This is a genomic window from Streptomyces sp. NPDC111802, assembly GCF_055634335.1.
Map to the genome: position 1 here is coordinate 240,016 of NZ_JBVKCZ010000006.1, position 42,794 is coordinate 282,809.

General features: G+C 69.4%; 44 protein-coding genes, 1 tRNA gene, 1 pseudogene and 1 riboswitch. Of the genes and pseudogenes, 19 read left to right on the forward strand and 27 right to left on the reverse strand.

Features of this window, described 5'->3' with window-relative positions; translation table 11 throughout:
• Positions 1-140 precede the first annotated feature (140 nt).
• The gene (locus ACZ7NC_RS08815) at positions 141-1,730 is read right to left on the reverse strand and encodes an MFS transporter (protein WP_471486183.1); all 1,590 of its coding nucleotides are present in this window, start codon (positions 1,728-1,730) and stop codon (positions 141-143) included.
• Between the two features lie 52 nt (positions 1,731-1,782).
• Positions 1,783-3,186: a DUF445 domain-containing protein gene (locus ACZ7NC_RS08820; RefSeq protein WP_471486185.1), complete on the reverse strand. Its 1,404-nt coding sequence runs from the start codon at positions 3,184-3,186 to the stop codon at positions 1,783-1,785.
• Between the two features lie 197 nt (positions 3,187-3,383).
• Between ACZ7NC_RS08820 and ACZ7NC_RS08825 the strand changes: the two genes are divergently transcribed.
• Positions 3,384-4,721 carry an SGNH/GDSL hydrolase family protein gene (locus ACZ7NC_RS08825; RefSeq protein WP_471486186.1) on the forward strand — a complete coding sequence of 446 codons (1,338 nt, stop codon included), beginning with the start codon at positions 3,384-3,386 and terminating at the stop codon, positions 4,719-4,721.
• A gap of 25 nt (positions 4,722-4,746) precedes the next feature.
• On the opposite strand, the gene ACZ7NC_RS08830 is transcribed toward ACZ7NC_RS08825, so the two are convergent.
• From ACZ7NC_RS08830 to ACZ7NC_RS08845, 4 genes are read right to left on the reverse strand one after another with little or no spacing between them, the layout of a single operon-like run.
• The gene (locus ACZ7NC_RS08830; protein WP_471486187.1) at positions 4,747-5,610 is read right to left on the reverse strand and encodes a DUF1707 SHOCT-like domain-containing protein; all 864 of its coding nucleotides are present in this window, start codon (positions 5,608-5,610) and stop codon (positions 4,747-4,749) included.
• A 33-nt stretch (positions 5,611-5,643) separates the two neighbouring features.
• Complete coding sequence (locus tag ACZ7NC_RS08835; RefSeq protein ID WP_471486188.1) at positions 5,644-6,651, reverse strand: ABC transporter ATP-binding protein; 1,008 nt, start codon at positions 6,649-6,651, stop codon at positions 5,644-5,646.
• 9 nt (positions 6,652-6,660) lie between these two features.
• The gene (locus tag ACZ7NC_RS08840; RefSeq protein ID WP_471486190.1) at positions 6,661-7,482 is read right to left on the reverse strand and encodes an ABC transporter permease; all 822 of its coding nucleotides are present in this window, start codon (positions 7,480-7,482) and stop codon (positions 6,661-6,663) included.
• Positions 7,475-8,275, reverse strand: a complete 801-nt coding sequence (locus ACZ7NC_RS08845) for an ABC transporter permease (RefSeq protein ID WP_471486191.1) — start codon at positions 8,273-8,275, stop codon at positions 7,475-7,477. Before ACZ7NC_RS08845 ends, ACZ7NC_RS08840 begins: the two co-directional genes overlap by 8 nt.
• Before the next feature lie 233 nt (positions 8,276-8,508).
• Here ACZ7NC_RS08845 and ACZ7NC_RS08850 point away from each other — a divergent pair, with 233 nt between their 5' ends.
• Positions 8,509-10,884 (forward strand): transglycosylase domain-containing protein, encoded by a 2,376-nt coding sequence (locus tag ACZ7NC_RS08850; RefSeq protein ID WP_471486193.1) that lies wholly within the window; start codon positions 8,509-8,511, stop codon positions 10,882-10,884.
• 10 nt (positions 10,885-10,894) lie between these two features.
• Here ACZ7NC_RS08850 and ACZ7NC_RS08855 read toward each other — a convergent pair whose 3' ends face one another.
• The 3 genes from ACZ7NC_RS08855 to ACZ7NC_RS08865 all read right to left on the reverse strand — a co-directional run bounded on the left by ACZ7NC_RS08855 (position 10,895) and on the right by ACZ7NC_RS08865 (position 12,135).
• Complete coding sequence (locus tag ACZ7NC_RS08855; protein WP_471486194.1) at positions 10,895-11,215, reverse strand: DMT family transporter; 321 nt, start codon at positions 11,213-11,215, stop codon at positions 10,895-10,897.
• 36 nt (positions 11,216-11,251) lie between these two features.
• Positions 11,252-11,322, reverse strand: a riboswitch (guanidine-III (ykkC-III) riboswitch).
• A 75-nt stretch (positions 11,323-11,397) separates the two neighbouring features.
• Positions 11,398-11,700 (reverse strand): GroES family chaperonin, encoded by a 303-nt coding sequence (locus ACZ7NC_RS08860; protein WP_451620872.1) that lies wholly within the window; start codon positions 11,698-11,700, stop codon positions 11,398-11,400.
• A 105-nt stretch (positions 11,701-11,805) separates the two neighbouring features.
• Complete coding sequence (locus ACZ7NC_RS08865; protein ID WP_471486195.1) at positions 11,806-12,135, reverse strand: DUF3618 domain-containing protein; 330 nt, start codon at positions 12,133-12,135, stop codon at positions 11,806-11,808.
• Between the two features lie 95 nt (positions 12,136-12,230).
• Between ACZ7NC_RS08865 and bcp the strand changes: the two genes are divergently transcribed.
• The 4 genes from bcp (at position 12,231) to ACZ7NC_RS08885 (ending at position 14,478) form a co-directional block, all read left to right on the forward strand.
• Positions 12,231-12,698: a thioredoxin-dependent thiol peroxidase gene (bcp, locus tag ACZ7NC_RS08870; protein WP_471486197.1), complete on the forward strand. Its 468-nt coding sequence runs from the start codon at positions 12,231-12,233 to the stop codon at positions 12,696-12,698.
• A 359-nt stretch (positions 12,699-13,057) separates the two neighbouring features.
• The gene (locus ACZ7NC_RS08875; protein ID WP_471486198.1) at positions 13,058-13,720 is read left to right on the forward strand and encodes an HNH endonuclease signature motif containing protein; all 663 of its coding nucleotides are present in this window, start codon (positions 13,058-13,060) and stop codon (positions 13,718-13,720) included.
• A complete protein-coding gene (locus tag ACZ7NC_RS08880; RefSeq protein ID WP_471486199.1) occupies positions 13,717-14,388 on the forward strand; it encodes an HNH endonuclease signature motif containing protein in 672 nt (223 codons plus the stop codon). Before ACZ7NC_RS08875 ends, ACZ7NC_RS08880 begins: the two co-directional genes overlap by 4 nt.
• Positions 14,389-14,403: 15 nt before the next feature.
• A tRNA-Leu gene (locus ACZ7NC_RS08885) sits at positions 14,404-14,478 on the forward strand.
• A gap of 42 nt (positions 14,479-14,520) precedes the next feature.
• Here ACZ7NC_RS08885 and rdgB read toward each other — a convergent pair.
• From rdgB to ACZ7NC_RS08905, 4 genes are all read right to left on the reverse strand, one after another.
• Positions 14,521-15,123 (reverse strand): RdgB/HAM1 family non-canonical purine NTP pyrophosphatase, encoded by a 603-nt coding sequence (gene rdgB, locus ACZ7NC_RS08890; protein ID WP_471486201.1) that lies wholly within the window; start codon positions 15,121-15,123, stop codon positions 14,521-14,523.
• 48 nt (positions 15,124-15,171) lie between these two features.
• The gene (locus ACZ7NC_RS08895; protein WP_147999536.1) at positions 15,172-15,576 is read right to left on the reverse strand and encodes a hypothetical protein; all 405 of its coding nucleotides are present in this window, start codon (positions 15,574-15,576) and stop codon (positions 15,172-15,174) included.
• Between the two features lie 146 nt (positions 15,577-15,722).
• Positions 15,723-16,460: a ribonuclease PH gene (gene rph, locus ACZ7NC_RS08900; protein WP_471486291.1), complete on the reverse strand. Its 738-nt coding sequence runs from the start codon at positions 16,458-16,460 to the stop codon at positions 15,723-15,725.
• Positions 16,461-16,567: 107 nt separating this feature from the next.
• Entirely contained in the window at positions 16,568-16,801 is a 234-nt protein-coding gene (locus ACZ7NC_RS08905) for a PTS sugar transporter subunit IIB (RefSeq protein WP_194045576.1), read from the reverse strand.
• A 150-nt stretch (positions 16,802-16,951) separates the two neighbouring features.
• Here ACZ7NC_RS08905 and ACZ7NC_RS08910 point away from each other — a divergent pair, with 150 nt between their 5' ends.
• Positions 16,952-18,244, forward strand: a complete 1,293-nt coding sequence (locus ACZ7NC_RS08910; RefSeq protein ID WP_471486202.1) for a PTS transporter subunit EIIC — start codon at positions 16,952-16,954, stop codon at positions 18,242-18,244.
• A 112-nt stretch (positions 18,245-18,356) separates the two neighbouring features.
• On the forward strand, positions 18,357-19,607 hold the full coding sequence (locus tag ACZ7NC_RS08915) for a PTS transporter subunit EIIC (RefSeq protein ID WP_471486203.1): 1,251 nt from the start codon (positions 18,357-18,359) through the stop codon (positions 19,605-19,607).
• Positions 19,608-19,721: 114 nt separating this feature from the next.
• Here the strand turns inward: ACZ7NC_RS08915 and ACZ7NC_RS08920 are convergent, their stop codons facing one another.
• A complete protein-coding gene (locus ACZ7NC_RS08920; RefSeq protein WP_471486205.1) occupies positions 19,722-20,474 on the reverse strand; it encodes an MBL fold metallo-hydrolase in 753 nt (250 codons plus the stop codon).
• Between the two features lie 275 nt (positions 20,475-20,749).
• Between ACZ7NC_RS08920 and ACZ7NC_RS08925 the strand changes: the two genes are divergently transcribed.
• Positions 20,750-21,202: a type II toxin-antitoxin system PemK/MazF family toxin gene (locus ACZ7NC_RS08925; protein WP_471486206.1), complete on the forward strand. Its 453-nt coding sequence runs from the start codon at positions 20,750-20,752 to the stop codon at positions 21,200-21,202.
• 74 nt (positions 21,203-21,276) lie between these two features.
• On the opposite strand, the gene ACZ7NC_RS08930 is transcribed toward ACZ7NC_RS08925, so the two are convergent.
• The 7 genes from ACZ7NC_RS08930 to clpS all read right to left on the reverse strand — a co-directional run bounded on the left by ACZ7NC_RS08930 (position 21,277) and on the right by clpS (position 26,264).
• On the reverse strand, positions 21,277-22,227 hold the full coding sequence (locus ACZ7NC_RS08930) for a PLP-dependent cysteine synthase family protein (protein WP_471486208.1): 951 nt from the start codon (positions 22,225-22,227) through the stop codon (positions 21,277-21,279).
• 5 nt (positions 22,228-22,232) lie between these two features.
• Positions 22,233-22,511, reverse strand: coding sequence for a MoaD/ThiS family protein (locus ACZ7NC_RS08935; RefSeq protein ID WP_471486210.1), 279 nt, complete (start codon positions 22,509-22,511; stop codon positions 22,233-22,235).
• A 115-nt stretch (positions 22,512-22,626) separates the two neighbouring features.
• On the reverse strand, positions 22,627-22,722 hold the full coding sequence (locus tag ACZ7NC_RS08940) for a putative leader peptide (RefSeq protein WP_471486212.1): 96 nt from the start codon (positions 22,720-22,722) through the stop codon (positions 22,627-22,629).
• Positions 22,723-22,845: 123 nt separating this feature from the next.
• A complete protein-coding gene (locus ACZ7NC_RS08945; RefSeq protein WP_383608776.1) occupies positions 22,846-23,268 on the reverse strand; it encodes a M67 family metallopeptidase in 423 nt (140 codons plus the stop codon).
• 279 nt (positions 23,269-23,547) lie between these two features.
• Positions 23,548-24,984: an amino acid permease gene (locus ACZ7NC_RS08950; RefSeq protein WP_471486214.1), complete on the reverse strand. Its 1,437-nt coding sequence runs from the start codon at positions 24,982-24,984 to the stop codon at positions 23,548-23,550.
• 341 nt (positions 24,985-25,325) lie between these two features.
• The gene (locus tag ACZ7NC_RS08955; RefSeq protein ID WP_471486216.1) at positions 25,326-25,934 is read right to left on the reverse strand and encodes a DUF2017 domain-containing protein; all 609 of its coding nucleotides are present in this window, start codon (positions 25,932-25,934) and stop codon (positions 25,326-25,328) included.
• A 12-nt stretch (positions 25,935-25,946) separates the two neighbouring features.
• Positions 25,947-26,264, reverse strand: coding sequence for an ATP-dependent Clp protease adapter ClpS (clpS, locus tag ACZ7NC_RS08960; RefSeq protein WP_471486218.1), 318 nt, complete (start codon positions 26,262-26,264; stop codon positions 25,947-25,949).
• Positions 26,265-26,356: 92 nt separating this feature from the next.
• Between clpS and ACZ7NC_RS08965 the strand changes: the two genes are divergently transcribed.
• Both ACZ7NC_RS08965 and ACZ7NC_RS08970 read left to right on the forward strand, forming a co-directional pair.
• Complete coding sequence (locus ACZ7NC_RS08965; RefSeq protein WP_471486219.1) at positions 26,357-27,715, forward strand: nicotinate phosphoribosyltransferase; 1,359 nt, start codon at positions 26,357-26,359, stop codon at positions 27,713-27,715.
• 134 nt (positions 27,716-27,849) lie between these two features.
• Entirely contained in the window at positions 27,850-28,440 is a 591-nt protein-coding gene (locus ACZ7NC_RS08970; RefSeq protein ID WP_471486220.1) for a nicotinamidase, read from the forward strand.
• Between the two features lie 74 nt (positions 28,441-28,514).
• Here ACZ7NC_RS08970 and ACZ7NC_RS08975 read toward each other — a convergent pair whose 3' ends face one another.
• Positions 28,515-28,859, reverse strand: a complete 345-nt coding sequence (locus tag ACZ7NC_RS08975; protein ID WP_346185698.1) for a hypothetical protein — start codon at positions 28,857-28,859, stop codon at positions 28,515-28,517.
• Between the two features lie 158 nt (positions 28,860-29,017).
• Positions 29,018-31,366 (reverse strand): immune inhibitor A domain-containing protein, encoded by a 2,349-nt coding sequence (locus ACZ7NC_RS08980; protein WP_471486222.1) that lies wholly within the window; start codon positions 31,364-31,366, stop codon positions 29,018-29,020.
• A 388-nt stretch (positions 31,367-31,754) separates the two neighbouring features.
• On the opposite strand from ACZ7NC_RS08980, the gene ACZ7NC_RS08985 reads away from it, so the two are divergent.
• On the forward strand, positions 31,755-32,012 hold the full coding sequence (locus ACZ7NC_RS08985) for a hypothetical protein (protein WP_471486224.1): 258 nt from the start codon (positions 31,755-31,757) through the stop codon (positions 32,010-32,012).
• A 6-nt stretch (positions 32,013-32,018) separates the two neighbouring features.
• Here ACZ7NC_RS08985 and ACZ7NC_RS08990 read toward each other — a convergent pair whose 3' ends face one another.
• A complete protein-coding gene (locus tag ACZ7NC_RS08990; protein ID WP_471486226.1) occupies positions 32,019-32,678 on the reverse strand; it encodes an RDD family protein in 660 nt (219 codons plus the stop codon).
• 91 nt (positions 32,679-32,769) lie between these two features.
• Positions 32,770-34,293, reverse strand: coding sequence for an RDD family protein (locus tag ACZ7NC_RS08995; RefSeq protein WP_471486228.1), 1,524 nt, complete (start codon positions 34,291-34,293; stop codon positions 32,770-32,772).
• 315 nt (positions 34,294-34,608) lie between these two features.
• On the opposite strand from ACZ7NC_RS08995, the gene ACZ7NC_RS09000 reads away from it, so the two are divergent.
• Positions 34,609-35,022: an SsgA family sporulation/cell division regulator gene (locus ACZ7NC_RS09000; RefSeq protein ID WP_471486230.1), complete on the forward strand. Its 414-nt coding sequence runs from the start codon at positions 34,609-34,611 to the stop codon at positions 35,020-35,022.
• 17 nt (positions 35,023-35,039) lie between these two features.
• Here the strand turns inward: ACZ7NC_RS09000 and ACZ7NC_RS09005 are convergent, their stop codons facing one another.
• Positions 35,040-36,446, reverse strand: coding sequence for an FAD-binding oxidoreductase (locus ACZ7NC_RS09005; protein WP_471486232.1), 1,407 nt, complete (start codon positions 36,444-36,446; stop codon positions 35,040-35,042).
• 103 nt (positions 36,447-36,549) lie between these two features.
• Between ACZ7NC_RS09005 and ACZ7NC_RS09010 the strand changes: the two genes are divergently transcribed.
• Positions 36,550-37,989, forward strand: a complete 1,440-nt coding sequence (locus ACZ7NC_RS09010) for a tetratricopeptide repeat protein (protein WP_471486234.1) — start codon at positions 36,550-36,552, stop codon at positions 37,987-37,989.
• 81 nt (positions 37,990-38,070) lie between these two features.
• Here ACZ7NC_RS09010 and hppD read toward each other — a convergent pair whose 3' ends face one another.
• Positions 38,071-39,216 carry a 4-hydroxyphenylpyruvate dioxygenase gene (hppD, locus tag ACZ7NC_RS09015; protein WP_471486236.1) on the reverse strand — a complete coding sequence of 382 codons (1,146 nt, stop codon included), beginning with the start codon at positions 39,214-39,216 and terminating at the stop codon, positions 38,071-38,073.
• 126 nt (positions 39,217-39,342) lie between these two features.
• Between hppD and ACZ7NC_RS09020 the strand changes: the two genes are divergently transcribed.
• The 5 genes and pseudogenes from ACZ7NC_RS09020 to ACZ7NC_RS09040 all read left to right on the forward strand — a co-directional run.
• The gene (locus tag ACZ7NC_RS09020) at positions 39,343-39,822 is read left to right on the forward strand and encodes an Lrp/AsnC family transcriptional regulator (RefSeq protein WP_471486238.1); all 480 of its coding nucleotides are present in this window, start codon (positions 39,343-39,345) and stop codon (positions 39,820-39,822) included.
• Positions 39,823-39,847: 25 nt separating this feature from the next.
• Positions 39,848-40,495 (forward strand): ABC transporter permease, encoded by a 648-nt coding sequence (locus tag ACZ7NC_RS09025; protein WP_471486240.1) that lies wholly within the window; start codon positions 39,848-39,850, stop codon positions 40,493-40,495.
• Positions 40,488-41,738 carry a betaine/proline/choline family ABC transporter ATP-binding protein gene (locus tag ACZ7NC_RS09030; RefSeq protein ID WP_471486242.1) on the forward strand — a complete coding sequence of 417 codons (1,251 nt, stop codon included), beginning with the start codon at positions 40,488-40,490 and terminating at the stop codon, positions 41,736-41,738. Before ACZ7NC_RS09025 ends, ACZ7NC_RS09030 begins: the two co-directional genes overlap by 8 nt.
• Positions 41,735-42,577, forward strand: coding sequence for an ABC transporter permease (locus ACZ7NC_RS09035; protein ID WP_471486244.1), 843 nt, complete (start codon positions 41,735-41,737; stop codon positions 42,575-42,577). Before ACZ7NC_RS09030 ends, ACZ7NC_RS09035 begins: the two co-directional genes overlap by 4 nt.
• A 26-nt stretch (positions 42,578-42,603) precedes the next feature.
• Positions 42,604-42,794 (forward strand): annotated as a pseudogene (locus tag ACZ7NC_RS09040) (ABC transporter permease subunit); the annotation flags it as partial.

Here is a 42,794-nt window from a genome sequence, read left to right on the forward strand (position 1 = left end):
TCCCGGCTCCCGGCTCCCGGCTCCCGGCTCCCGGCTCCCGGCTCCCGGCTCCCGGCTCCCGGCTCCCGGCTCCCGGCTCCCGGCTCCCGGCTCCCGGCTCCCGGCACGAGGGTAGCCGGGTCCGGTCCGGCCCCTTCCGGCTACGCCCCCGTCGCCCCGGTCGTCCCCGCCGCCCCGGTGGGTCCCGTGGATCCGGTGGCGCCCGTCGCTCCGGAGACCCCCTTCGCCCCAGGGCCCCCGGCGGCCCGAGCCGCCCGCACGCCCGCGCGAGCCGGCTTGGTGACCGCCGTGAGCGGTCGGGCGATGTCCTCCAGCGACCGGCGTTCCGCGCGCACCGCGAGGAACGCCGCGACCAGGCCCGCCAGGCACATCAGGGCCGCACCGATCTGGAAGGCTATGACGGTGTCGCCGACCTTGCCCGTCCCGGTGAGGTCGGCGAACAGCAGCGGGCCGCTGATGCCGCCCGCGGCGGTGCCCAGGGCGTAGAAGAAGGCGATGGACATCGCGCGGGTCTCCATCGGGAAGATCTCGGAGACCGTGAGGTAGGCGCTCGAAGCGCCGGCCGAGGCGAAGAACAGGACCGCGCACCAGCAGGCCGTCATCGTGGTCGCGTTGAGCGCGCCCTGGTCGAACAGCCAGGCCGTGCCGAACAGCAGCAGGCCCGAGAGCAGGTAGGTCGACGAGATCATGACGCGTCGGCCGACCGTGTCGAAGAGCTTGCCGAGCAGCAGCGGGCCCATGAAGTTGCCGACCGCGATGACCGCGAAGTAGTAGCCGGTGTCGCCGGTCGGCACGTCGAAGAACGTGGCCAGGATCGCGCCGAAGCCGAAGGTGATGGCGTTGTAGAGGAACGCCTGGCCGATGAACAGGGAGAAGCCGAGGAAGGCCCGCCTGCGGTACTTGGCGAAGACGGTGCGCCCGATCTCCAGGAACGTCACGCTCCGGCGCTGGCTGATGGTGATCTCGCCCTCGGGGCGCGGCAGCGGCTCCTCCCGCCCGGCCGCCACCTTCCGCTCGATGGCGGACACGATCCGTTCCGCCTCGTCGTCGCGGCCGTGGATCAGCAGCCAGCGCGGGCTCTCCGGGACATGCCGCCGGACCAGCAGGATCACCAGCGCGAGGACGGCGCCCAGCGCGAACGTCAGCCGCCAGCCGATGTCCGCGGGCAGGATCGCCGTGTCCAGCGCGACGATCGCCAGCAGCGAGCCGGCGACCGCGCCCAGCCAGAAGCTGCCGTTGATCATCAGGTCGACGCGGCCGCGGTACCGCGCCGGGATCAGTTCGTCGATCGCGGAGTTGATCGCCGCGTACTCGCCGCCGATGCCGAAGCCGGTCAGGAAGCGGAACAGGAAGAACCACCAGGTGTCGAACGAGACCGCGGTGAGGGCCGTCGCCGCGAGATAGACCGCCAGCGTGATCATGAAGAGCCTCTTGCGGCCCCATAAGTCGGTCAGGCGCCCCCAGAACAGCGCGCCCAGGCAGGCACCGGCCACGTACAGCGCGGCTGCCAGGCCGGTGACCTGGCCGGAGGTGATCGGCAGTCCGCTGCCGGGCTCGGACAGTCGGGGGGCGATGCTGCCGACGACCGTGACCTCCAGGCCGTCGAGGATCCACACGGTGCCGAGACCGATCACGATGGTCCAGTGCCAGCGCGACCACGGGAGGCGGTCGAGGCGGGCGGGGATGTCGGTCGTGACGGTACGGCCGGTCTCGGCCTGCGCGGTGGTCATGGGCTCCCTCCTCGTCGAGCGAACCCCGGCCGGGTGCCCTGATGGGCCGGCCCTACGCCCCCAGCGCTCGCGACACGGTGTAGATCAGCAGTCCGGCGAGCGAGCCCACGACGGTGCCGTTGATCCGGATGAACTGCAGATCGCGTCCGATGTGCGCCTCGATCTTCCGCGTCGTGTGCTCGGCGTCCCAGCCGGCCACGGTGTCCGTGATCAGGGAGGTGATCTCCTTGCGGTAGGTGGTCACGACGTACACCGCCGCGCCCTCCACCCAGCTGTCGACCTTGGCCTGCAGCCGCGGCTCGACCGCCATGCGGGCGCCCAGCGACAGCAGCGAGGCCCGCACGCGCAGACGCAGCTCGCTGCGCTCGTCCTCGGCCGCCGAGACGATCATCGACCGTACGGCGGTCCACGCGGACGCGATCAGGTCCTGCACCTCGCCGCGCCCCAGCACCTCGCCCTTGAGCCGCTCGACCCGCGCACGGGTGTCGGTGTCGGACTGGAGGTCGGAGGCGAAGTCGGTGAGGAAGCGGTCGAGGGCGCCGCGGGCCGGGTGGGAGGGCATGTCCCGCATCTCGGTGACGAAGCGCAGCAGCTCCTTGTAGACACGCTCGCCGACCCTGCGGTCCACGAACCTCGGGGTCCAGCCGGGGGCGCCGCCCGTGACGGCGTCCATGATCTCGTCGTCGTGCAGGATCAGCCAGTGCTGCGCGCGGGCGACGATCAGGTCGACGGCCCGCTTGTGGCCGCCGTCGGCGACGACCTTCTCCAGCATCTTCCCGATGCCGGGCGCGATCTCCTGGGCGTCGGCCCGACGGGTGATCGCCTCCCCCACCACCGCCTGCACGTCCGAGTCGCGCATCACCGCCAGGGCGCCCCTGAGCGCCGCCGACAGCTCGGCCGTCACACGGTCGGCGTGCTCCGGGTCCGCCAGCCACGCGCCCAGTCGGCTGCCGATGCCGACGGCGCGCAGACGCTGCCGTACGACGTCCTCGGAGAGGAAGTTCTCCCCGACGAACTCGCCCAGCGAGACCCCCAGCTGGTCCTTCTTGTTGGGGATGATCGCGGTGTGCGGGATGGGGATGCCCAGCGGGTATCGGAACAGGGCCGTGACCGCGAACCAGTCGGCGAGCGCGCCGACCATGCCGGCCTCGGCGGCCGCGGCGACATAGTCCGCCCACTCTCCGGCGCCGTGGTGGGAGGTCACCTTGGCGAGGACGTAGACCAGCGCCACGAACAGCAGCAACCCGGTCGCGGTGAGCTTCATCCGCCGTACGCCGCGCTGCTTCTCCAGGTCGGCGGCGGTGAAGGTGTTCATCGCACGTACGGCCGAAGCGGGCACCCGCCGGTTACCGGCGATGCCCGGCCGGGCATGCTGCTCTACGTCGCGTGTTCCCGTTTCATCCAGATTCGTACGTTCCATTCCCCGCTCCACCAGTCCAGGATCCCCCGTACACATTGTCCCTACCTGACCGACTCCTGGAACGAATCAAGAGTTCCCGGCGTCTGTCTGTTGGGGGGAGGTCAGTGGCGAACTCCGGATGAACTCCGGCGGCCCAATGGGGGGTCCGTGCAACTCCCCTCTGCCTTATGACGCATCATTAGGTGATCACATCGGAGCCTCGGGCTCCCATCCGTCCGAGGAGAACGCACCGCATGACCAGGCGAAACGGTTATGCCCTGCTGTCCGCGATCATCGCCCTGATCGTCGCTGTGTCCGCCGCCATATACGTCGGGGTCGCCTCCGACGAGGGCAGCGCCACCAGCAAGAGCACCCCCACCAGGCAAGGTACCCAGCGCGGCCCCGCCGCCCCCGCCTCCACCGGCATCTGGGTCGGCGCCTGGTCCGCCTCCCCGGTCGGAGCCGAGGCCGGGACCGAGGTGCGCGGCATGGCGGGCAGCTCGGTGCGCAACGTCGTGCACACCAGCGTCGGCGGTACGAGTTCCCGCATCACGCTTTCCAATCTGTACGGCCAGTCGGCGCTGACGATCAGCCACGCGTCGATCGCGGTGGCGGCCTCCGCCGGGACCGCGGCCGCCGTCGCGGACACCATGCGGCGGCTGACCTTCGGCGGCAACGCCATGGTCGTCATCCCGCCCGGACAGCAGGTGCTCAGCGACGCCGTGCGCCTGGTGATCCCGGCGGACGCCGACGTCCTGGTCACCACCTACTCCCCCACCCCGTCCGGCCCGGTCACCTTCCATCCGCACGCCCGCCAGATCAGCTTCATCGCCCAGGGCGACGTCACCGAGGACGCGACCGGGGTCGCGTACACCGGGCGGAGCGGGGTCTGGCGCTATCTGACCGCGGTGGACGTCCTCAGCCACGAGTCCGACGGCACCGTCGTGGTCTTCGGTGACTCGCTGACCGACGGCATCACGTCCACCGAGAACACCAACCGCCGCTGGACGGACGTCCTCTCACGCCGGTTGCGCGCGGCGGTGGCGGCCGGCGCGGACGTGCCGCGCTACAGCGTCGTCAACCAGGGCATCAGCGGCAACCAGATCCTCGCCAGCGGCGCCGGCCGCCCCGCGGACAACCAGGCGGGCATCGGCCGCTTCCACCGCGACGTCCTGTCCCGTACCAACGTCAAGGTCGTCGTCATCGACCTCGGCGTCAACGACATCCTGCGCAACCCCGGCCTCGCCGACCCCGACCGTATCCTCGACGGCCTGCGCGCCCTGGTCCGCCAGGCCCACGCCCGCGGCCTGAAGGTCGTCGGCGCGACCCTGATGCCCTTCCAGGGCCACCGCGGCTACACCGACGCCCGCGAGAACGTGCGTCAGCAGATCAACGCGGAGATCCGCGCCGGCAAGGTCTTCGACGCGGTCGCCGACTTCGACGAGGCTCTGCGCGACCCGTACAACCCCCGCAAGTTCCGCCCCGACTACGACTCGGGCGACCACCTCCACCCGAGCGACAAGGGCTACGAACAGATGGCGGAGGCCTTCGACCTGAAGGATCTGAAGGGAGCGGCTCCGGCGGAGCTGTAGCGAAGCGGCGGCGGGACGGCGGCGCTCAGTCCTCGTCCCGCTCGCGCCCCCGCTCGCGCTCCTTCTCCCACCGGTTCCCGCGGTCATCGTGCACATGGCGCCACATGTCCCGATGCTCCTCGAGCATCCCCCGATGCGCCTCGTACCGCTCGTCGCGAACGGCCCCCCGCAGCTCCCGGCGCTCCGCCTTGCGCTCCAGCTTCTCCCGCCGCCGCTCCTCCCGGAGCTCCTGCCGCTGCGTCCGCGTCAGCTTCCGCTCGACCCCGACGCCGCCCCAGAAGGCGAACCCGGTCACGATCACCCGAGGCGCCCCGGGGTCCCCCGGCGCCCCCTCCTCACGGTGATCGAAGCCCCCCATGATCCCGATTCCCCGCACCTCGACCTGGACGCCGGGCGGCACGACCACCTCGATCCCGCCCATGATCGCGACGCAGTTGATCTCGATCTCTCGGTCCGCGAAGTTCGCCTCGCGCAGATCGATCTCCCCGCCGCCCCAGAAGGCGAAGCAGTTGAACCGCTTCGGCGCCGTCCAGCGCCCCTTGCGCTGGAACCCCGACAGCACGGCGACACCCCACGTCGAGGATCCCTCGCCACCGACGATCCGGCCGGCCCAACTCCCGTCCGACGCCTCGGGCTTCTTGACCATGTCGACCTTCGGCACGGCCACCTCGCCGACGGGCAGATCCCGGGTGATCGGCGCCAGATCCCCGTACGTACGAGCCTTGTACGTCGCTTCCAGGCGTTCCTCGAACTCCGCCATGTCGAGCCGCCCCTCCGCGAGGGCGTCCCGCAGGACCTCGGCGACTTGTTCACGATCGGCGTCGGAGGCACGCAGCTCCGTTGCGGGGGGCCTGGGGGGTGTCCCCCCGGAAGGCACAGCGTCGCTCATGTACAGCAGCCTACGAGCAACCCCCGCCCGGGGCTACGAGATCGCCCGCTCGGCCTGTTCGGGCGGGGGTTTGGGGGCGTCCCCCAATGAATGCAGCATTTTGGCGATCACGGCCTCGATGTCCGGCTCCCGCACCGACAGGTCCGCCAACGGATACTCCGCCGCGATCCGCGCCACCAGCACCGCCGCCGACTCGGCCGCCGGGAACGCCAGCCACTGCCGCGGCCCCTCCACCTTCACCACGCGCGCGGGCGGCGCCTCGATCGGCGGCAGCTCCCGCTCCAGGTCGACCACCAGGGTCCGCTCGCTCTCGCCCACCTCGTGCAGCCCGGCCAGCGGGCCGTCGTACATCAAACGACCGTGGTCGATGACCATCACCCGTGAGCACAACTGCTCGATGTCCTGCAGATCGTGGGTCGTCAGCAGAACCGTGGTGCCGCGCTCGGTGTTCAACTCCCGCAGGAACTCACGGACCCTGGACTTCGAGATCACATCCAGACCGATCGTCGGCTCGTCCAGGTACAGCACCTCGGGATCGTGCAGCAGCGCCGCCGCGATGTCCCCGCGCATCCGCTGGCCGAGCGAGAGCTGCCGTACGGGAACGTCCAACAGCGCTCCCAGGTCGAGGAGTTCGACGAGCCGGTCGAGGTTCTCGCGGTAACGGCCGTCAGGGATGCGGTACATGCGGTGCATCAGCTTGTACGAGTCGATCAGCGGCAGGTCCCACCACAGCGTCGTACGCTGCCCGAACACCACCCCGATGCGGTGCGCGAGCCGGGTGCGCTCGCGGGACGGGTCGATGCCTGCCACGCGCAGGCGGCCCCCGCTGGGGGTCAGGATCCCGGTCAGCATCTTGATCGTCGTCGACTTGCCGGCACCGTTCGGCCCGATGTAGCCCACCATCTCGCCGCGCGCCACACGGAAGGAGATCGAGTCGACGGCCCGCACCTGCCGCCGCTCCCGCCTCATGAAGCCGGTCTTCCTGCGCACGTCGAAGACCTTCTCGACACCGTCGAGTTCGATGAACGCCTCGTCCCGCATGCCCTGCCCCTAACTCCCCGTACTCCGATACGACCGCAGCCCGGCCCGCCACGCCAGACCGGCAAGCGCACAGCACGCCGCCGCCACCAGCGGCGAGGCGAAGGCCGTCCACCCGGGCAGGCCGATCGGGTACGGCCGCCCCAGTACATGGGCGGCGGGCACCCAGTTGACGAAGGCGAGCGGCAGCATGAAGGTCGCGCCGCGCACCAGGTCCTTGCCGAACACACTGGGCGGGTACTGAAGCAGCGTCGTCCCGCCGTACGTGAACGCGTTCTGCACCTCGGCGGCGTCCTGCGCGAGGAACTGGAAGGCCGCGCCCGCCACGAACACCGCCGAGAAGATCGCCGCGCCGCTCACCACCATCACCGGCACCAGCAGCACCTTCGCGGCGCTCCAGTCGACGTCGACCGACACCAGCGCCCAGCCCAGCACCAGCGCGCCCTGCGTGATCCGGCCCAGCCGGCGCAGCGCGAAGCGGTCCGCGCCGACCTGCGCGAGCACCGGCGCGGGACGCACCAGCAGCGTGTCGAAGGAGCCGTCGCGCATCCGGGCGCCGAGGACGTCCATCGAGCCGAGCACCAGGTCGGCGATCCCGAACGACGTCGCCGACAGGCCGTACAGCAGGGCGATCTCCGGCAGCGACCAGCCGCCCAGGGTGTCGACCTGCGAGAACATCAGCAGGATCGCCACGAAGTCCAGGCCGGTCACCATCAGGTTGCCGAGCACCGTGACGGCGAAGGAGGTGCGGTAGGTCATGCTGGAGCGCACCCACATCCCGGCGATCAGCCGGTAGGCCCGCAGCCCTTCGAGCAGAGCGCCGCGCTCACCCACCCTGCACCACCACCCGCCGCGTCGCCGCCGACTGCAGCAGCCGCCCCGCCGCCAACAGCGCCACCGCCCACACCGCCTGGAAGGCGAACGCCCCGAGCGGGTCGGTCTCCCCCATCAGCACGTCCGCCGGCATCTGGATCTGCGCCGCCCACGGCAGCGTCCGTACGATCTCGCCGAACACGCCCGGGAAGGCGTTCAGGGGCAGCACCATGCCCGAGAAGAAGATCCCGGTGATCACCAGGGCCTGGCTGACGCCCATGCCGTCCATGAGCCAGAACACGCTCAGGGCGGCCAGATACCGGATCGCGAAGCTGACGACCGCCGCCGGCAGCAGCGTGACCACGAAGGCCGCCCAGGGGGCGACGTCCGTCGGCAGCGCCATCGGGAAGAACAGCGCGCCGAACACGAACGGGATCACGCCCCGCCCCAGCATCTGGAACATCGCCCGCCCCATGTCCCCCGCCAGCCACCAGAGTTGGAGATCGGCCGGCCGGTACAGGTCAACGGCGATCTCACCGGTGCGGATGCGGTCCATGAGGTCCTTCTCGGCGCCGCCGCCCTGGATGGCGAGCGTGGCGTAGAGGCACTGGCCCAGCCACACATAGGTGACGGCCTGCGCCTGGTCGTACCCGCCGAGATGCGGTCTCTCGTCCCACAGGGCCAGATAGGTGTAGACGAGGATCACGCCGAACACGGTGTTGGTGAACACCCCGGCCGCCGTGGCCACCCGGTAGGTCGCGTACCGTCGGAATCCGCCTACGGCGACGGCTGAGTACAACCGCCACGAGCCCATGTCCACAGCCCTCCCCGCCCGCGCCCGGCACCGAAGCGCAGGAGCCTAGTGCGCGGCCGACGGGGGCTGCCAGCCGATTTCCGGCGACCCCGGCGCGAGAGTCAGGTCACTTTCCGAGGACACGCGCGTTTTCCGGGAACGGAGCGCCCGATACGAGAGTCTTCAATGGGGGCGCAGTAGGCGTACGAGGGCGTACGGGAACGTACGACGCGAAACAGGAGTCCGTGTACGACATGAGCGACGAGCCGCAACCGCAGCCGCAGCCGACCGAGAAGCCGAAGCGGCCGAAACGGACGGGCTGGCGGCGCATCATCCCGACCTGGCGCATGGTGCTCAGCACCTTCGTCATCGGCGTCATGCTGCTCGTCGGCCTGTTCGTCATCGGCTACTCCCTGGTCAAGATCCCGCCGGCCAACGCGCTCGCCACCAAGCAGGCCAACGTCTACATGTACGCGGACGGTTCGGTGATCGCCCGCGACGGCCAGGTCAACCGGGAGAACGTCACCCTCGCGCAGATCTCCAAGGACGCCCAGCACGCGATCCTGGCCGCCGAGGACCGGGACTTCTACACCGAGTCCGCCGTCGACCCCAAGGCGATGGTGCGCGCCGCCTGGAACACGGCCACCGGCAAGGGCAAGCAGTCCGGCTCCACGATCACCCAGCAGTACGTGAAGAACTACTACCTGCGCCAGGAGCAGTCCGTCACCCGCAAGGCGAAGGAGTTCATCATCGCGATCAAGCTGGATCGCGAGAAGAGCAAGAACGAGATCCTCGAGGGCTACCTCAACACCAGCTTCTTCGGCCGTAACGCCTACGGCATCCAGGCCGCCGCCCAGGCCTACTACCGCATGGACGCGCAGGACCTCGACCCGGCCCGCGCCGCCTACCTGGCCGCGCTGGTCAACGCGCCCAGCGAGTACGACGTCATCGCCCACCCGGAGAACAGGTCCGCGGCCGTCGCCCGCTGGAACTACGTCCTGGACGGCATGGTCACCAAGGGCTGGCTCAGCGAGTCCGAGCGGGCGGGCATGAAGTTCCCGATGCCGAAGGAGGCCTCGACCTCCACCAACCTCTCCGGTCAGCGCGGTTACATCGTGCAGATCGTGAAGGACTATCTGACCCAGAACAAGATCGTCAGCGCGGAGGAGCTGGAGGCCGGCGGCTACCGGGTCACCACCACCCTGCAGAAGGACAGGCAGGACGCCTTCGTCGACGCCGTCAACGACAAGCTGATGTCCAAGCTGGACAAGAAGAACAACAAGGTCGACAAATACGTCCGCGCGGGCGGCGCCTCCGTCGACCCGAAGACCGGCAAGGTCGTCGCGATGTACAACGGCATCGACTACGTCAAGCAGTACACCCCCAACGCCACCCGCCGGGACTTCCAGGTCGGCTCCACCTTCAAGCCGTTCGTGTTCACCTCGGCCGTGGAGAACGGCTCGAGGACCCAGGACGGCCGCCGGATCACCCCGTACACGTTCTACGACGGCACCAACAAGCGCCCGGTGCAGGGCTGGACGGGCACCTACGACCCGGCGAACGAGGACGACGTCTCCTACGGCGACATCACGGTGCGCGAGGCCACCGACAAGTCGGTCAACTCGGTGTACGCGCAGATGGCCGTCGACGTGGGCCCGGAGAAGGTGAAGGACACCGCGGTCGAGCTCGGCCTGCCCGCCGGCACCCCCGACCTGCACCCGTCCCCGTCCATCGCACTCGGCACCGCCACCGCCAGCGTCCTGGACATGGCGGAGGCCTACGCGACGCTCGCCAACCACGGCAAGCACGGCACGTACACCATGATCGACAAGATCACCAAGGACGGCGCCGACGTCATCGAGCTGCCCGAGCGCAAGACCTCCCAGGTCATCAGCCGTGAGGCCGCCGACACCACGACGTCCGTGCTGCAGAGCGTCGTCGACAACGGCACCGCCACCGCCGCCCAGGCCGCCGGCCGGCCCGCGGCGGGCAAGACCGGTACGGCGGAGGAGGACACCGCCGCCTGGTTCGCCGGCTACACCCCCGACCTCGCCACCGTCGTCGCCGTCATGGGGCAGGACCCGGTCACGGCCAAGCACAAGTCGCTGTACGGCGTGATGGGCCTCAACCGCATCAACGGCGGCGGCGCGCCCACCGAGATCTGGGCCCAGTACACCCAGAAGGCGCTGACGGGGAAGCCGGTCAAGGACTTCGACCTGGAGCTCGCGGAGGGCGCCGACGTTCCCCAGTACCCGACGACCGACCCGACCGACGGCGACGACGGCACGGGCGGCCAGGACAACGGCGGCACCACCGGCGACACGACGACCGGCGGCCAGGACACCGAGGGCCAGACCGGGGGCGAGACCCCGGGCCAGACCGACGGCGGCACGACGGGCGACACGACCGGCGGCACCTCGGACGGCGGCACGACCACCGACGGCGGCACCACCGGCGACACGACCAGCGGCACCTCGGACGGCGGCACGACCACCGACGGCGGCACCACCGGCGACACCACCGACGGAGGAACGACGGGCGACACCACCGACGGAGGGACCGACACCGGCGGAGGCGGAGTGACATCCGGAAACACAGCCGGAACGCTGAGCACGACCCGCCGGCAGTGAGCACCGGAGATCAGTGACCGCTGGTCGCCTTGAGCCCCACCACGGCGACCAGCAGCAGGGACACGAAGAGGATCCGCGCGGCGGTGACGGGCTCCCCCAGCACCGCCATGCCGACCACCGCGGCGCCGGCCGCGCCGACGCCCACCCACACGCCGTAGGCGGTACCGATGGGCAGGGACCTCGCGGCATAGGACAGCAACAGCATGCTGGCGACGATGCCGGCGCCGGTGAACAGGCTGGGGACGAGCCGGGTGAATCCGTCGGTGTACTTCAGGCCGACCGACCAGCCGACCTCGAGCAGACCGGCGACGACGAGCAGGACCCAGGCCATGACAGGCACCTCCGAGACGTGACGACGTTGAGCGGGGGTGCGTCGTCTTTGCGTGGATCCCGGTACGGCGCGTCTCGTCGGGTTCCTTCAAAGCTAGCAAGGAAACGACAAAAGGGGCTGGTGACCATGGTCACCAGCCCCTTTGACCGTCGAACTACAGACGTCGAACTACAGACGTCGAACTACAGATAGAGCCCCGTCGAGTCCTCCGACCCCTCGAACCGGTCGGCGGCCACGGCGTGCAGATCGCGCTCGCGCATGAGCACATACGCGACCCCACGCACCTCGACCTCGGCACGGTCCTCCGGGTCGTACAGAACCCGGTCGCCGGGCTCCACGGTCCGTACGTTCTGCCCCACCGCGACGACCTCGGCCCAGGCCAGCCGACGGCCGACGGCGGCCGTGGCGGGGATCAGGATGCCGCCACCGGAACGCCGCTCACCCTCGGTGGTGTCCTGCCGCACGAGTACTCGGTCGTGCAGCATCCGGATGGGCAGCTTGTCGCCCTGCGTGCTGTGCTCGATTCTGTTGGCGCTCACACCTTGAACCTACCTGCCTTTACCGCCCGCGTACGCCCTCGGGTCCGCCGCTCAGCCCTTGCGGCGCCGCGTGCCCAGAGCGAGCAGCCCGACGAGGCCGACCGCGACCAGTGCCACGGGCACGATGCGCTCCAGCCGGGGCGCGCCCTCCTCGTCGGTGAACTTGGCCGTCATCCCGCTCACGGCCCGATTGACCTCGACATAAGCCCGTCCCAGGGTGTGGTCGATGTTCGAGACGACCTTGGCCTTGGCGTCGCCGACGATCGTCTTCGGGTGCACCCGCACCCCGATCTCGTCGAGCGTCTCGGCCAGCGCTGCGCGGCGGGCTTTGATGTCCGCCTCGATCTGCGCCGGTGTTCTGGTGTCCGACGTGTCCGCCACCGTACGGCCTCCGAAGTGAAGCTGATGCTGTTTCCGGACAGTCTGTCAGCTCCACGCCGGACCGCACTGTCAGGCTCCCCGGTTACGCTGGTTCGATGAGCGAGCGACTCCAGCCGGGGGACGTGGCCCCCGCCTTCACCCTGCCCGACGCCGACGGCAACGAGGTGTCCCTGTCGGACCACAAGGGCCGCAAGGTCATCGTCTACTTCTACCCTGCCGCCCTGACGCCCGGCTGCACCAAGCAGGCCTGCGACTTCACGGACAACCTGGAGCTGCTGGCCGGCGCCGGCTACGAGGTCATCGGTGTCTCCCCCGACAAGCCGGAGAAGCTCGCCAAGTTCCGCGAGCAGGAGTCCCTGAAGGTCACGCTGGTGGCCGACCCGGAGAAGTCCGTCACCGAGGCGTACGGGGCCTACGGCGAGAAGAAGAACTACGGCAAGACCTACATGGGCGTCATCCGGTCCACGGTGATCGTGGACGAGGAGGGCAAGGTCGAGCGTGCCCTGTACAACGTGCGGGCGACCGGCCACGTGGCGAAGATCATCAAGGACTTGGGTATCTGAACGAGATCCACACGTCAGGAGCCAGGTCGGCCCGCCCCGGCACCGGCCTGCGCTCCTCGCTCCAGGCGTCTCCGGCGATCTCGGTTGTGGTCCGAAGCGCCATCGCACCGGCGTTGGCCTGCTGAAAGGCCACCCCCCAAGCCCCCGGATGCAGGGCGACGACGGACCGCTCCCCGCTCACGTTCGGACACGGCGCCCCGTCGACGTCACCGGCGAACGCCCCCTCGAGGCACTCGATGCGGACCACCCCATCCGGATGGGCAGTTGTCCACACCACATAAGCCTGCCGTGACCGGCCGACAAACGGTTCGTTACTCCGTACGGGCTGCGAACGCGTGGCCGGATACGGAGAGGGCACGATGGGGGCCAGTGCGTACACCAAGGAGCGGCTGGAGGAGGCGGCTCGGGGGGCGCGGACGTTGTCGGAGGCGCTCGAGCGGCTAGCGGTGGATCCGAAGAGCTGGAGACGGCGGTACATCCACGAGCGGATGAAGAAACTCGGGGTGGACGTCTCGCACTTCGAGCGGGAGGGGGCCAAGTGGACGAGGCAGGTCCTGGAGCCGGTGGTCGCGGCGTCGACGAGTGTCAACGAGGTTCTGCGGCGGCTCGGGCTCGAAGTGGTCGGGGGTCACCATACGAACATCTCCCGACGTATCAACGCCTACGGCCTCGATACATCGCACTTCACGCCGGTGGTCCGCACTGAGCGACAGCGGAACAATCAGCGCCGCCGCACGGCCGAAGAGATCCTCATCGAGGACACCTCGGCCGGAGCCAAGCGTATGCCGGGCAGCCGGCTCAAGCGGGCGATGCGAGAGCTGGGCGTAGCGGAGAACTGCGCTATGTGCGGGATCGAACCGGTGTGGCTCGGCGAACGGCTTCCTCTCGAAGTCGACCACATCGACGGCAACTGGCGGAACAACCGAATCAAGAACCTGCGGCTGCTCTGCCCCAACTGCCACTCGACGACGGACAGTTACCGGGGCCGGAGCAAGGGACGTTCCGGGGGCTGCACCTCATGACCACCGGCATGGAGTACACCCGCGAGCGACTGGCTGAAGCCGCCGCGCAGTGTTCCAACATCGACGAGGTCATCGCCTTCATCGGCACCAGGCCGTACCGCAATCTTCGTCGGCACCTGTATAAGCGCTTCGAGCACTTCGGCATCGACATCTCACACTTCCCCCGCCGGAGGCGGGCCGGGGAGCCACACCCGAAACCAGCCCCGGAGGAGCTGCGGCGCGCTGTCCGCGAGGCGACATCCATCGCAGGGGCGCTCCGCGCCCTGGGACGACCTCGCACCGGCCAGTTCCGCACCCTGTTCCACCAGTGGGTGATCGAGGACGGCCTCGACACCTCACACTTCCTGGGGCAAGCCCACCAACGGGGCAAACCGAGCTCGACCGCCAAACGCCCGGAGGACGTTCTGGTACAGCACGACGGCAAGTTCCGGACGAAGACCTCGCTCCTACGTCGCGTGCTCCGCGAAGTCGGCGTACCCGAAAGGTGCGCCCGGTGCGGAGTCGCCCCAGAGTGGCTTGGCAAACCCATGACCCTGGAGGTCGATCACATCAACGGGGACTGGAGCGACGACCGGCAGGAGAATCTGCGGTTGCTTTGCCCCAACTGCCACGCGGTCACCAGCACCTGGTGCCGAGGTGGTCAGCGAGCTGTCCGCAGCGCCCAGTAGAGTAGGCAGCGCTGCGGGCCCGTATCCCAGCTGGCAAGAGGACGCCGGTTTAGATCCGGTGTGTCGTGGGTTCGAGTCCCACCGGGCCCACAAACAGGGGCCGTCCTGTAGGGCGGCCCCTTTTTCCGTCCCTCAGCCCAACAACTCCCGCACCACCGGCACCAGCGCTCGGAACGCCTTCCCTCGATGGCTGATCGCGTTCTTCTCCGCCGGGCTCAGCTCGGCACAAGTCCGCGTCTCCCCCTCCGGCTGGAGGATCGGGTCGTAGCCGAAGCCGTTGGTGCCGACGGGGGCGTGCCGCAGGGTGCCCCGCAACTGCCCCTCGACCACCCGTTCCGTGCCGTCCGGCAGGGCGAGCGCGGCCGCACAGGCGAAGTGGGCGCCGCGGTGTGCGTCGTCGATGTCGCCCAGCTGGGCGAGGAGCAGGTCCAGGTTGGCCTGGTCGTCGCCGTGCCGGCCGGCCCAGCGGGCGGAGAAGATGCCGGGGGCGCCGTTCAGCACGTCGACGCACAACCCCGAGTCGTCGGCGACCGCGGGCAGGCCGGTGGCCCGGGCCAGGGCGTGGGCCTTCAGCAGCGCGTTCTCGGCGAAGGTGACGCCGGTTTCCTTGACGTCGGGGATGTCCGGGTAGGCATCCGCGCCGACGAGGTCGTGATCGAGACCTGCGTCGGCGAGGATCGACCTGAGCTCGGTGATCTTTCCGGCGTTACGGGTGGCGAGGATGAGGCGGGTCATGGGGTCCAGTATCCCGGCCTCGCCAACCGCGCTTGTCCGTGCCGGGTGTTACGGGGTGCAGACCTTGGTCAGTTCGCCGGCCGCGTCCGTGACCGGGCTGATGTCGGGGGTCTCGTCACCGTTCTTGACGGCGTCGCGGACGTTGGTGACGGCCTGCTGGAGGTCGTCCACGGCCTTGTTGACGTCGGTGTTGTCCGTCTTGTCGCCGATCTTGTCGAGGTTCTTGTCGATGGAGGTCAGCGACTCCTCGAGCTGCGTCGGATCGTTCGCGGCGCTCTCCACGGCCTGCTGGAGTTCCGTGACACTGTCGGCGATGGCGTCGGCGGTCTGGACGCAGTCCAGCGCCTTGTTGACGGCGTCGCAGCCGGTGGTCAGCCCGGCCGTCAGCCCGACTGCCGCGATGGCTGCGGCGGCTATGGCGATACGGCTCCGGCGTCGTCGGCTCGTGGCCATGGTTGACGTTCCCTCCCTGCCCAGGCCTCGCAGGCCCCCGTTTCACTGGCCGAGCGCACAGCGGTGTGCCGTGCGCCCGTACCACTAGTGACGCCGGTGAAGCCCGCGGGGTTGCCCCGGGAATGCGGCTCTTCTTGGTGCGTCCTTTACTTTTCCAGGACGGTACCAAGCGCCTTGCGCTGGAGATCCGCCAGCTCCCCACAGCCCGAAACCGCGAGGTCCAGCAGGGCGTTGAGCTCCTCGCGGGCGAAGGGCTCGGCCTCGGCGGTGCCCTGGACCTCGACGAAGCGGCCGTCGGCGGTGCAGACGACGTTCATGTCGGTGTCGGCCTTCACGTCCTCCTCGTAGCACAGGTCCAGGAGCGGAACGCCGCCCACGATGCCGACCGAGACGGCGCTGACCGTGCCGGTGAGCGGCTTGCGGCCGGGCTTGATCAGCTTCCGGCCCTGGGCCCAGGAGACGGCGTCGGCGAGGGCGACGTAGGCACCGGTGATGGCCGCGGTGCGGGTGCCGCCGTCGGCCTGGAGGACGTCGCAGTCGAGGACGATGGTGTTCTCGCCGAGGGCCTTGTAGTCGATGACCGCGCGCAGGGAGCGGCCGATGAGGCGGCTGATCTCGTGGGTACGGCCGCCGATCTTGCCGCGGACGGACTCGCGGTCGCCGCGGGTGTTGGTGGCCCGGGGCAGCATGGCGTACTCCGCGGTGACCCAGCCCTCTCCACTGCCCTTGCGCCAGCGCGGGACGCCTTCGGTGAAGGATGCGGTGCACAGGACCTTGGTGTCGCCGAAGGAGACGAGGACGGAGCCCTCCGCGTGCTTGCTCCAGGCGCGTTCGATGCTGACCGGGCGGAGCTGTTCGGAGGTGCGACCGTCGATTCGAGGAATTGAGGAGGTAGCTGCCATGGGCGTGAGCCTAGCCCCACAAAGGGAAGGGCCCCTCCCGCGGTGGGAGGGGCCCCTCATGCCCTGAAGCCCGGGACGATGCCCGCGCTTCACATCATGTCTTCGATCTCCGCCGCGATCGGGTCGGCGTCGGTGCCGATGACGACCTGGACGGCGGTGCCCATCTTCACGACGCCATGGGCGCCGGCGGCCTTCAGGGCGGCCTCGTCGACCAGCGAGGCGTCGCTGACCTCGGTGCGGAGCCGGGTGATGCAGCCCTCGATCTCCTCGATGTTGTCGATGCCGCCGAGCCCGGCGACGATCTTCTCAGCCTTGCTGGCCATGTGCCTTCTCCCTGATCCGAACCGCTTTGTCGCAGTAACCCACAGTTGGCCCATCTTCGCGAGCGGTCATGTCGTAGCTGCCGAAGGATGGCGTTCACGACAGCGGAACCGTCCGCCAACTGGTCTACACCACCCTACCGAGGGGCGTCCATGAGTGCCGACAGCGCTGCCGCCGGTCCCGCGCGGGTTCGCTGGAACAAGTCCTTCCAGGGCCTGCAGAAGATGGGCCGCAGCCTCCAGTTGCCCATCGCCGTGCTGCCGGCCGCCGGCATCCTCAACCGCCTTGGCCAGCCTGACGTGTTCGGCGACGACGGGCTCGGCTGGACCGACGTCTCCAAGGTGATGGTCGGCGCGGGCGGCGCGCTGCTGGACGGTTCGCTCGGGCTGCCGCTGCTGTTCTGCGTGGGCGTGGCCATCGGCATGGCGAAGAAGTCCGACGGCTCGACGGCACTCGCGGCGGTCGCGGGGTTCCTCGTCTACTACAACGTGCTGCGCCAGTTCCCGGAGGACTGCCCCGAGGGGTCGAAGGCGGTCCCGAACGTCGGCTGCCAGGTGCAGGACGGGACGGTGACGGTCTTCGAGTACCAGAACCCGGGCGTCTTCGGCGGCATCGTCATGGGTCTGCTCGCCGCCTTCTTCTGGGCCCGCTATCACCGTACGAAGCTGGTGGACTGGCTCGGCTTCTTCAACGGCCGGCGGCTCGTCCCCATCATCATGGCGTTCGTGGCGATCGCGTTCGCGGCGCTGTGTCTGTGGGTCTGGCCGCCGATCGGTGACGCGCTGGAGAGCTTCAGCGACTGGATGGACGGCCTGGACGCCTGGGGCGCGGGCGTCTTCGGCATCGCGAACCGGGCACTGCTGGTGGTCGGGCTGCACCAGTTCCTCAACGTGCCCATCTGGTTCCAGTTCGGCAGCTATACCAAGCCGGACGGCACGGTGGTGCACGGCGACATCAATATGTTCCTCGCGGGCGACCCGGACGCCGGCCAGTTCACCTCGGGCTTCTTCCCGATCATGATGTTCGCGCTGCCGGCGGCCGCCCTCGCCATCACGCACTGCGCGAAGCCCCACCGCCGCAAGGAGGTCGGCGGTCTGATGCTGTCGGTGGCACTGACGTCGTTCGTCACCGGCATCACGGAACCGATCGAGTACTCGTTCCTGTTCGTCGCCCCGCCGCTGTACGCGGTGCACGCGCTGCTGACCGGGGTGTCGATGGCGGTGACCTGGGGACTGGGCGTGCACGACGGCTTCAGCTTCTCCGCCGGGTTGATCGACTACGTCATCAACTGGAACCTCGCCACGAAGCCCTGGGCGATGATTCCGATCGGCCTGTGCTTTGCCGTCGCCTATTACGTGATCTTCCGTTTCGCGATCACGAAGTTCGATCTCAGGACTCCGGGCAGAGAGCCGGAGGACCAGGTCGAGGACGTCACAAAGGTCTGAGAAACCCGGAAAAAATCCCGCAGGAATCGCGGGTTCCTTATCTCCCCTTCATCGTGCTACAACAGGTCTACACCACTGAGTGGTGTAGACCACCACCCGATGGAGGAAGTCTATGAGCACCGCCACCACATCGGCGGCCCCCGCGAAGAAGAGGGGATCCGGCCTTTTCCAGGGCCTGCAGAAGGTCGGCCGCAGTCTTCAGCTCCCGATCGCCGTGCTCCCGGCGGCGGGTCTCCTGCTCCGCTTCGGTCAGGCCGACGTGTTCGGCAAGGACGGGCTCGGCTGGGACAGGGTCGCCGCCGTGTTCGCCACCGCCGGTGGCGCGATCTTCGACAACCTGCCGATGCTGTTCTGCATCGGTGTCGCGATCGGCTTCGCCAAGAAGTCGGACGGCTCGACCGCTCTCGCGGCGCTGGTCGGCTTCCTGGTCTACAGCAACGTACTGAAGGCGTTCCCGGTCACCGAGGCGAAGGTCCAGGCCGGCGCGGACATAGCCGCGACCTACAACAACCCCGGTGTCCTCGGCGGCATCATCATGGGTCTGCTGGCCGCCGTGCTGTGGCAGCGCTTCCATCGCACCAAGCTGGTCGACTGGCTCGGCTTCTTCAACGGCCGCCGGCTGGTCCCGATCATCATGGCCTTCGTCGGCACCGTGATGGGCGTCTTCTTCGGCCTGGTCTGGGAGCCGATCGGTGAGGTCATCTCCGACTTCGGCGAGTGGATGACCGGCCTCGGCGCCCTCGGCGCGGGTCTGTTCGGTCTGATCAACCGCGCCCTGATCCCGGTCGGCATGCACCAGTTCGTGAACACCGTCTCCTGGTTCCAGCTCGGTGACTTCAAGGACGCCGCCGGTGAGATCGTGCACGGCGACCTCAACCGCTTCTTCGCCGGTGACCCGACCGCCGGGCAGTTCATGTCGGGCTTCTTCCCGATCATGATGTTCGGTCTGCCGGCCGCCGCCATCGCCATCGCCCACTGCGCCCGCCCCGAGCGCCGCAAGGCCGTGATGGGCATGATGATCTCGCTCGCGCTGACCTCCTTCGTGACCGGTGTGACCGAGCCGATCGAGTTCGCGTTCATGTTCATCGCCCCGGTGCTGTACGTGATCCACGCGGTCCTCACCGCCCTGTCGATGGCGATCACCTGGGCGCTCGGAGTCCACGCGGGCTTCACCTTCTCCGCGGGCTTCATCGACTACGCCCTCAACTGGAACCTGGCGACCAAGCCATGGCTGATCATCCCGATCGGCCTGGTCTTCGCCGCGATCTACTACACCGTCTTCCGCTTCGCCATCACCAAGTGGAACCTGCCCACCCCGGGCCGCGAGCCCGAGGAGGAGCTCGAGGACCTCACCAAGGCGTGAGCCTCAGCCGGAACATGCTCTGCAGTACGGCATGACGAAGGCCCCGGAACCGAAAGGTTCCGGGGCCTTTCTCGCGCATACGGGCCTGAACCCCGTACGGGCTGTGTCCGAAGGCTAGATCTCGTACGTCTGCCTCGGCGCCGCGAGCGCCACCGGACCGTCGTAGACCTCGCGCGCGTCGGCCAGGTTGACCTGGGGGTCGGTCCACGGCGGGATGTGGGTGAGAACCAGGCGGCGGGCACCCGCGCGCGCCGCCGACTGACCCGCCTCGCGGCCGTTGAGGTGCAGGTCCGGGATGTTCTCCTTGCCGTGCGTGAAAGCCGCCTCGCACAGGAACAGGTCCGCGTCGCGGGCGAGTTCGTCCAGGGCGGTGCTGATGCCGGTGTCGCCCGAGTACGTCAGCGTCTTTCCACCGTGCTCGATGCGGATGCCGTACGCCTCCACCGGGTGGGCCACGCGTTCCGTGTGCACCGTGAACGGGCCGATCTCGAAGGTGGACGGCTTGACCGTGTGGAAGTCGAAGACCTCGCTCATGGACGAGGCGGTGGGGGTGTCGGCGTAGGCGGTGGTCAGGCGCTGTTCGGTGCCCTCGGGTCCGTAGACCGGGATCGGGTCGCAGCGGCCGCCGTCGTGCCGGTAGTAGCGCGCGACGAAGTAGGCGCACATGTCGATGCAGTGGTCGGCGTGCAGATGACTGAGGAAGATCGCGTCGAGGTCGTAGAGACCGCAGTGGCGCTGCAGCTCGCCCAGGGCGCCGTTGCCCATGTCGAGAAGCAGCCGGAAGCCGTCGGCCTCGACGAGGTAGCTCGAACAGGCCGATTCCGCGGACGGGAACGACCCCGAGCAGCCGACGACGGTGAGCTTCATGAAACAGAAACCTCCGCTGGCGGGAAATCCAGAAGATCGGGAATTGGGGCGTCGGGGGTCGTGCGGTTTGTCGAGCGTAAGGCGCAAAACCTCCGGTCGCTCCTCCGCAAAGGTCTGTTGTGGGCGAACTCACCTGTGGTGTCACGCGTTCGGCTGGATACGCGGCACGAGAAACGAGAGGCGTGTGCGAAGCGCTCGTACAGGGGTGGTGGAGGCGACGGGTGGGAGAGGGAGAAGGCGCGCGCGGGGGTGGGTGCGCCGGTACCTTCGTCCTCATGGACACGTCCTGGTGGTTGGCGCTCGCGGCGGTGGTACTGCTCGCGCTGGTCGCCACGGTCGTGGACGGGTGGGGACGGGGGCGGCGGCCGAAGGGGCGAAGGACCCGGCCGCCGGGGAGGCCCGGACGGCGTGCGTCGGCCCGTCCGGTGCCCGCCGAGATCTGGTGGGCGAGGGTGCCCTACGAGGACGGGCCGGGGGCAAAGGACCGGCCCTGTCTGGTGCTGGCGGTGCGCGGGCAGCAGGTCACGGTCGCGAAGATCACCAGCAAGTACCGCGACGAGCGGTACGGCGTCATTCCGCTGCCGCCGGGTGCGGTCGGGGACGCCCGCGGCCGGGCGAGTTTCCTGGAGACGGATGAGCTGCGGCATGTACCGGTGTGGGACTTCCGGCGGCGGGTCGGGGTGATGGACCCGGTCGTGTGGGACCAGGTCCGTCACCTCTCGCGATAGGGCGCCGTCACTCGCCCCGTCAGGGCCTGAGCCCTGTGGTCAGGGCCTCGCGGGCCCCGAGCCGGCGGACCGGCTCATGCCCAGAGCTGCCCCTGGAGCGTCTCGATGGCCTCTTCGGTGGTCGCGGCGGTGTAGACGCCGGTCGAGAGGTACTTCCAGCCGCCGTCGGCGACGACGAACACGATGTCGGCGGACTCCCCCGCGTTCAGCGCCTTCCTTCCGACGCCGATCGCGGCGTGCAGCGCGGCCCCGGTGGAGATGCCCGCGAAGATGCCCTCCTGCTGCAGGAGTTCACGGGTGCGGGTGACCGCGTCGGCCGAGCCGACCGAGAAACGGGTGGTCAGGACGGAGGCGTCGTACAGCTCGGGGACGAAGCCCTCGTCGAGGTTGCGCAGGCCGTACACCAGGTCGTCGTAGCGCGGTTCCGCAGCGACGATCTTGACGTCCGGCTTGTGCTCGCGCAGGTAGCGGCCTACGCCCATCAGGGTGCCGGTGGTGCCGAGGCCGGCGACGAAGTGGGTGATGGAGGGGAGGTCCGTGAGGATCTCGGGCCCCGTCGTCGCGTAGTGCGCGCCCGCGTTGTCCGGGTTGCCGTACTGGTAGAGCATCACCCAGTCGGGGTGCTCGGCCGAGAGTTCCTTGGCGACCCGTACGGCGGTGTTGGAACCGCCCGCGGCCGGGCTGGAGATGATCTCCGCGCCCCACATGGCGAGCAGGTCCCGGCGCTCCTGTGAGGTGTTCTCGGGCATCACGCACACGATGCGGTAGCCCTTGAGCTTGGCCGCCATGGCGAGGGAGATGCCGGTGTTGCCGCTGGTCGGTTCCAGGATCGTGCAGCCCGGGGTGAGGCGGCCGTCCTTCTCCGCCTGCTCGATCATGTGCAGAGCGGGGCGGTCCTTGACCGAGCCGGTGGGGTTACGGTCCTCCAGCTTGGCCCAGACGCGGACGTCCTCGGACGGCGACAACCGCGGCAGGCACACCAGAGGGGTGTTGCCCACCGCGGCGAGCGGGGAGTCGTAGCGCATTCGGATCAGGCCATACCGCCGGCCACGGCCGGCAGGATCGTGACGTTGTCGCCGTCGGCGAGCTTGGTGTTGATGCCGTCGAGGAAGCGGACGTCCTCGTCGTTCAGGTAGACGTTGACGAAGCGGCGCAGCTGGTCGCCGTCCACGATGCGGGCCTGGATGCCCGTGTGCCGGGTCTCGAGGTCGGTGAACAGCTCGGCGAGGGTGTCACCGCTGCCCTCCACCGCCTTCTGACCGTCGGTGTACTGGCGGAGGATGGTCGGGATGCGGACCTCGATGGCCATGGCTTCAGGGCTCCTGTCGGGAGTAGTCAGTCGGGCGCGCGCGGCAGCGCAGTACAGCAGGGGTGGTGCGTGTGAGGCGCCGCGGCTCACGGCCGTACGGCGGCAGGGTGTCGCGTCAACAGATGGCGCTGGCGAGCCTGCACAGGTCGACGTGCAGCCGCGCCACGAGCAGCGAGCCCGGCGTCTTTTCGCTCACGTCGTGGAAAACCATGGGGTCATCGTATCGATTCCCGGTCCGGCTTTTGGAATGTGATCCCACATGGCGGACGTTTGGGGGCCGAGGCGTGAGACCGCGCTGTTCAGGCGGACGCCCCATCGCCGCCGGGGCGGGGGATCAGTACGCCTCGACGACCTTGACCTCCTCCTCCGTCACCTCGCCGTCGACGATCCGGTAGGAGCGGAACTGGAAGTCGCCCAGGCCGTCGGTGTCGGCGGTGGAGACGAGGACGTAGTGGGCGCCGGGCTCGTTGGCGTAGGAGATGTCGGTGCGGGAGGGGTAGGCCTCGGTGGCCGTGTGGGAGTGGTAGATGACCACCGGCTCCTCGTCGCGGTCGTCCATCTCGCGGTAGAGCTTGAGCAGATCGCCGGAGTCGAACTCGTAGAACGTGGGCGACATCGCCGCGTTCAGCATCGGGATGAAGCGCTCGGGGCGGTCCGAGCCGGCCGGACCCGCGACGACTCCGCATGCCTCGTCGGGGTGGTCCTTACGGGCGTGGGCGACGATCTGGTCGACGAGGGCCTGGGTGATGGTCAGCATGTTCCAAGAATATGCAGGCGCGCGAAGCGCTCGTTTGGGGCGGTGGTGGGAGACGGGTGGGTAGACAGAGGGCCGCCCCGTACCGAAGGGTGGTACGGGGCGGCCCATATGCCGGACGTTCTGAGCGGCGGCCGCCGGGAGCGCCACGAGTGCTCCCGGCGGCGGAACGTCCTGGCGCAGCGGCTCACCGACGCCCCGAGGGGCGCGGGGAACTGCGCGACCGGCCACATCGGAGCCGCGGACGGCCGACGGCCCCGCGCGGCCCTTTCAGCGAAGCGCCTAGCCGACCCTCTCCAGGTCGGGCTCGCCGTGCCGCTCGGCGACCTGCGGGTTGCGGCTCTTGAGAACCATCCAGCCGATGCCCAGCGCGGCGGCCCAGCCGGCCATCACGTACAGGCAGACGCGGGCGTCGGCGTCGTACGCGATCAGACCGGTGACGAAGAGCAGGAACACGATGGCGATCCAGCTGCACACCGAGCCGCCGGGCGCCGGGAAGGACGAGGCGGGCAGTCGGCCCGCGACGACCTCGCGGCGGTAGCGGACGTGGCTGACCAGGATCATCAGCCAGGTCCAGATGCCGGCCGCGGTGGCGATGGAGGTGACGTAGCCGAACGCCTTCTCGGGGACGACGTAGTTCAGGACCACGCCGATGCCCATGAACAGCACCGAGACGAAGATGCCGAGAGCCGGGGTCTTGGTGGAGGACAGCTTCGAGAAGACCTTGGGCGCCTCACCGCTGTCGGCGAGGTTGCGCAGCATGCGGCCCGTGGAGTACATGCCGGAGTTGCAGGACGACAGGGCGGCCGTCAGCACGACGAAGTTGACGATGCCGGCGGCGGCCGGGATCCCGATCATCGCAAAGGCCTTCACGAAGGGGCTGACGCCCTCCGCGAACTCGGTCCACTTCACCACGCACAGGATGACGGTGAGCGCGCCGACGTAGAACAGCGCGATCCGCCAGGGCAGGGTGTTGATCGCCTTGGGGAGGGTCTTCTCCGGGTTCTCCGACTCACCGGCCGTGACACCGACCAGCTCGACGGCGAGGTAGGCGAACATGACGCCCTGCAGGGTCATCAGGGACGAGCCGATGCCCTTGGGGAAGAAGCCGTCGAAGGCCCAGAGGTTGGAGACGGCGGCGGTGTCACCGGCGGAGCTGAAGCCGAAGGTGAGCACACCGAGGCCGATGACGATCATGCCGATCAGGGCCGTGACCTTGACCATCGAGAACCAGAACTCCAGCTCGCCGAAGAGCTTCACGGAGATCAGGTTGACGCCGAAGAGGACCACCAGGAAGACCAGGGCGGTGACCCACTGCGGGACGTCCGGGAACCAGTAGTGGACGTAGATGGCGGCGGCCGTGAGCTCGGCCATGCCGGTGACGACCCACATCAGCCAGTACGTCCAGCCGGTGAAGTAGCCGAAGAACGGGCCGAGGAACTCACGGGAGTACTCGGCGAACGAACCCGAGACCGGGCGGTAGAGCAGGAGCTCGCCGAGCGCCCGCATGATGAAGAAGACGATGGCGCCCGCCAGGGCATACATCAGGATGAGGCTGGGGCCCGCCTTGGCGATGTTCGCACCGGCACCCAGGAAGAGCCCGACGCCGATGGCGCCGCCGATCGCGATCATCTGGACCTGGCGGCTGCCGAGACCCCGCTCGTACCCCTCCTCCGGGGCACCCGTGGCCTTCTCGTCAGTGACCTTCGAAGAGGTCATGTGTAGTGCGCCTTTCTCCATGCCGACCCGGGCCTTCGGCGGCCTCGGATCGGGTTTCGATCCCCCCGGACAACTGGAGCTGTGCCCGGCCGACGATCCGTCGGCCACGTGGCGCACCCAGCCGAACATTCGGGTGGTGCTCGGCGGGCGGTCGTGAAGATTTATCACGGTCGCCACAGTGATCGGCGAGAGGCCATGTGGCGCATCACACAGGAAGAACCGGACAAAGCGCACCGCCGCCACTCATAGCCGGTGGCGGCGGTGACACGATCGTTATCCGGATTTGAGCGTCCGCTGAGCGAACACAAAAGCATCACAAACAGACACAAGAAGGTCGAGAACTACGACATGAGCGTCCCGACCAACGTCTCCTGGAGTCCGCCCAGCCACAGATACGCCATCACCATCGGCTTGCGCGGATCCTCGTCCGGGAGCCGGTAGAGCAGGTCGGTGTCGTCCTCGTCGGCGATGTCCAGCCGGGAGCCGATGGCCAGCCGCAGGTCGTTGAGGGCGCCGAGCCACTGCTGGGACTCCTCCACGGAGAGCTTCAGCACCGCGCCGCCCTCACCGGCGGAGTCGGTGCTGAGCGAGTCCAGGGAGCGGACCACCGCGAGCGCGTTGTCGCGCTTGCCGGCGCGCAGGTCGTTCTCGGTGTACCGGCGGAACTCCGCGGAGTACGCCCGCTGCTCCTCGGCCTCCTTGGCCTGCGGGGTGCCCTCGGGATCGCTGTAGGCGTCCGGGAACAGGCGTCTGAGGACCGGGTCCGCGGGCGGTTCGCTCGGGCCATCGGCGAACAGCTCGGCGAGCGGGTCGTCGGGGGCTTCCTCGGCGGGGCCGGGGCCGATGAGCTCCAGGAGCTGCACGGCCAGCGACCGGATGATGGAGATCTCGACGTCGTCGAGGGCGACGGCCGCGCCGCCGCCGGGGAGCGGTTCGAAGGTTCCTGGCATGAAGACGATTCGCTACTTCCGGTCCTGCTGCAGGGTGGCCCACAGACCGTAGCCGTGCATCGCCTGCACATCGCGTTCCATCTCCTCGCGACTGCCACTGGAGACGACCGCCCGGCCTTTGTGGTGGACATCGAGCATGAGCTTGGTGGCCTTGTCCTTGGTGTACCCGAAGTACGTCTGGAAGACATACGTCACGTAGCTCATGAGGTTGACCGGGTCGTTGTGCACGATCGTGACCCAGGGGACGTCCGGCTCGGGGACGGCGAAGGTCTCTTCCGCCGCTTCGGTGCGTTCGATCTCTACGGGAGCGGGTGACGTCACAGTGCCCATGCTGCCACCGGAGGGGGGTGGTCGCACAAATCCTCGGCGAACCTCCGGGACCAAATCGTCAGAGTGACGAGATGGGGGTACCATCTGTTGCCATGAACACAGCGGACCTTGGGCTGCCGGTGGACGTTCCCTCTACGGCGCTCTTCACGGACCAGTACGAGTTCACGATGCTGCAGGCCGCCCTGAAGGCGGGCACGGCCGAGCGGCGGAGCGTGTTCGAGGTCTTCACCCGGCGGCTGCCCGAGGGGCGGCGCTACGGCGTCGTGGCCGGCACCGGCCGGGTCCTGGACGCCGTGGAGAACTTCCGTTTCGACGCCGACGTCCTCGGCTTCCTGCGCGAGCGGAACATAGTCGACGAGCAGACCCTGACCTGGCTCGCGGACTACCGCTTCTCGGGCGATGTATGGGGCTACCCCGAGGGCGAGGTCTACTTCCCGGGCTCGCCGATCATGCGGGTGGAGGGCACCTTCGCCGAGTGCGTGCTGCTGGAGACGGTGATCCTCTCCATCCTCAACCACGACTCCGCCATCGCCGCGGCCGCCTCCCGCATGTCGTCGGCCGCGGGTGACCGCCCGCTCATCGAGATGGGCGCCCGGCGCACCCACGAGCTGGCCGCGGTGGCCGCCTCCAGGGCCGCGTACCTCGGCGGCTTCGCCTCCACCTCCGATCTCGCCGCCGGCTTCCGCTACGGCATCCCCACGGTCGGCACCAGCGCCCACGCCTTCACCCTGCTGCACGACCGCGAGCGCGACGCCTTCCAGGCCCAGGTCGCCTCCATGGGCCGGGGCACCACGCTGCTCGTGGACACCTACGACGTCGCCGAGGCGGTCCGTACGGCCGTGGAGGTCGCCGGGCCCGGCCTGGGCGCCGTCCGTATCGACTCGGGCGACCTGCTGCTGGTCGCGCACCGGGTCCGTCAGCAGCTGGACGAGCTGGGCGCGACCGGCACGAAGATCATCGTGACCTCGGACCTGGACGAATACGCCATCGCCTCGCTCGCGGCCGCGCCGGTGGACGCGTACGGCGTCGGCACCCAGCTGGTGACCGGCTCCGGGCATCCGACCTGCTCGATGGTCTACAAACTGGTCGCCCGTGCCGAGTCCACCGACCCCGCGGCGCCGCTGGTGGCGGTGGCGAAGAAGTCGAGCGGCGGCAAGACCTCCATCGGCGGGCGCAAGTGGGCGGCCCGCCGCCTCGACGAGTACGGCATCGCGGAGGCCGAGGTCATCGGCACGGCGGCGGTTCCGGACGAGCTCGCCGACCGGCAGCTGCTGGTCGAGTTGATCAAGGGCGGTGACGTGGTGGCGCGCGAGCCCCTGGACGTCGTACGGGACCGGCATACGGCCGCCCGCGCGAACCTGCCGTTGTCCGCGACGCAGCTCTCGCGCGGGGAACCAGTCATTCCGACCGAATATGTCAACGGGCGCTCGGAGAACCGGGCGGGGGCGTGAAGCGAGTGCGCCCGGCGTGCTCACCCCGTGCCCCCTCCCGCACCGCACCCGAAGTCTCTAGGCTCGGAAGTTCACGGCCGGGCCGGCCCGCTTCACCGTCCCGACCTCAGCGTCCATAACCGAAGGACACGACCATGCGCCGCGCCTTGATCGTCGTAGACGTGCAGAACGACTTCTGCGAGGGAGGCAGCCTCGCCGTGTCCGGCGGAGCCGATGTGGCCGCCGCCATCACCGAGCTGATCGGACAGGCGGCCGGATCCGGCTACCAGCACGTCGTCGCCACCCGCGACCATCACATCGCCCCCGGCGGCCACTTCTCCGCCCACCCCGACTTCGCGCACTCCTGGCCGGCGCACTGTGTCGCGGGCACCGAGGGAGTCGGCTTCCACCCGAACTTCGCCCCCGCGGTCGCCTCCGGCGCGATCGACGCGGTGTTCGACAAGGGGGCGTACGCGGCGGCGTACAGCGGGTTCGAGGGCGCCGACGAGAACGGCGTGAAGCTGACCGACTGGCTGCGGGCCAGGGAGGTCTCGGAGGTGGACGTGGTGGGCATCGCCACGGACCACTGTGTGCGCGCCACCGCGCTGGACGCGGCGCGGGAGGGCTTCCGCACACAGGTGCTGCTGGATCTGACCGCGGGGGTGGCCACGGAGACCACCGAGCGGGCACTGGACGAGATGCGCGAGGCGGGGGTCGAGCTGTCCGGGAAGCCTGTCGTGGCGTAGCGGTTCGCCGTGGTGCCATGGGCCGTCGGGCGGCTGTGGGTCCGTCGTGGCTCGTCGCGCGGTTCCCCGCGCCCCTAGGGGGTTGCGGCTGGGCGCCTCAAGAGTGCGCGGATCGGGTGCCACAGCTCCTGCATCAGCTCCGGGGCCGTGGCGACACCGTTGTCGGGGGCCGTTCGCCATATCAGGCCGTCGGGGTGGTGCAGGACGGCCGTGATCTCGTCGGGGGTCGGTGGGGCGGCGTTGCCGCGCAGGTAGACGGCGCGCATGCCCAGGTTGCGGAGCCTGGTCAGGGCTCGGGCGCGGTTCTGGGCGTGGACGAGGACACGGACGCAGCCCGTGCCGTCGGCGGTGGGTCTGGGCAGGTTCAGAGCCACCACCACGCTGCCGGTCGGCAGCTTGCAGAAACCTCCTGCGGCCATGCGGTCACACCCCCGTGCGAGTCGGTGTCAGGGTCGATGCCGGTGCCGTCGCCGGAACCGGTGTCAATAACGGAAGCACAGGGTGCACCTAAACACGACCGGCGGCAACCCCGCCAGGGGGTTGCCGCCGATCATGCTCTGACCTGCTAAAACGCGATTTACTTCACCGCAGGGCCGACCTCGAGCTCGATCGTCGAGCCGTCCTTGGCCTCCTTGACGATCTTGATCTTGGTGTTGGTGTCAGTGATCTTGACGCCCGCCGTCGGGGTCAGCGCGTCGTAGTACGTGTTGGTGCGGTCGTTGAAGACCGACACCCCCGGACGCGACGGGATCTTGGTCAGCGCGTCCGCGTTGTGCAGCCTGAGCTCGTCCGTGCGGAACTTGCTGAACGGCGAGTCGAAGGACTGGATGCGGTTGCGCATCACCGTGCCGTCGGCCCACTTCAGCGCCGCCGGGTGCGAGTCGATCGGCAGCACCAGGCCGACACCGGGGTGCACGCTGGTGTTGTTGTCCGCCTGGGAGGTGTCCCACTTCCAGATCAACAGGCCGTTCTGGTACGGGTAGTGCTCCACCCAGTCCGGACGGGTCGTCGCGAAGCCGAAGTTGTACGGGCCCGTCTTCAGGGTCTTGTCGTACGACACGTACTGACGGTTCTCGGCGATGTAGTACTGCGCGTAGTCGTCCGTGATGGACGCGCCGATACGGGAGAAGCCCTTGGTCTTCCAAGCGGCGTCAGCGCTCTCGGCGTTGTCGGAGAACAGCGCCGTGCCGTCGGCGGTCACGCTGATCTCGTCGGCCGCGAAGCCCTTCTGGGCCACGCCGCCGTCCGTCTGGTAGCGGAAGCGCAGGTCGATCTTCTTGCCCGCGTAGGCGTTCAGCGGGAAGACCAGCTTCTTGTACGCGTCCACCGTGCCGGTGATCGCCGGCTTGCCGCTGGCGTCCTTCGGGATGGCCGCACCGTCGACGGTGCCGTCGACGGCCGTCCAGTTGGCGCCGCCGTCGGTCGAGACCTCGGTGTAGAGGTAGTCGTACTCGGCCTCGATGTCGTACCAGCCGTCCAGCGTCAGCGAGGCGGAGGTCTTGCCCGTGAGGTCCACGGAACGGGTCAGGGTGTTGGCGAGGTTGTCGCCGCTGCCGCTCCACCACTGGTTCGCGCCCTGCGCGGGCGCCACGATCTCGGTGGTGACCTTCTTCTTGGGCAGCTCGACCACGAGGCCCTGCTTGTGCTTGGTGTTGTACTCGGCGACACCCAGCTTGTGCCAGGAACTCGTCGCGGCCTTGGCCGTGTCGTACTTCAGCCAGCCCAGCTGCAGCTTGTCCCAGGCGGTCATGTCGCCGGGGAGGTCACCGATGTTGTCCTTGCCGGTGCCCAGCCAGGAACCGGAGGACATCAGGGTCCAGAAGCCGGTGGAGTTGTCGCCGTTGCCGGTGGTGTCGTAGTGGTCCGGCAGGCCGAGGTCGTGGCCGTACTCGTGGGCGTAGACGCCCAGGCCGCCGTTCTCCGGCTGGATGGTGTAGTCGCCGACCCAGACGCCGGTGGAGCCGATCTGCGCGCCGCCCAGCTTGTTGCCGGCGGGGCCGCTGGCACCCGCGTCGGTGCCGAACGCGTACCAGCGGTGGGCCCAGATCGCGTCGGTGCCCTGGGCGCCGCCGCCCGCGGACTCGTCCTCACCGGCGTGCACGATCTGGAAGTGGTCGATGTAGCCGTCGGCCTCGTTGAAGTCGCCGTCGCCGTCGAAGTCGTAGCGGTCCCACTGGTCGAACCGCGCGACGTCCGCCTTGATCTCGGCGTCGGTCTTCCCGGCCGCCTTCTGCTGGGCGACCCACGCGCTCAGACCGTCGCTGACGACGTTCCAGACGGTGGAGCAGTTGGTCTGGCCGCAGGCGTTGTTGCCGTAACGGGCCTCGTTGTAGGGGACCTTGACCCAGTCGGCGACCTCACCGTCGACCGAGTAGCGGCCCGAGGACTGCTTCTCGTAGTACTTCTTCAGCGACTCGGTCCTCTTGCCGCTGCCGAAGTAGAGGTCCTGGTAGTGCTTCTGGTTGTAGTCCTTCTGCCAGGCCGTCGAGTTGTCCAGGGCGCGGTCGGGCTCGGCTATCTGGTTGTGGGCCGGGCCGGGCGTGCCGCCGGCCTCGCTGAGCTTGTCGCCGAACTCGACCAGGATCGTGAAGATCTTGTCGGTCTTCTCGCGCCCGAGCTCGACGTACTTGCTGTCGCCCTTCTTGCTCTTGAGCTGGACGACCTGCGAGCCCTCGCGCTTCTTCACCTGGGCATTGCCGGATATGACCTGCTTCAGGGCTTCCTCGCGCTGGGCCTCCTGAGTCTTGCTCATCGGGCCTTCGAGGTTGTGCTCGGCGTGCGTGTTGTCCGCCGGGTCGTGCCGCTCAACGGAGGCGGGTGCGCCTTCGTCGGCCTGAGCCACCGCGAAGGTCGAGAACGTAGCCGCCGCCGTGGCGAGCGCGACGGCGGTTGCCGCCGTTCTGAACGTCCAGGGTCTACTGGTCACTTGAGATCCTCCCCCGCGCCGGGCGCGCGGAAGGAGGGTCCTGGTCATGGAGGATCCGCGCGCGTGTTCAACGCGTGTAGTCAAGTGACGTAATTTGACTAGAGGTTAAGCAGAAAAGACAGACCTTGACTTGGACAGGTCAATTGCACTATGCGGAGTTGATGTTCGTTTAGCGAACAACGACCTTTCCCGAACAGGCGCGCGACTCTGTCCACTTGCTGGACGCCATGACTCCGTGCGCCCCCTGTGCACCGGCACTGTTGGTCAGGTCACGCTTACGGTTTGTTCCCCTCGGGCATGCACGCGGTTAGAGTCGGATGGCGGAACGCCCGGACGTCGGCGGAAAGCCAGGCCGAGACCCCCGTGCACCCCTGATTCCGAGGACACGATGATCATGCCTCGTCCGACAGCCGCACAACTCACCTACGGCTCGTGCACCGTGATCTTCTCGACGCTCGCCATGCTGCTGCTGTCACAGACCAGTTCGGGCGTGGGTATCGCGGTCATCGCGGTCTCGGCACTGCTGCTCGGGATCCTGGTCGCCATGACGGTGCCGATGCCGAAGAAGGCCCGCGTGGTGACGGTGCGCAAGCCCGTCGGCGCGGAGCGGCAGAAGACCGAGGAGCCCGCGCTCACCCAGTCCTGACGCGCCTCAGCCGCCGGTGCTGACCACCACCGTCTTCGCCGCCTTGTCGTGCAGACCCTGCTTGTAGGGCCGGTCGAAGTAGCTCCAGCCGCCACAGATCGCGGTCCAGATGCAGGCGCAGCAGAACGCGAACGGGATCCACAGCACCGCCGCGCGGATCAGTGAGCTCTGCACGGACGGTGTGGCACCGTTGTCGAGGTTGGCCACCCGCATGTTGAGCAGCTTCTTGCCGAGGGTCTGCCCCAGCCTGACGGTCATGACGGTGTCGTACGCGATGTAGAGCACGGCGGCGATCGCCGACTGCCCGAGGGACTTGCCGTACTCCACCTTGTCGGTGTCCACGTCGAGTTCGGTGACACCGAAGCCCCAGGTGAGCAGCCAGGCGACGACACCCACCAGGATCATGTCGATGATGCGCGCCAGCGTGCGCTTGCCGCTGTCGGCGAGCGGCGGCATCCCGGCGAGCGGGTCGGTGGGCTGACCGCCGCCGCCGTACGGGTCACCGCCGTAGGGGCCACCGGCGCCGGGAGGGGGCGGGGGCTGGCTGCCGTACGGCGGCTGATCACCGTACGGCGAACCGGAGCCGCCGGACGGCGGGGGCTGCTTCCTGAACGGGTCGTCTTCCGGGGGCTGCTGACCGGAGCCGGGAGGCGGTTCGCTGCTCATGGCCCCGAGTCGACCGCGAACCCGGCGGTTTCGCATCCGGCGAGGGGCCGTCCGAGGTACGTAAATCCCCTGCGGCGTTTCCCGTACCCGGTCAGCCCGCGACGAACGTACGCGCTGCCTTGTCGTGCCAGCACTGGTGCCACGGCCGGTCGAACACGCACCACAGCACGCCGACCACACCGACGACGAGCAGGCCGGGGACGCTGTACACCAGCCAGCGGCGCAGGGCGGCGCCGAACTCCGGGGGCTCGTGGGCCTCGATGTCCCGCACCTCCAGGCCGAGCAGCTTCTTGCCCAGCGTGCGGCCCCACTTGGCGGTGGGCAGGGCTTCGTAGACCAGGCCGAACACGAGCAGTACGGCCAGGATGATGCCCAGGTACACCGAAGTGGTGCCGTCCAGCAGCCAGACGGTGACCGTCTCGCCGGAGAGCTTGGCGGCGTCGATCTTCTCGTTGACGTGGTCGATCGCCTTGGAGCCGAGCGGTACGGCGGCGACCGCGGTGACGGCGGCCAGCACGAGGGTGTCCAGCAGCCGCGCGGCCAGCCGCTTGCCGAGGCCCGCGGGGCGGGCGGCGGCCTGGCGCATGGCGGCCGCCTGGAAGGGGTCCAGGACCGGCGGCTTCCACGGGGCGACCGGCTGTTCCTCGTCGGAGGGGCCCGCGAGCCGGTGGACCTGCTGCGCCCAGGAGGACTGCCCGCCGCCGGCGCCGGGCGCCATGGGGGTGGCCGAGGCGGCCGCCGCGGGCTGCTGGCCGCCGGACTGACGGGGGACGCCCACAGCGCCCTGCTGCGGGCCGGAGAGGCCCGTGGGGGCCTGCGCGGCGGGTCCGGTGCCCGCCTGGGCCTGGGCCACCGCGGCGCGCTCTGCGGCGGCCTTCCCGGCGCCGAAGCCGGGGCCCTGCGGGGCGCCCGCCGCGGAGGGGCGCTCTGCGTCCGGACGTGCGGCGCCCGGGACGGCGGACGCGCCCGTGCCTCCGGCCTGCGCCCCGGGCGCCCCGCCCTGCTGCGCCGTGCGCGGGGACACCGCGCGGATCGCCATAGTGCCGTCGGCAGGGGCGGGGCTCGCGGGGTTCGGGATGCCGCGAGTCGACTGTCCGGGGGCGTCGGATGACTGCGCTCCGCCGGCCCCCGTCACCGGCCTGCGGATCATGAACGTGTCACCGGAGGCGACGCCCCCGGCGTCCGGGTCCGGCTCGGCGGGCGGGCTCGAAGCCGTGCCGTCCGGCTGGCCGGCGGCGGCTCGCGGGTCCCTCGGATCGGACTCCGGGTGCCCCCACGAGACTCGGCGGTCCTGGTCGCCGCCGAACCCCGACTGGTGGGCGGAGTCGGCACCCCAGGCGGACGCCGGCTCGGGGCGGCTGCCGTGCTGGGCACCGCCGGGCGCGCCCGGCTCCTCGTCGAAGAAGTGCGGGCCGGTCTCCTCCACCGAGGGGGCCTGCGCGGGCTGGGCGCCCTGGGGCGGGGCGAGCGTTTCGCCGTCCGTCGGTGCCGGACGGCTGGTGCCCGGCACCCAGGAGGCACCGTTCCAGTACCGGACATATCCAGGAATGGACGGGTCCGGGTAATACCCTTCGCGGGGCCGGTCGTCACCGGGGGCCGGGGTTGGGGCGCTCATGTCCGTCGTCCGGTATCTGCTCGTGGGTCAAATAGGGGCCTCCACATCTATCAGACCGACGCAACAAGCACCGCCGCTCCCGCCGGACCCGCCCCTTTCCGGGCAACCTCGCACACGTACCTCACACGACCGGAACCCCCGCGGAGAACATCGGCGACACGCGCTCAGCGACGCTCGCCGCACGCGGAACGGGTGTCGGAACAGGCCGGTGAAAAAAGTTCCCGGAACCCGCGTAATGATCCGTGCCCCCGCTCCCTCTCCACTCGTACGGGCCCGTCCACACGGGCCGTACGCGTCACGAGAGAGGACACGCACGTGCATCACACCGTCGTAGAGCGCGAACTGGAGCTCAGGCTGATCCTGTCGCCGGAGCGCAGCGTCGCCGTGCCGGCGCGGCTGAGTTATCACAGCGACGATCCGTACGCCGTCCACATCACCTTCCACATCAACTCCGAGCACCCCGTGTACTGGACCTTCTCCCGCGAGCTCCTCGTCGAGGGGGTGTTCCGGCCGTGCGGGCACGGGGATGTGCGGGTGTGGCCGACGAAGGTCGACGGCCGCAGCGTCGTGCTGATGGCGCTGAGCTCGCCCGAAGGTGACGCCCTGCTGCAGGCGCCGGCGGCGCAGGTGTCGGCCTGGCTGGAGCGGACGTTGCGGGTGGTGCCCCCGGGGACTGAGGGCGAGCAGCTGGGGATCGACGACGCGCTCGACCAGTTGCTCGCCCAGTGAGGCGTGCCGCGCAGAGGTCAGAAGAGCTTGCCGGGATTCAGGATGCCCAGCGGGTCGAAGACCTGCTTGATCGCCCGCTGCATCTCGATCCCCACCGGGCCGATCTCGCGTGCCAGCCACTCCTTCTTCAGTACGCCCACCCCGTGCTCGCCCGTGATCGTGCCGCCGAGTTCCAGACCGAGGGCCATGATCTCGTCGAAGGACTCACGGGCGCGCCGGGACTCGTCGGGGTCGCCCGCGTCGAAGCACACGGTCGGGTGGGTGTTGCCGTCGCCCGCGTGCGCGACGACGCCGATGGTGAGCTGGTGCTTCTCGGCGATCCGCTCGACGCCCTCGATGAGGTCGCCGAGCCGCGAGCGGGGCACGCACACGTCGTCGATCATCGTGACGCCCCGCACCGCTTCCAGCGCGGTGAGGGACAACCGCCGTGCCTGGAGCAGCAGTTCGGACTCGGCCGCGTCGTCCGCCGGGACCACCTGGGTCGCGCCCGCCGCCTCGCACAGCGCGCCGACGGCGGCCAGGTCGGGCCCGGGGTCCGGGGTGTCGAAGGCGGCCAGCAGAAGCGCCTCCGTGGTGTCCGGCAGCCCCATGTGCGCCAGGTCGTTGACCGCCTTGACCGTCGTACGGTCCATGATCTCCAGCAGTGACGGCACATGCCCGCCGGCCATGATCCGGCACACCGCGTCGCAGGCGGCGGCCGCGGACGCGAACTCCGCGGCGAGCACCAGCTGCTGCGGCGGCTGCGGCCGCAGCGCCAGGACGGCCCGTACGACGATGCCGAGCGAGCCCTCCGAGCCCACGAACAGGCGGGTCATGTCGTATCCCGCCACGCCCTTGGCCGTACGGCGGCCCGTGGTCATCAGGCGTCCGTCGGCGAGGACGACGTCGAGACCGAGGACGTACTCGGCGGTCACCCCGTACTTCACACAGCACAGCCCCCCGGAGGCGGTGCCGATGTTGCCGCCGATCGTGCACATCTCCCAGCTGGAGGGGTCCGGCGGGTAGTACAGCCCGTGTTCGCCCACCGCGCGGGAGAGTGCGGCGTTGACGACGCCGGGCTCGACGACGGCGATGCGGTCGACGGGGTTGATCTCCAGGATGCGGTCCATCTTGGTCAGGGACAGCACGACGCAGCCGTCGGTGGCGTTGGCTCCGCCCGACAGGCCCGTGCGGGCGCCCTGGGGGACGACGGGGACGCGCAGCTCGGAGGCGGTGCGCATGATGTGCTGGACCTCTTCGACGGTGCGCGGCAGCACCACCACGGCGGGAGCGCCGGCCGGGCAGAAGCTGGCCATGTCGTTGGCGTAGGAGGCCGTGACGTCGGGGTCGGTGAGGACGGCCTCGGCGGGCAGACCCGCGAGCAGCCGCTCGGTGAGGTCACCTCGGGCCTGGTCGGGTGCGGCTTCGGTACGGCTCATGATCACAGCGTGACACCCGGGGCCATCGGTGTGAACCCCGTGTACGGCGGCCGACGTAAGGCGGGTGTGGTCGTCGTATCGGCGCACCGTTTCACGCACAGTGAGCGCCATGGAGAACGACGCCGTGGAGAACGAACAGGGCACGCCGCAGCGCCGCCCGCGCGTCCGGCGGCGGGTGGTGCTCGCCTCGGTGGCGGGGTGTGCCGTGCTCGGCGGGGCGCTGGCGCTGCTGCCGTGGGGGACGGGCGGGACGGGGACGCCTCCGCCGGCACCGGGGGCACAGGCGCTGACCGCGGTCACCACGGGGGTGCCGGCGGCGCTGCCCGATCTGGCGATGCTGATCGACGAACGCGAGAGGCGTCTGCGGACACATCCCAGGGACGCCGAGTCGTGGGCGGTGCTGGGGGCGGCGTATGTGGAGCAGGGGCGGCGGACCGCCGAGGCGACGTACTACCCGAAGGCGGAGAAGGCGCTGCGCACCTCGCTGAAGGTGCGGGAGCACAACGCCGGGGCGATGGACGGCATGGCGGCGCTGGCGAACGCGCGGCGGGACTTCCGGGCGGCGCGTACGTGGAGCGAGGCGGCGCTGAAGGCGGACCGCAAGCGGTGGACGGTGTATCCGCAGCTGATCGAGGCCCATACGGGACTGGGTGACTACAAGGCGGCCAAGCGGGTGACGGACCGGATGCTGAAGCTGCGCTCGGGCCCCGCGGTGCTGGCGCGGGCCGCGGGCGTGTACCGGGACCGGGGCTGGCGGGAGGACGCGGCGGCGGTGCTGTCGGACGCGGCGGCGGGCGCCGGGACCCCGGCCGAGCGGGCGGCGTATCTGGAGCGGGGCGGGCAGCTCGCCTGGGAGCGCGGCGATCTGGACGTGGCCCTGCGGCACTTCCAGGAGGCGGTACGGCTCGACCCCGACCAGCGGGCCGCGCTGGCAGGGCAGGGGCGGACGCTGGCGGCGCTGGGCCGGACCACGGAGGCGCTGAACGCGTACCGGATGGCGTTCGCCAAGCAGCCGTACCCCGAGTACGCGCTGGAGCTGGGCGAGTTGTACGAGTCGCTGGGGCTGGGGCAGGCGGCGCGGGTGCAGTACGACCTGCTGCGGGAGCGGGCGGCGCGGGCCGCGGCCGGCGGGGTGGACGAGGAACTGGTCCTCGGCCGCTTCGAGGCGGACCACGGCGACACGGACTCCGCGGTACGCCGGCTGCGGGCCGAGTGGCGCAGCCAGCCGGGGATCGAGGTGGCCGACGCGCTGGGGTGGGCGCTGCACCGGGCCGGGAAGGACAAGGAGGCGTTGAAGTTCGCGCGGGTGGCGACCGACCGGCAGCACGGGGGTGCGGTGCGCAGTGCGCTGTACGTGTACCACCTGGGGATGATCGAGCTGGAACTGGAGATGCCGGGCGCCGCGCGGCGGCATCTGCGGGAGGCGCTGCGGATCAATCCCCGCTTCTCGCCGACGCGGGTTCCGCTGGCCGAGGAGGCGTTGCGGGAGTTGGGGGAGCCGTCGGTGGAGGACGTGCCGGACATGGACGCCGAGCCCCGGCGGAAGTGAGCGGGGCACGGCCGGTCTCCCCCGGTCGTGCGGACGCCCCCCGTGGCACCCGCACGACCGGAGTGGCTCAGTCGGCCGCCGTCAGAGGTTGCCGCGCTTGGCCTGCTCGCGCTCGATCGCCTCGAACAGGGCCTTGAAGTTGCCCTTGCCGAAGCCCATCGAGCCGTGGCGCTCGATGATCTCGAAGAAGACCGTCGGACGGTCCTGGACCGGCTTGGTGAAGATCTGCAGCAGATAGCCGTCCTCGTCGCGGTCGGCGAGGATCTTCACTTCCCGCAGGGTCTCGACGGGGACCCGGGTGTCGCCGACCCACTCGCCGAGGGTGTCGTAGTACGAGTCCGGGGTGTCGAGGAACTGGACGCCGGCCGCGCGCATCGTGCGTACCGTCGCCACGATGTCGTTGGTGTTGAGCGCGATGTGCTGGACACCGGCGCCGCCGTAGAACTCCAGGTACTCGTCGATCTGGGACTTCTTCTTGGCGATGGCGGGCTCGTTGATCGGGAACTTGACCTTGAGCGTGCCGTCGGCCACGACCTTCGACATCAGCGCGCTGTACTCGGTGGCGATGTCGTCGCCCACGAACTCCTTCATGTTCGTGAAGCCCATGACCTTGTTGTAGAAGCCGACCCACTCGTTCATCCGGCCGAGCTCGACGTTGCCGACGCAGTGGTCGATGGCCTGGAAGGTGCGCTGGGCGGGCGGCTCGACCATGGGGCTCGCCGCCACATAGCCGGGGAGGTACGGGCCGTCGTAACCGGTGCGCTCGACGAGGGTGTGGCGGGTCTCGCCGTAGGTCGCGATGGCGGCCAGCACGACCGTGCCGTGCTCGTCCTTCACCTCGTAGGGCTCGGTGACGGAGGTGGCGCCGTGCTCGATGGCGTACTCGTACGCCCGTCGCGCGTCCGGCACCTCGATGGAGAGGTCGACTACGCCGTCGCCGTGCTCGGCCACGTGCTGGGCGAGGAAGTGGCCCCAGGTGGTGGCGGGCTTGATGACGGAGGTGAGGACGAAACGGGCGGAGCCGTTCTCCAGCACATAGCTCGCGGTCTCGCGGCTGCCGTTCTCCGGTCCGGAGTAGGCCACGAGGCGCATGCCGAAGGCGGTCGAGTAGTAGTGCGCCGCCTGCTTGGCGTTGCCCACGGCGAAGACGACCGCGTCCATTCCCTTGACCGGGAAGGGGTCGGCCTGCCGTGCGGTGTCGGGAGTGTGGTGTGTGGTCTGCGTCATAAGCGCAGCCTCACCCGGCACGGCAAGGTGCGCAATAGTTTGGTTTTTCGCTGGGCAATCTGCTTGGTGAAGGGTTCGTTTCTGCGGGCTGTCTGTACAGGATGACCACTCCGGAGGGTGACTGTTGTGGCGATCGATCATCTGGACGGGCGGATCATCGTGCTGCTCGCCCGCGAGCCCCGGATCGGGGTGCTGGAGATGTCCCGGCGGCTGGGGGTGGCCCGTGGGACCGTACAGGCGCGGCTGGACCGGCTTCAGTCGAACGGAGTCATCCGGGGATTCGGCCCCGAGGTGGACCCGGCCGCGCTCGGATATCCGGTCACCGCCTTCGCCACCCTCCAGATCCGGCAGGGGCAAGGCCCCGATGTACGGGCGCACTTGGCGACCGTGCCGGAGGTGCTGGAGCTGCACACCACGACCGGGACCGGGGACATGCTGTGCCGTCTCGTGGCGCGCTCCAACGCCGATCTTCAGCGTGTGATCGACCGCGTCGTCGGTTTCGATGGGATCGTCCGGGCCTCTACCGCGATCGTGATGGAGAACCCCGTTCCGCTGCGGATCATCCCGCTGGTGGAGCAGGCGGCGGAGGACCGGGAGAGCAGCTAGCCACTACCCGGTGGGGTGAGCCCGCGTGAGCTTCTGGGAGTACCTGGACAACCGTCACCAGCAGCTGCTCACCGACGCCTACCAGCACGCCAGCGCCGTCCTGCAGTGCATGGTCGTGGCGACCGTGCTCGGGGTGCTGATCGGGGTGGTCACGTATCGCAGTGAGTGGGCCGGCAACCTCGCCACCCTCACCACCTCGGGCATTCTCACCATTCCGTCGCTCGCCATGATCGGTCTGCTCATCCCGATCGTGGGGCTGGGCGTGGCGCCCACCGTGATCGCGCTGACGCTGTACGGACTGCTGCCGATCGTGCGCAACTCGATCGTCGGGCTGCGCGGCGTCGATCCGTCCCTGGTGGACGCGGCCCGCGGCATCGGGATGTCCCGGCTCACCCAGCTGCTGAAGGTGGAGCTGCCGCTCGCCTGGCCGCCGATCCTGACCGGGATCCGGGTCTCCACGCAGATGCTGATGGGCATCGCGGCCATCGCGGCGTACGCCTCCGGCCCCGGCCTCGGCAATGTGATCTTCCGCGGTCTCGCCTCGCTGGGCAGCGCCAACGCGCTCAACCAGGTGCTCGCGGGCACGCTCGGGATCATCGTCCTGGCGCTGCTGTTCGACGCCGCCTACGTCCTGATCGGACGGCTGACCATCTCCAGGGGGATCCGTGTCTGAGCACGCGTCCGAGGACGGGCACCATGGCGCCGCGATCGAACTGGAGAACCTGACCAAGCGGTATCCGGGCAGTCCGACGCCGGCCGTGGACAACGTGAACATGGAGATCAAGGCGGGCGAGGTCGTCATCTTCGTCGGGCCCTCGGGCTGCGGGAAGTCGACCACGCTGAAGATGATCAACCGGTTGATCGAGCCGACCGGCGGCCGCATCCGGATCGGCGGCGAGGACGTCACCGACATCGACCCGGTGAAGCTGCGCCGCAAGGTCGGGTACGCGATCCAGTCGGCCGGTCTGTTCCCGCACATGACGGTCGCGCAGAACATCGCGCTGGTACCGAAGATGATCGGCTGGTCGAAGGCGCGGATCGCGTCACGGATCGAGGAGCTGCTGGACCTGGTGGGGCTGGACCCCGGGGAGTTCCGGGACCGCTATCCGCGTCAGCTCTCCGGCGGGCAGCAGCAACGCGTGGGCGTGGCGCGGGCATTGTCCGCCGATCCGCCGGTGCTGCTGATGGACGAGCCGTTCGGCGCGGTGGATCCGATCACCCGCGATCATCTTCAGGACGAGTTGATCAGACTGCAGCACGAGCTGCACAAGACGATCGTCTTCGTCACCCATGACTTCGACGAGGCGATCAAGATCGGTGACCGGATCGCCGTCCTGCGCGAGCGGTCGCACATCGCTCAGTTCGACACCCCGGAGGCGATCCTCACCAACCCGGCGGACGACTTCGTGTCCGGGTTCGTGGGTGCCGGGGCGGCGCTCAAACGGCTGAACCTGACCCGCGTACGGGATGTGGAGATCACCGACTATCCGACGGTGACCGTCGACGACCCGCTCCAGGAGATCTTCAACCGGCTCCGCGCCAGCGGCACCAACGAGATCCTGCTGCTCGACCCGCGAGGGCGGCCGTACAAGTGGGTCAGGCGCGGCGATCTGATGCGGGCCAGGGGGTCGCTGGCCCGGGCGGGGACGCTGGTGCACGAGACGGTGACGCGGGACGCCACGCTGCGGGATGCCCTGGAGGCGGTGCTCACCGACAACGCGGGGCGCGTGGTGGTGACCGGGCGACGCGGTGAGTACACGGGCGTCGTCGACATGGAGACGCTGATGAACTCCGTGCACGAGCTCCTGGAGGCCGACCGGCTGGAGGCCCTTGAGGCCGAGCACGAGCTGGAGGGGGCCAGGTCCGAGCGCACGCACGCCGAGCAGGAGGGCGACGGAGCGGAGAAGAAGGCGTGAGCGGCCCGGAACTGAAGGAGAGCGAGGGCGCGGAGGGCGAGAGCCCCGAGGCCGCGGAGGAGAACGCCGCCACCGCCGCCTCCCCCGCCGCCGGCAGGCCCCGGGCCCGGAAGGTGAGCTGGGCGAAGCTGACCGTCGTGCCGGGCTTTGTGGTGGTCATGCTGCTGGCGACCTGGCTCTGGTTCCAGCAGGCGGACCTGGACGCGGTGTCCGAGAACGCCCTGTCGAACGGTCAGGTCTCCAAGGCCCTGTGGCAGCACATCGAACTCACGGCGATCTCCACCTTCTTCGTGCTGATCATCGCGATCCCGCTGGGGATCCTGCTCACCCGCAAGCCGTTCCGCAAGGCGACCCCGGTGGCCATGGCGTTCGCCAACATGGGCCAGGCGACCCCGGCGATCGGTCTGCTCGCGCTGCTGGTGATCTGGCTGGGCATCGGCCGGAAGGCGGCCCTGATCGGCATGATCGCGTACGCCGTCCTGCCGGTGCTGTCCAACACCATCGCCGGCCTCAAGGCGAACGACCCGACCCTGCTGGAGGCGGCGCGCGGCATCGGCATGTCCCCGACGGGAGTGCTGACGCGGGTGGAGCTGCCGCTGGCGGTCCCACTGATCCTGGCGGGTGTGCGCACGGCACTCGTCCTGAACGTCGGCACGGCGACCCTGGCGGTCTTCGGCGGAGGCGGCGGCCTGGGCGTACTGATCACAGCCGGCATCACCAACCAGCGCATGCCGGTGCTGGTGCTCGGCTCGATCCTCACAGTCGCCCTGGCACTGCTGATCGACTGGCTGGCATCACTGGCCGAAGTGCTGCTGCGGCCACGGGGGTTGGACGTATGAGGCGGCGCGTGGTTCTGGTGGCGACGGGGCTCCTGACGCGGGTGGAGTTGCCGCTGGCGGTCCCGCTGATCCTGGCGGGTGTGCGCACGGCACTCGTCCTGAACGTCGGCACGGCCACCCTCGCGGTCTTCGGCGGAGGCGGCGGCCTGGGCGTACTGATCACAGCCGGCATCACCAACCAGCGCATGCCGGTGCTGGTGCTCGGCTCGATCCTCAC

Bases quoted from the DNA above. Each gene is read 5' to 3' on its own strand.
- ACZ7NC_RS08815 (WP_471486183.1), bottom strand. From the start codon at position 1,730: ATGACCACCGCGCAGGCCGAGACCGGCCGTACCGTCACGACCGACATC.
- ACZ7NC_RS08820 (WP_471486185.1), bottom strand. From the start codon at position 3,186: ATGTGTACGGGGGATCCTGGACTGGTGGAGCGGGGAATGGAACGTACG.
- ACZ7NC_RS08825 (WP_471486186.1), top strand. From the start codon at position 3,384: ATGACCAGGCGAAACGGTTATGCCCTGCTGTCCGCGATCATCGCCCTG.
- ACZ7NC_RS08830 (WP_471486187.1), bottom strand. From the start codon at position 5,610: ATGAGCGACGCTGTGCCTTCCGGGGGGACACCCCCCAGGCCCCCCGCA.
- ACZ7NC_RS08835 (WP_471486188.1), bottom strand. From the start codon at position 6,651: ATGCGGGACGAGGCGTTCATCGAACTCGACGGTGTCGAGAAGGTCTTC.
- ACZ7NC_RS08845 (WP_471486191.1), bottom strand. From the start codon at position 8,275: ATGGGCTCGTGGCGGTTGTACTCAGCCGTCGCCGTAGGCGGATTCCGA.
- ACZ7NC_RS08850 (WP_471486193.1), top strand. From the start codon at position 8,509: ATGAGCGACGAGCCGCAACCGCAGCCGCAGCCGACCGAGAAGCCGAAG.
- ACZ7NC_RS08855 (WP_471486194.1), bottom strand. From the start codon at position 11,215: ATGGCCTGGGTCCTGCTCGTCGTCGCCGGTCTGCTCGAGGTCGGCTGG.
- ACZ7NC_RS08860 (WP_451620872.1), bottom strand. From the start codon at position 11,700: ATGCTGCACGACCGAGTACTCGTGCGGCAGGACACCACCGAGGGTGAG.
- bcp (WP_471486197.1), top strand. From the start codon at position 12,231: ATGAGCGAGCGACTCCAGCCGGGGGACGTGGCCCCCGCCTTCACCCTG.
- ACZ7NC_RS08875 (WP_471486198.1), top strand. From the start codon at position 13,058: ATGGGGGCCAGTGCGTACACCAAGGAGCGGCTGGAGGAGGCGGCTCGG.
- ACZ7NC_RS08880 (WP_471486199.1), top strand. From the start codon at position 13,717: ATGACCACCGGCATGGAGTACACCCGCGAGCGACTGGCTGAAGCCGCC.
- rdgB (WP_471486201.1), bottom strand. From the start codon at position 15,123: ATGACCCGCCTCATCCTCGCCACCCGTAACGCCGGAAAGATCACCGAG.
- ACZ7NC_RS08895 (WP_147999536.1), bottom strand. From the start codon at position 15,576: ATGGCCACGAGCCGACGACGCCGGAGCCGTATCGCCATAGCCGCCGCA.
- ACZ7NC_RS08905 (WP_194045576.1), bottom strand. From the start codon at position 16,801: ATGGCCAGCAAGGCTGAGAAGATCGTCGCCGGGCTCGGCGGCATCGAC.
- ACZ7NC_RS08910 (WP_471486202.1), top strand. From the start codon at position 16,952: ATGAGTGCCGACAGCGCTGCCGCCGGTCCCGCGCGGGTTCGCTGGAAC.
- ACZ7NC_RS08915 (WP_471486203.1), top strand. From the start codon at position 18,357: ATGAGCACCGCCACCACATCGGCGGCCCCCGCGAAGAAGAGGGGATCC.
- ACZ7NC_RS08920 (WP_471486205.1), bottom strand. From the start codon at position 20,474: ATGAAGCTCACCGTCGTCGGCTGCTCGGGGTCGTTCCCGTCCGCGGAA.
- ACZ7NC_RS08925 (WP_471486206.1), top strand. From the start codon at position 20,750: ATGGACACGTCCTGGTGGTTGGCGCTCGCGGCGGTGGTACTGCTCGCG.
- ACZ7NC_RS08930 (WP_471486208.1), bottom strand. From the start codon at position 22,227: ATGCGCTACGACTCCCCGCTCGCCGCGGTGGGCAACACCCCTCTGGTG.
- ACZ7NC_RS08935 (WP_471486210.1), bottom strand. From the start codon at position 22,511: ATGGCCATCGAGGTCCGCATCCCGACCATCCTCCGCCAGTACACCGAC.
- ACZ7NC_RS08940 (WP_471486212.1), bottom strand. From the start codon at position 22,722: ATGGTTTTCCACGACGTGAGCGAAAAGACGCCGGGCTCGCTGCTCGTG.
- ACZ7NC_RS08945 (WP_383608776.1), bottom strand. From the start codon at position 23,268: ATGCTGACCATCACCCAGGCCCTCGTCGACCAGATCGTCGCCCACGCC.
- ACZ7NC_RS08950 (WP_471486214.1), bottom strand. From the start codon at position 24,984: ATGACCTCTTCGAAGGTCACTGACGAGAAGGCCACGGGTGCCCCGGAG.
- ACZ7NC_RS08955 (WP_471486216.1), bottom strand. From the start codon at position 25,934: ATGCCAGGAACCTTCGAACCGCTCCCCGGCGGCGGCGCGGCCGTCGCC.
- clpS (WP_471486218.1), bottom strand. From the start codon at position 26,264: ATGGGCACTGTGACGTCACCCGCTCCCGTAGAGATCGAACGCACCGAA.
- ACZ7NC_RS08965 (WP_471486219.1), top strand. From the start codon at position 26,357: ATGAACACAGCGGACCTTGGGCTGCCGGTGGACGTTCCCTCTACGGCG.
- ACZ7NC_RS08970 (WP_471486220.1), top strand. From the start codon at position 27,850: ATGCGCCGCGCCTTGATCGTCGTAGACGTGCAGAACGACTTCTGCGAG.
- ACZ7NC_RS08975 (WP_346185698.1), bottom strand. From the start codon at position 28,859: ATGGCCGCAGGAGGTTTCTGCAAGCTGCCGACCGGCAGCGTGGTGGTG.
- ACZ7NC_RS08985 (WP_471486224.1), top strand. From the start codon at position 31,755: ATGATCATGCCTCGTCCGACAGCCGCACAACTCACCTACGGCTCGTGC.
- ACZ7NC_RS08990 (WP_471486226.1), bottom strand. From the start codon at position 32,678: ATGAGCAGCGAACCGCCTCCCGGCTCCGGTCAGCAGCCCCCGGAAGAC.
- ACZ7NC_RS08995 (WP_471486228.1), bottom strand. From the start codon at position 34,293: ATGAGCGCCCCAACCCCGGCCCCCGGTGACGACCGGCCCCGCGAAGGG.
- ACZ7NC_RS09010 (WP_471486234.1), top strand. From the start codon at position 36,550: ATGGAGAACGACGCCGTGGAGAACGAACAGGGCACGCCGCAGCGCCGC.
- hppD (WP_471486236.1), bottom strand. From the start codon at position 39,216: ATGACGCAGACCACACACCACACTCCCGACACCGCACGGCAGGCCGAC.